Source organism: Cohnella zeiphila, from assembly GCF_014212055.1.
In the GTDB taxonomy this organism is placed as follows: Bacteria; Bacillota; Bacilli; order Paenibacillales; family Paenibacillaceae; genus Cohnella; species Cohnella zeiphila.
Window position 1 is genome coordinate 1 of sequence record NZ_JACJVO010000014.1, and the last position, 50,235, is coordinate 50,235.

The 50,235-nt window shown below is 57.2% G+C and carries 51 protein-coding genes, 1 tRNA gene and 1 pseudogene; 36 read left to right on the forward strand and 17 right to left on the reverse strand.

Annotated features, from left to right (window positions below; all coding sequences use genetic code 11):
* Nucleotides 1–381: 381 nt before the first annotated feature.
* The gene (locus H7C18_RS12310) at nucleotides 382–1,452 is read right to left on the reverse strand and encodes an HD-GYP domain-containing protein (RefSeq protein WP_185129371.1); all 1,071 of its coding nucleotides are present in this window, start codon (nucleotides 1,450–1,452) and stop codon (nucleotides 382–384) included.
* Nucleotides 1,453–1,486: 34 nt separating this feature from the next.
* Entirely contained in the window at nucleotides 1,487–3,955 is a 2,469-nt protein-coding gene (gene gyrA / locus H7C18_RS12315; RefSeq protein ID WP_185129372.1) for a DNA gyrase subunit A, read from the reverse strand.
* Nucleotides 3,956–4,121: 166 nt separating this feature from the next.
* Here gyrA and H7C18_RS12320 point away from each other — a divergent pair, with 166 nt between their 5' ends.
* The gene (locus H7C18_RS12320; RefSeq protein WP_185129373.1) at nucleotides 4,122–4,886 is read left to right on the forward strand and encodes a YheC/YheD family protein; all 765 of its coding nucleotides are present in this window, start codon (nucleotides 4,122–4,124) and stop codon (nucleotides 4,884–4,886) included.
* 126 nt (nucleotides 4,887–5,012) lie between these two features.
* On the opposite strand, the gene gyrB is transcribed toward H7C18_RS12320, so the two are convergent.
* From gyrB to dnaA, 6 genes are all read right to left on the reverse strand, one after another.
* Entirely contained in the window at nucleotides 5,013–6,923 is a 1,911-nt protein-coding gene (gene gyrB, locus H7C18_RS12325; protein WP_420481855.1) for a DNA topoisomerase (ATP-hydrolyzing) subunit B, read from the reverse strand.
* Between the two features lie 84 nt (nucleotides 6,924–7,007).
* Nucleotides 7,008–7,256: an extracellular matrix regulator RemB gene (gene remB, locus H7C18_RS12330; RefSeq protein ID WP_185129375.1), complete on the reverse strand. Its 249-nt coding sequence runs from the start codon at nucleotides 7,254–7,256 to the stop codon at nucleotides 7,008–7,010.
* 24 nt (nucleotides 7,257–7,280) lie between these two features.
* A complete protein-coding gene (gene recF / locus H7C18_RS12335) occupies nucleotides 7,281–8,399 on the reverse strand; it encodes a DNA replication/repair protein RecF (RefSeq protein ID WP_185129376.1) in 1,119 nt (372 codons plus the stop codon).
* A 25-nt stretch (nucleotides 8,400–8,424) separates the two neighbouring features.
* On the reverse strand, nucleotides 8,425–8,640 hold the full coding sequence (gene yaaA, locus H7C18_RS12340) for a S4 domain-containing protein YaaA (protein WP_185129377.1): 216 nt from the start codon (nucleotides 8,638–8,640) through the stop codon (nucleotides 8,425–8,427).
* Nucleotides 8,641–8,650: 10 nt separating this feature from the next.
* A complete protein-coding gene (gene dnaN, locus H7C18_RS12345; protein WP_185129378.1) occupies nucleotides 8,651–9,790 on the reverse strand; it encodes a DNA polymerase III subunit beta in 1,140 nt (379 codons plus the stop codon).
* A 178-nt stretch (nucleotides 9,791–9,968) separates the two neighbouring features.
* Nucleotides 9,969–11,321, reverse strand: coding sequence for a chromosomal replication initiator protein DnaA (dnaA, locus tag H7C18_RS12350; RefSeq protein WP_185129379.1), 1,353 nt, complete (start codon nucleotides 11,319–11,321; stop codon nucleotides 9,969–9,971).
* Nucleotides 11,322–11,804: 483 nt separating this feature from the next.
* Between dnaA and rpmH the strand changes: the two genes are divergently transcribed.
* From rpmH to H7C18_RS12410, 12 genes and pseudogenes are all read left to right on the forward strand, one after another.
* Nucleotides 11,805–11,939, forward strand: a complete 135-nt coding sequence (rpmH, locus tag H7C18_RS12355; RefSeq protein WP_126956000.1) for a 50S ribosomal protein L34 — start codon at nucleotides 11,805–11,807, stop codon at nucleotides 11,937–11,939.
* Nucleotides 11,940–12,040: 101 nt separating this feature from the next.
* Nucleotides 12,041–12,385, forward strand: a pseudogene (rnpA, locus tag H7C18_RS12360) (ribonuclease P protein component); the annotation flags it as partial.
* Nucleotides 12,386–12,546: 161 nt separating this feature from the next.
* Nucleotides 12,547–13,401, forward strand: a complete 855-nt coding sequence (locus tag H7C18_RS12365) for a YidC/Oxa1 family membrane protein insertase (RefSeq protein WP_420481856.1) — start codon at nucleotides 12,547–12,549, stop codon at nucleotides 13,399–13,401.
* Nucleotides 13,340–13,957 carry an RNA-binding cell elongation regulator Jag/EloR gene (gene jag / locus H7C18_RS12370; RefSeq protein ID WP_185129381.1) on the forward strand — a complete coding sequence of 206 codons (618 nt, stop codon included), beginning with the start codon at nucleotides 13,340–13,342 and terminating at the stop codon, nucleotides 13,955–13,957. Before H7C18_RS12365 ends, jag begins: the two co-directional genes overlap by 62 nt.
* 126 nt (nucleotides 13,958–14,083) lie before the next feature.
* Nucleotides 14,084–15,460, forward strand: coding sequence for a tRNA uridine-5-carboxymethylaminomethyl(34) synthesis GTPase MnmE (mnmE, locus tag H7C18_RS12375; protein WP_185129382.1), 1,377 nt, complete (start codon nucleotides 14,084–14,086; stop codon nucleotides 15,458–15,460).
* Between the two features lie 72 nt (nucleotides 15,461–15,532).
* The gene (mnmG, locus tag H7C18_RS12380; RefSeq protein ID WP_185129383.1) at nucleotides 15,533–17,431 is read left to right on the forward strand and encodes a tRNA uridine-5-carboxymethylaminomethyl(34) synthesis enzyme MnmG; all 1,899 of its coding nucleotides are present in this window, start codon (nucleotides 15,533–15,535) and stop codon (nucleotides 17,429–17,431) included.
* Nucleotides 17,431–18,156 carry a 16S rRNA (guanine(527)-N(7))-methyltransferase RsmG gene (gene rsmG, locus H7C18_RS12385; protein WP_185129384.1) on the forward strand — a complete coding sequence of 242 codons (726 nt, stop codon included), beginning with the start codon at nucleotides 17,431–17,433 and terminating at the stop codon, nucleotides 18,154–18,156. Before mnmG ends, rsmG begins: the two co-directional genes overlap by 1 nt.
* A gap of 296 nt (nucleotides 18,157–18,452) precedes the next feature.
* The gene (gene noc, locus H7C18_RS12390) at nucleotides 18,453–19,277 is read left to right on the forward strand and encodes a nucleoid occlusion protein (protein ID WP_185129385.1); all 825 of its coding nucleotides are present in this window, start codon (nucleotides 18,453–18,455) and stop codon (nucleotides 19,275–19,277) included.
* Nucleotides 19,278–19,679: 402 nt separating this feature from the next.
* The gene (locus tag H7C18_RS12395) at nucleotides 19,680–20,453 is read left to right on the forward strand and encodes a ParA family protein (protein ID WP_185129386.1); all 774 of its coding nucleotides are present in this window, start codon (nucleotides 19,680–19,682) and stop codon (nucleotides 20,451–20,453) included.
* On the forward strand, nucleotides 20,434–21,282 hold the full coding sequence (locus H7C18_RS12400) for a ParB/RepB/Spo0J family partition protein (protein WP_185129387.1): 849 nt from the start codon (nucleotides 20,434–20,436) through the stop codon (nucleotides 21,280–21,282). The genes H7C18_RS12395 and H7C18_RS12400 overlap by 20 nt, the downstream gene beginning before the upstream one ends.
* 98 nt (nucleotides 21,283–21,380) lie before the next feature.
* Nucleotides 21,381–22,547 carry an aminotransferase class V-fold PLP-dependent enzyme gene (locus tag H7C18_RS12405; protein ID WP_185129388.1) on the forward strand — a complete coding sequence of 389 codons (1,167 nt, stop codon included), beginning with the start codon at nucleotides 21,381–21,383 and terminating at the stop codon, nucleotides 22,545–22,547.
* Nucleotides 22,548–22,609: 62 nt separating this feature from the next.
* On the forward strand, nucleotides 22,610–23,101 hold the full coding sequence (locus tag H7C18_RS12410) for a DUF4446 family protein (RefSeq protein WP_185129389.1): 492 nt from the start codon (nucleotides 22,610–22,612) through the stop codon (nucleotides 23,099–23,101).
* Here the strand turns inward: H7C18_RS12410 and yyaC are convergent.
* The gene (gene yyaC / locus H7C18_RS12415) at nucleotides 23,076–23,693 is read right to left on the reverse strand and encodes a spore protease YyaC (protein ID WP_185129390.1); all 618 of its coding nucleotides are present in this window, start codon (nucleotides 23,691–23,693) and stop codon (nucleotides 23,076–23,078) included. The genes H7C18_RS12410 and yyaC overlap by 26 nt on opposite strands.
* 112 nt (nucleotides 23,694–23,805) lie before the next feature.
* Between yyaC and H7C18_RS12420 the strand changes: the two genes are divergently transcribed.
* Genes H7C18_RS12420 through H7C18_RS12430 form a run of 3 tightly spaced genes read left to right on the forward strand, consistent with a single transcriptional unit; the run spans nucleotide 23,806 to nucleotide 25,221 of the window.
* The gene (locus H7C18_RS12420) at nucleotides 23,806–24,057 is read left to right on the forward strand and encodes a putative Se/S carrier protein (RefSeq protein WP_185129391.1); all 252 of its coding nucleotides are present in this window, start codon (nucleotides 23,806–23,808) and stop codon (nucleotides 24,055–24,057) included.
* A gap of 17 nt (nucleotides 24,058–24,074) precedes the next feature.
* Nucleotides 24,075–24,998, forward strand: a complete 924-nt coding sequence (locus H7C18_RS12425; protein ID WP_185129392.1) for a mechanosensitive ion channel family protein — start codon at nucleotides 24,075–24,077, stop codon at nucleotides 24,996–24,998.
* Between the two features lies 1 nt (nucleotide 24,999).
* Complete coding sequence (locus H7C18_RS12430) at nucleotides 25,000–25,221, forward strand: DUF951 domain-containing protein (protein WP_185129393.1); 222 nt, start codon at nucleotides 25,000–25,002, stop codon at nucleotides 25,219–25,221.
* Nucleotides 25,222–25,359: 138 nt separating this feature from the next.
* On the opposite strand, the gene H7C18_RS12435 is transcribed toward H7C18_RS12430, so the two are convergent.
* From H7C18_RS12435 to H7C18_RS12455, 5 genes are all read right to left on the reverse strand, one after another.
* The gene (locus tag H7C18_RS12435; RefSeq protein ID WP_185129394.1) at nucleotides 25,360–26,628 is read right to left on the reverse strand and encodes a CehA/McbA family metallohydrolase; all 1,269 of its coding nucleotides are present in this window, start codon (nucleotides 26,626–26,628) and stop codon (nucleotides 25,360–25,362) included.
* A 15-nt stretch (nucleotides 26,629–26,643) separates the two neighbouring features.
* Entirely contained in the window at nucleotides 26,644–27,516 is an 873-nt protein-coding gene (locus H7C18_RS12440) for a carbohydrate ABC transporter permease (RefSeq protein ID WP_185129395.1), read from the reverse strand.
* Nucleotides 27,517–27,519: 3 nt separating this feature from the next.
* The gene (locus H7C18_RS12445; protein WP_185129396.1) at nucleotides 27,520–28,395 is read right to left on the reverse strand and encodes an ABC transporter permease subunit; all 876 of its coding nucleotides are present in this window, start codon (nucleotides 28,393–28,395) and stop codon (nucleotides 27,520–27,522) included.
* Nucleotides 28,396–28,506: 111 nt separating this feature from the next.
* Nucleotides 28,507–29,973, reverse strand: coding sequence for an extracellular solute-binding protein (locus H7C18_RS12450; RefSeq protein WP_337913398.1), 1,467 nt, complete (start codon nucleotides 29,971–29,973; stop codon nucleotides 28,507–28,509).
* Entirely contained in the window at nucleotides 29,970–31,016 is a 1,047-nt protein-coding gene (locus H7C18_RS12455) for a LacI family DNA-binding transcriptional regulator (RefSeq protein ID WP_185129397.1), read from the reverse strand. Before H7C18_RS12455 ends, H7C18_RS12450 begins: the two co-directional genes overlap by 4 nt.
* A gap of 278 nt (nucleotides 31,017–31,294) precedes the next feature.
* On the opposite strand from H7C18_RS12455, the gene H7C18_RS12460 reads away from it, so the two are divergent.
* Nucleotides 31,295–31,385 (forward strand) — tRNA-Ser (locus H7C18_RS12460).
* 581 nt (nucleotides 31,386–31,966) lie between these two features.
* Here the strand turns inward: H7C18_RS12460 and H7C18_RS12465 are convergent.
* Nucleotides 31,967–32,812: an SDR family NAD(P)-dependent oxidoreductase gene (locus tag H7C18_RS12465; protein WP_185129398.1), complete on the reverse strand. Its 846-nt coding sequence runs from the start codon at nucleotides 32,810–32,812 to the stop codon at nucleotides 31,967–31,969.
* 138 nt (nucleotides 32,813–32,950) lie between these two features.
* On the opposite strand from H7C18_RS12465, the gene H7C18_RS12470 reads away from it, so the two are divergent.
* Nucleotides 32,951–33,388, forward strand: a complete 438-nt coding sequence (locus H7C18_RS12470) for a MerR family transcriptional regulator (RefSeq protein WP_185129399.1) — start codon at nucleotides 32,951–32,953, stop codon at nucleotides 33,386–33,388.
* Nucleotides 33,389–33,671: 283 nt separating this feature from the next.
* Here the strand turns inward: H7C18_RS12470 and H7C18_RS12475 are convergent, their stop codons facing one another.
* Nucleotides 33,672–33,854 carry a YjzC family protein gene (locus H7C18_RS12475; RefSeq protein WP_185129400.1) on the reverse strand — a complete coding sequence of 61 codons (183 nt, stop codon included), beginning with the start codon at nucleotides 33,852–33,854 and terminating at the stop codon, nucleotides 33,672–33,674.
* A 212-nt stretch (nucleotides 33,855–34,066) separates the two neighbouring features.
* Here H7C18_RS12475 and rpsF point away from each other — a divergent pair, with 212 nt between their 5' ends.
* The 3 genes from rpsF to rpsR all read left to right on the forward strand — a co-directional run bounded on the left by rpsF (nucleotide 34,067) and on the right by rpsR (nucleotide 35,310).
* Nucleotides 34,067–34,351: a 30S ribosomal protein S6 gene (gene rpsF / locus H7C18_RS12480; RefSeq protein ID WP_185129401.1), complete on the forward strand. Its 285-nt coding sequence runs from the start codon at nucleotides 34,067–34,069 to the stop codon at nucleotides 34,349–34,351.
* A gap of 71 nt (nucleotides 34,352–34,422) precedes the next feature.
* On the forward strand, nucleotides 34,423–34,953 hold the full coding sequence (gene ssb / locus H7C18_RS12485) for a single-stranded DNA-binding protein (protein WP_185129402.1): 531 nt from the start codon (nucleotides 34,423–34,425) through the stop codon (nucleotides 34,951–34,953).
* Between the two features lie 21 nt (nucleotides 34,954–34,974).
* Entirely contained in the window at nucleotides 34,975–35,310 is a 336-nt protein-coding gene (gene rpsR, locus H7C18_RS12490; protein ID WP_185129403.1) for a 30S ribosomal protein S18, read from the forward strand.
* Between the two features lie 205 nt (nucleotides 35,311–35,515).
* Here the strand turns inward: rpsR and H7C18_RS12495 are convergent, their stop codons facing one another.
* Nucleotides 35,516–36,133 (reverse strand): TetR/AcrR family transcriptional regulator, encoded by a 618-nt coding sequence (locus tag H7C18_RS12495; RefSeq protein ID WP_185129404.1) that lies wholly within the window; start codon nucleotides 36,131–36,133, stop codon nucleotides 35,516–35,518.
* Nucleotides 36,134–36,578: 445 nt separating this feature from the next.
* On the opposite strand from H7C18_RS12495, the gene H7C18_RS12500 reads away from it, so the two are divergent.
* The 15 genes from H7C18_RS12500 to H7C18_RS12570 all read left to right on the forward strand — a co-directional run bounded on the left by H7C18_RS12500 (nucleotide 36,579) and on the right by H7C18_RS12570 (nucleotide 50,187).
* A complete protein-coding gene (locus tag H7C18_RS12500) occupies nucleotides 36,579–37,361 on the forward strand; it encodes an SDR family NAD(P)-dependent oxidoreductase (RefSeq protein WP_185129405.1) in 783 nt (260 codons plus the stop codon).
* 170 nt (nucleotides 37,362–37,531) lie between these two features.
* Nucleotides 37,532–37,783: a hypothetical protein gene (locus H7C18_RS12505; protein ID WP_185129406.1), complete on the forward strand. Its 252-nt coding sequence runs from the start codon at nucleotides 37,532–37,534 to the stop codon at nucleotides 37,781–37,783.
* A gap of 22 nt (nucleotides 37,784–37,805) precedes the next feature.
* On the forward strand, nucleotides 37,806–38,129 hold the full coding sequence (locus H7C18_RS12510) for a hypothetical protein (RefSeq protein ID WP_185129407.1): 324 nt from the start codon (nucleotides 37,806–37,808) through the stop codon (nucleotides 38,127–38,129).
* A 392-nt stretch (nucleotides 38,130–38,521) separates the two neighbouring features.
* Nucleotides 38,522–39,418 carry an ectoine/hydroxyectoine ABC transporter substrate-binding protein EhuB gene (ehuB, locus tag H7C18_RS12515; RefSeq protein WP_185129408.1) on the forward strand — a complete coding sequence of 299 codons (897 nt, stop codon included), beginning with the start codon at nucleotides 38,522–38,524 and terminating at the stop codon, nucleotides 39,416–39,418.
* A 12-nt stretch (nucleotides 39,419–39,430) separates the two neighbouring features.
* Complete coding sequence (gene ehuC / locus H7C18_RS12520; protein WP_185129409.1) at nucleotides 39,431–40,075, forward strand: ectoine/hydroxyectoine ABC transporter permease subunit EhuC; 645 nt, start codon at nucleotides 39,431–39,433, stop codon at nucleotides 40,073–40,075.
* A 3-nt stretch (nucleotides 40,076–40,078) separates the two neighbouring features.
* A complete protein-coding gene (ehuD, locus tag H7C18_RS12525; RefSeq protein ID WP_185129410.1) occupies nucleotides 40,079–40,750 on the forward strand; it encodes an ectoine/hydroxyectoine ABC transporter permease subunit EhuD in 672 nt (223 codons plus the stop codon).
* A complete protein-coding gene (ehuA, locus tag H7C18_RS12530; RefSeq protein ID WP_202887048.1) occupies nucleotides 40,747–41,682 on the forward strand; it encodes an ectoine/hydroxyectoine ABC transporter ATP-binding protein EhuA in 936 nt (311 codons plus the stop codon). Before ehuD ends, ehuA begins: the two co-directional genes overlap by 4 nt.
* Nucleotides 41,679–42,191: a diaminobutyrate acetyltransferase gene (ectA, locus tag H7C18_RS12535; RefSeq protein ID WP_185129411.1), complete on the forward strand. Its 513-nt coding sequence runs from the start codon at nucleotides 41,679–41,681 to the stop codon at nucleotides 42,189–42,191. The genes ehuA and ectA overlap by 4 nt, the downstream gene beginning before the upstream one ends.
* Before the next feature lie 20 nt (nucleotides 42,192–42,211).
* Nucleotides 42,212–43,501 carry a diaminobutyrate--2-oxoglutarate transaminase gene (gene ectB / locus H7C18_RS12540; RefSeq protein WP_185129412.1) on the forward strand — a complete coding sequence of 430 codons (1,290 nt, stop codon included), beginning with the start codon at nucleotides 42,212–42,214 and terminating at the stop codon, nucleotides 43,499–43,501.
* Between the two features lie 20 nt (nucleotides 43,502–43,521).
* On the forward strand, nucleotides 43,522–43,908 hold the full coding sequence (locus H7C18_RS12545; RefSeq protein WP_185129413.1) for an ectoine synthase: 387 nt from the start codon (nucleotides 43,522–43,524) through the stop codon (nucleotides 43,906–43,908).
* Between the two features lie 45 nt (nucleotides 43,909–43,953).
* Entirely contained in the window at nucleotides 43,954–44,841 is an 888-nt protein-coding gene (gene thpD, locus H7C18_RS12550; protein WP_185129414.1) for an ectoine hydroxylase, read from the forward strand.
* 103 nt (nucleotides 44,842–44,944) lie between these two features.
* Complete coding sequence (gene lgt, locus H7C18_RS12555; protein WP_185129415.1) at nucleotides 44,945–45,886, forward strand: prolipoprotein diacylglyceryl transferase; 942 nt, start codon at nucleotides 44,945–44,947, stop codon at nucleotides 45,884–45,886.
* 287 nt (nucleotides 45,887–46,173) lie between these two features.
* Nucleotides 46,174–47,163 (forward strand): phosphate ABC transporter substrate-binding protein, encoded by a 990-nt coding sequence (locus tag H7C18_RS12560; protein WP_420481857.1) that lies wholly within the window; start codon nucleotides 46,174–46,176, stop codon nucleotides 47,161–47,163.
* A 171-nt stretch (nucleotides 47,164–47,334) separates the two neighbouring features.
* A complete protein-coding gene (gene ald, locus H7C18_RS12565; RefSeq protein ID WP_185129417.1) occupies nucleotides 47,335–48,441 on the forward strand; it encodes an alanine dehydrogenase in 1,107 nt (368 codons plus the stop codon).
* A gap of 162 nt (nucleotides 48,442–48,603) precedes the next feature.
* A complete protein-coding gene (locus H7C18_RS12570; RefSeq protein ID WP_185129418.1) occupies nucleotides 48,604–50,187 on the forward strand; it encodes an extracellular solute-binding protein in 1,584 nt (527 codons plus the stop codon).
* Nucleotides 50,188–50,235: the final 48 nt, after the last annotated feature.

Consider the following 50,235-nt stretch of genomic DNA (forward strand, 5'->3'; position numbering starts at 1 on the left):
CAGGATCAAACTCTCCATAAAAGGACTTTTGACGTCAGGTCCCTGCAACTGTTAACGTCAGCCGTAGGCTGATTGTTCAGTTGTCAGGGTTTCCGTGAGGAAATCCCGAGAGTCAAAATGTCCAACCTTATCAGAGAGCCATATGGCTCATTTCCTTGCTGGTTTGTCTCCCGAAAGCCGAAGCTCCCGATCGACGATTCCAATTACGCTCGATGTTCAGTTTTCAAGGAACAAGGTCTTTCTTGCAATCTCTTGCTTCATTCGTCTCTCTTCGCTGCCGTTCAGCGGCGACTTGAATAATATATCACGTTGGGCGGGTGAATGCAACTACTTTTTTAAATAAAAAAACGACCGGCCAACAATCCCGGGCCGGTCTGTCCATCACATCGAATATATCGCACAAATGTAAAGCTCTCTCTGCTTGCTTAAGTTCAAAATATCGCCGCCGATGCTGACCATGGGCCGAGTCGGATGGCTGCGGTCGGTAAAGACGATCTCCCCTACGCGGTTGTCGTTCAATTGGACAAGCATCCCGTTATGGAATTGCGTCGCCCGGTCGATAAACGTCTGCACGTAGACCGGCTCCAGCTTGCCGAATGACTCCGACTGCAATTCCTCCAGCACGAGATAGGGAGATTCCGCTTTACGATGATGGCGATGGGACGTCATCGCATGGTACATATCGGCGATCGCGACGATTTTGGCGTAGGGGTGTATCTTCTCTCCCTTTACCTTCATCGGATACCCGCTTCCATCTATTCGTTCATGATGCTGAAGCGCCGCCAGCGACACGCCTTGATTGAGCGAAGCGACGCCTTCCAGCAGTCTAAATCCGTAGACCGTGTGCTGACGCATCTCTTGGAGTTCCTCGGACGTAAGCCGTGATGGCTTGCGGAAAATGGCCGGATCGATCCTTACGTTGCCGATATCGTGAAGCAGTCCGGCCAAGGCTACAGCGGTCCAATCCTTCTCCGGCAATTTGCACCAACGCGCCAACTGATAGGAAGTCAAGGCGACCAGCACGCTCTGCACGATCCAGCGTTCGGTTCTCGCCTCGTCCGCGGGAGGCGAGAACATGAGCACGTTATAGTCGTCGATCGAATCCAGCAGCTTCCCCAGCTCCTGGCGAATCTCGAGGATGGGCAGCTTCTGTCCGGGCCCGGTCATCCCGAACGCCTGCTTAAGAAGGTGGGTCATTCGGAGAAACTGCCGATGCAAAGGAAGGAGCGCAGATTCCTGCACTCCCTCGGTACTCGTTTCTTCATTAGCGGACGTCTCCGGCAGACCGTTGCGGTGAATATCGACTTGCGGAACGAGGAACGCCTGAAGGATTTCCAAGTCGCGATGCGTGAGAATGCGCCCTTCTTGAAGCAGAAGACTGCCCAATGCCGTCTGTACATCGGCAGCCAATCGATCGCCAGCCTGAACTTGCGCGGTAGGCAGTATCGGCATCGCGCCTTTCCTCCCCTGGTTTAGCGGGGTGCTTTTAGCCCTCGCTTTGTCCGTCTTCCTCTTCCGTCAAATCCGAGTCTTCGCTGCTGGGCGCTCTGGCGACGGTCGCCACGAAGTCCTCTTCTTTGATATTGATCAGCTTGACGCCTTGGGTGATCCGTCCCATCGTGTTAATGCCCGACATGCTGGTTCGGATGAGCGTGCCGGACGAAGTCATGATCATCAGGTCCTCATCGTCGCGCACAACCTTGAGGCTGACGATGGGGCCGTTCTTGTCCGTCACGTTCAGCGTTTTGATTCCCTTGCCTCCGCGGGTTTGCGTCCGGTATTCGCCCATCGGCGTCCGTTTGCCGTAACCTTTGCTCGTCACGATCAGCACGTCGCGATCAGGGTCGACGACGTCCATGTCGATGACGCGGTCGCCGTCGTCCAGCTGAATGCCTTTGACGCCGGTAGCCGAACGTCCCATCGGGCGGACATCCTCTTCCGAGAAGCGAATCGACATCCCTTCGCCGGTGCCCATCACGATCTCCCGCTTGCCGTCGGTCAGTTTGACGCCGATCAGGTCGTCATCCTCGCGCAGGGAAATGGCGATGAGCCCGACCTTGCGGATGTTCGCATAGTCGTCGAGCGGCGTTTTCTTCACGATGCCCGCCCGAGTTGCGAAGAACAGGAACTGATTCGGCTCGAATGCCTCGACCGGAATCACCGCGTTGATCGTCTCGCCCTGTTCGATCTGGATCAGGTTGATGATCGGCGTTCCCCGCGCAGTCCGGCTCAAATCCGGGATCTCGTATGCCTTGAGGCGGAACACCCGTCCTTTGTTCGTGAAGAACAGCAGGTAATGGTGCGTGTTGGATACGAACAGATGCTCAATAAAATCGTCATCCTTCGTGTCCATGCCCACGACGCCGCGCCCGCCGCGCTTCTGACTCCGGTACGTGGATACGGGCAGCCGCTTGACATAGCCGGTGTGCGTCATCGTGATGACCACGTCGTCACGGGGGATCAGATCCTCGTCCATGATCTCGTCGTCGCTCGCGGTAATCTCCGTTCTGCGGTCGTCGCCGAACTTGAGCTTGATCTCCTCGAGCTCTTCGCTAATGATCTGCAGAACGAGCTGTTCGTCCGCCAGAATGGCCTTATATTCGGCGATCTTCTGAATGAGCTCGTTATATTCCTGCTCCAGCTTCTCGCGTTCCAATCCGGTGAGCCGGCGGAGACGCATATCCAGGATCGCCTGCGCCTGATCGAAAGAAAGAGCGAAGCGCTCCATCAATCCGTTGCGGGCTTCTTCGTCCGACTGCGAGGAGCGGATCAGCGCGATCACTTCGTCGAGATGATCGAGCGCGATGCGCAAGCCTTGCAGGATGTGTGCCCGCGCTTCCGCTTTCTTCAGGTCGTACTCGGTGCGCCGGCGGATAACCTCGATCTGGTGCTGGATATAATAATGCAGCACTTCCTTGAGATTCAGAATCCTCGGTTGCTTATTGACGATCGCCAGCATATTGATGCCGAACGTCGTCTGCATGGAGGTCTGTTTGTATAGATTGTTCAGCACGACATTGGGGTTCACGTCCCGCCTCAGTTCGATGACGATGCGCATGCCGTTCCGGTCGGATTCGTCCCGAAGATCGGTAATGCCGTCGATCTTCTTCTCCCGAACCAGCTCCGCGATCTTCTCGACGAGTCGAGCCTTGATGACCTGGTAAGGCAGCTCGTGAACGATAATCCGAGCCTTGTTGCCGCTCTCTTCGATCTCCGCGCGAGCCCGCATGGTCACCGAACCCCGGCCGGTCGTATACGCCTGCCGAATTCCTTCGCGACCGAGAATGTAGCCGGCCGTCGGCAGATCCGGTCCTTTGACATACTCCATCAGATCGTACGGAGTCAAATCCGGATCGCGAATGAGCGCCTGCACGCCGTCGATGACTTCCCGCAAGTTATGCGGCGGAATGTTGGTGGCCATCCCGACGGCGATCCCCGTCGTCCCGTTGACGAGCAAGTTCGGAAAACGCGAAGGCAGAACCTCCGGTTCCTGTTCCTCGCCGTCATAGTTCGGGATAAAGTTGACCGTCTCCTTGTTGATGTCTCGCAACAATTCCATGGCGATCTTGGACAATCTCGCTTCGGTATACCGCATGGCGGCTGCGAAGTCGCCGTCGATCGAACCGAAGTTGCCCTGCCCTTCGACCAGCATGTAGCGCATGGAGAAATCCTGCGCCATCCGTACCATTGCCTCGTAGATCGAAGAGTCGCCGTGGGGATGGTACTTACCCATGACTTCGCCGACGATCCGGGCGGATTTCTTAAACGGCTTGTCCGGCGCCATGCCGAGCTCCGACATGCCGTAAAGGATGCGGCGGTGAACCGGCTTCATCCCGTCCCGAACATCGGGCAACGCCCGACTGACGATCGTACTCATTGCGTAGCTCATGAACGATTCCCGCATTTCGAGACCGATGTCCCGATCGCGAATCGCTGAGCGTTGCTCTTCCGACATGAAGATCCTCCTTCAATGTTGCCGAACCTGCTGCCTGCTCAATCGACATGATCTGAATATGTTGCCTTCCGCTCCGCTCACCGCGGGGCGAAAACCGTCATACTGTAAGGTGGATGAATAATTCCATTATAGCATAATGCTGACGGGAAAGGGGGCGCGGACCCCGATGGCGATCCAACGCGTCCGCAGCAAAAAAGCGAAAACCGAGGCGCTGTTAGCCAACCCCAAGATGCGGGAACATATCCCGGAGACGACGACGATGCATCGCGATTCCGTCCGGGAGATGCTCGGGCGTTACGGGATGATTTATGTCAAACCCGTCAACGGCACGTTCGGCCAGGGCGTCATCCGCATCGAGAAAAATCAGCGGGCTCCTTATCCCTATCGATTCCAGGCCGGCGAACGAAAGTACCGGTTCGAGACATTCGAACGAATGTTCGAAGAGCTTCAAACCGTCAAACGCAAAAAGAACTATCTGGTCCAGCAAGGAATCGAGCTGTTGAAACACGACGGGCGCCGCTTCGACTTCCGGGTCATGGTACAGCGAAGCCCGCAGAACCGTTGGGAGTCGACCGGCATTATCGGCCGGCTGGCGAATCCCCGCAAGATCGTGACCAACTATCACAGCGGCGGCACGCCGATGCCTCCGGAAGACCTGCTGAGAGAGCATCTGGGCGGAACGCCAGCTCTTCATTCCTTCATGCAGAAGCTCCGGGGATTGGGTGAAGACGTTGCCAGAACGCTGGAGAGAAGATTCCCGCGACTGAAGGAGATCGGCGTGGATGTCGCGGTCGGCGAAGATTTGAAGCCCTGGATTCTGGAAGTGAATACCCTTCCCGACCCGTTCATCTTCCGCAAGCTGAGAGACCGCTCCGTATTCCGCCGGATTTATTCTTACGCCGTAGCGTACGGCCGCTTCTCCAGGAAGTGAAGCACCCCTGCCGGGAGGTAGCAAACGGCCATCCGCCCGCATCGCCCGGAATTGCCTCCGGCCGGTCCGGCCCTGCGGAAGTCTATTCCTAGCGTTGCCCTAGGCGGATGGCCCGATCGTGAATGGCTATACGTCCAGATCTTTGACGGAGGCCGCGTGCTGATGAATGAAATCGCGCCGGGGCTCGACGTTGTCCCCCATCAGCGTATCGAACATCAAGTCCGCCTTCATCCCGTCCTCGATTCGTACTTGGAGCATCGTTCGGCTCTCGGGATCCATCGTCGTCTCCCACAGCTGTTCCGCGTTCATCTCGCCCAAGCCTTTGTACCGGGAGACGTTCACTTTGACCCCTTCGCCGAATTCGGCGATGATCGCGTCACGCTCCGCTTCGGTCTGGGCGTAACGAATCGTCTTGCCGCGCTCGACCTTATAGAGCGGCGGCTGGGCAATGTAGACGTAACCTTCTTCGATCAGCTTGCGCATATAGCGATAGAAAAAGGTCAGCAGCAGCGTGCGGATGTGCGCGCCGTCGACGTCGGCATCGGTCATGATGACGATCTTGTGGTATCGCGCCTTCGAAATGTCGAAGTCCTCGCTGATCCCCGTGCCGAGCGCCGTAATGATCGCCCGAATCTCAAGGTTGGACAGAATTCGGTCCAAGCGCGCCTTCTCGACGTTGAGAATCTTGCCCCGGAGCGGCAGAATCGCCTGGAAGTGGCGATCGCGCCCGGACTTGGCCGAGCCTCCCGCCGAATCTCCCTCGACGATGAACAGCTCGCTGATCGACGCGTCTTTGGACGAGCAGTCTGCCAGCTTGCCGGGAAGCGAGCTTACCTCGAGCGCTCCCTTGCGGCGCGTCAATTCCCGCGCTTTCCTTGCCGCTTCGCGCGCCCGCGAAGCCTGAAGCGACTTGTCGACGACTTTGCGCGCGACGGCCGGGTTCTCGTTCATGAACTCGAGCAGCTTCTCCGCCAGCAGCGATTCGACGATGCCTCTGACCTCGCTGTTGCCGAGCTTCGTCTTCGTCTGGCCTTCGAACTGCGGATCGGGAATCTTGACCGAGATAATGGCGGTCAGTCCTTCGCGGACGTCGTCCCCCGTCAGGTTCGATTCGCTCTCCTTCATCAGGCCGGCTTTGCGGGCGTAGTCGTTGATTATGCGCGTCAACGCGCTCTTGAAGCCGGATTCGTGCGTTCCGCCTTCGTGCGTATGAATGTTATTGGCGAACGAATAAATGTTCTCGGTGTAGCTGTCGTTGTACTGCATCGCGATCTCGCATTGGATGTGGTCTTTCATGCCTTCTACGTAGATCGGCTGCTCGTGCAGCGGCTCGCGCGTCCGGTTCAGGAACTGGACGAATTCGATGATGCCGCCGTCGTATTTGAAATCATCGCTCTGTCCGGATCTCTCGTCGGTCAGCGTGATGCGGATTCCTTTGTTCAAAAAGGCCAGCTCGCGAATCCGGTCGGACAACGTATCGAAGTTGTACTCGGTCGTCTCGGTGAAGATCTCCGGATCGGGCTTGAACCAGGTTCTCACTCCCGTCTCGTCGGTATCTCCGATGATCTTGAGATCGTATTGCGGAACGCCGCGGCGGTATTCCTGCTGGTGAACGTGTCCGTCCCGTTTGACCTGCACGCTGACGTGCTCGGACAGCGCGTTCACGACCGAGACGCCGACGCCGTGCAAGCCGCCGGATACTTTATAGCCTTCGCCCCCGAACTTGCCGCCGGCATGAAGCACGGTCATGACAACTTCCAAGGTCGATCGCTTCATCTTCGGATGCTCGCCGACCGGGATGCCCCGCCCGTTATCGATGACGGTAATGCTGTTATCCACGTGAACGATGACGTCGATTTGGGTACAGTAGCCCGCGAGCGCCTCGTCTATGCTGTTGTCGACAACTTCCCAAACGAGGTGATGAAGCCCCTTGCCGCTCGTCGAACCGATGTACATCCCCGGCCTCTTGCGAACGGCTTCCAATCCTTCCAACACCTGAATCTGATTCTCGTCGTACGTATTCTGCTGCGAATTCACGGACAAACCCTCCACCGCCTTCTTTGCATTGACGCGCTTTCGCGAAAGGGACCGAATGCCCCGTCCGCAGGCCGCACCCTCCCGCTACAGATCGACAAGATGATGTGCCCTTTTCTTTAACGTGGATGAGGAAATGGGCGAATAATAGATACGTTCTTCCGTCACGACAATCGACTTGGAATCTTCCTCCCCGATCGTCTCCACTTCGCGATTCTTGCGCGCCTGTGCCACGAACTGCCGTGAAAGTTTGGAAGACTGCTCGATGGAAATATCGAATATCGCCACGATCTGCGATGTGCGGATGATCTTCTCCCCGCCGAGATGAATGTACATGACACGCCTCCCAAAACCTTATTGTCAGACCAGTACCGTTCCGTCTCTGACATGGTAGACGGCCGCATCTTTCAATCGGCTCATGTTCACGCTCTCCAGCCCGGTTGTCGTAATAAAGGTCTGGACCCGGCTCTGAAACGTCTCGATCAGCTGCGTCTGCCGCTGCTGATCAAGCTCCGACAGCACGTCGTCCAAGAGCAGCAGCGGGTATTCGCCGATCTCTTCCCGCATCAGCTCCAATTCCGCCAACTTCAAAGACAGAGCGGTCGTTCGCTGTTGACCCTGGGATCCGAACGATTGCACGTCCTTGCCGTTGATCGCGAAAGCAAGGTCGTCCCGATGCGGACCGACAAGCGTGGTTCCGCGTCGGAATTCCTGTTCTCTACCCTGTGTTAACTTTAACATAAATTGCTGGAATAAAGAAGATTGATCTTCCCATGCGGCGTCGGGGCCGCCGCCGAAGGAAGGCCGGTACTCTACCGTTAGACGTTCCGTTCCGGCCGTGATGCCCTCGTGGATTTTCTCGGCCCAGCGCTGCAGCTTTACAATAAAGTTTTGCCTTCTTTGCATCATTTTAACACCTGACGCCGTTAGCTGTTCGTCCCACACTTCCATCATTTCGCGGGACGCCCTGGAGTAGTCCGTCGCCTTCAGGTAGTTGTTGCGCTGCTGCATGATCCGCTGATACTGCTGCAGATCGAACAAATAGCCCGGATGCACCTGGCCGATCTCCATGTCCATGAATCGGCGGCGTATACCGGGCGAGCCTTTGACGATATCCAGATCTTCCGGCGCGAACAATACGACGTTGACCGTACCGACGAAACCGCTCAATTTGCGCTGCTCCAGCCCGTTTACCTTCGCTTTCTTGCCTTGCGGAGACAGGAGCAGTTCAACCGTCACCGGACCGACCTTGCGCTCCAATTCGGCCTTGAGCCGCGCGGAAGGCTGATTCCAGCCGATCAGCTCCTTATCCTTGGAAGTCCGGTGCGACTTCGTCAAAGCGAGCACGTGAATCGCCTCGAGCAGGTTCGTCTTGCCCTGCGCGTTCGGACCGATCAGAATGTTGACGCCTGCCCCGGTCGCCAGCTCCAGCTTCTCGTAATTCCGATAGCCGTGCAGCTCCAAGCTTTTCAACTGCATGTTCGGTTTTGTCCTTTCCCGCCGTTCAACGGGCCTTGACGACGATAACGCCCGTTCCTTCGACCTCGATCGTATCGCCGGGCACCAGCTTCCGGCCGCGCCGGTTCTCCGGCGTTCCGTTCACTTTGACGGCTTTCTCCTGAAGGAAAATCTTCACTTCGCCGCCGGAGCCGACGCAATCGGCCAGCTTCAGCACCTGGCCCAGCGTGATATAGGCTGTCGAAATCGCGACTTCTTTCACGACCTGCACCTCAGTTCGTCGTTCGATAGGGAAGAATGAGATGAAGACTGTCTTCCTGTTCGGGCTTGATGATGATCGGGCTCATCGCCCCCGTGAAGCCGATGAACAGTTTCTCGCTGTCCACGACCTTGAGAACGTCGAGCATATATTTCGAGTTGAAGGCGATGCGCAGCGGGTCCCCTTTCAATTCCGTTACCGTCAATTGTTCCTGAACCCGCCCCAACTCGGACGAACTCGAAGAAATCTCGATGCCGCCGGATTCGGTCGTCGACAGGCGAACGATGTTCGTTTTTTCCTCGCGGGAAAGCAGATAGGCGCGGTCGATCGCTTCGCTGAGCGCTTTTGTGCTCAAAATCAGTTCTGTCCGGAAGCTCGTCGGAATAATCCTAGTAGTGTCGGGAAATGTCCCGTCCAACATTCTCGTGTAGAACAGGACGTTGCCTAGCTTGAACAGCACTTGATTGTCCGCGACGACGATGTCGACCAGCTCGTCCTGGTCGGGAATGATCTTCGACAATTCGCCGAGCGTTTTGCCGGAGATGACGACGTTGGAGAACTTCAGCTCTTCGCCGACATCGGACCGGATGCTGCAGGTGGCGAGGCGGTGGCGGTCCGTTGCGACAAATTTGAAGACGCCGTCTTGAAGACTCCACAGCACGCCCGTCAGAATCGGCGTCGATTCGTTGGTCGTAACCGCGAAAACGGTCTGTCGAATCATGGACTTCAACTGATCGCCGGATATGGAAAAAACGCGATCTTCTTCCAGAATCGGAAGAATCGGGAATTCCTCGGGATCCAAGCCGACGAGCTGAATGTCGATCGCTCCCGACGTAATGGACGTCTGGAACCGTTCGCCGACTTCCAGAAGCACTTCTTCGTTCGGCAATTTTCGAATAATCTCTACGAAAAACTTGGCGGGAAGAACGACGCTTCCGCCGCGATGGACGGTTACGATCCGTCTGTCCTGCATTTCGGTAGGAATAAAGCTCTGGATCGAAATATCGGTGTCGCTTGCCGTCAAAGTAACGCCGTGTTCGACGGCGTCGATCTTGATCCCGCTAAGGATCGGGATGGTCGTACGGGCCGCTACGGCCTTGGACACGTGCTGGACCGCTTCGTTCAATTCGTTGCGCGATATCGTCAGTTTCACGGGCTCACCTCTTCATGTCGGCTTATGTAGCCTGTATATAAAAAGACAGTCGTAGCAGTAGGTGCGGTGAATATGTGGATAAGTCAAGAAAGACGCGAAAACGAAAGCCTATCCACATGTGCATTCTTTGTGCATAGGCTTCGCGGTATCCACGGGGATAACTTAGCGCGTTTCGACATCAGCCGAAGTTTTTGATTTTCTCCGTCAAATTCTGCACGATCTTGTGCAGCTCCTGGTCCGCTTTCAGCTGCTGGGTAATCTTCTCGTGGGCGTGAATGACGGTCGTATGGTCCCGTCCGCCGAACGCCTCGCCGATCTTCGGAAGCGAATAATCGGTCATCTCCCGCGACAAGTACATGGCCACCTGCCGGGGGAAAGCGACCGCCTTCGTACGTTTGCGCGCCTTGAAATCGTCCAGCTTCAAACCGTAAAACTCCCCGACCCGCTGCTGGATGTCCTGGATCGTGATGAGCCGGTTGCGGCCCGTCGGCAATATATCCTTCAACGCTTCCGCGGCCAGGTGGGTGGAGACGTCCTGGTTGGTGAGCGAGGAGTAAGCGACGATCCGAATGAGCGCGCCTTCCAGCTCCCGGATGTTGGAATCGATCATGTTGGCGATATAAACCATGGCCTCGTTCGGAATGTCGAGGTTCTCCGCTTTCGCCTTCTTGCGGAGAATCGCGATCCGCGTCTCCAGATCCGGAGGCTGGATATCGGTGATGAGGCCCCATTCGAACCGGGAGCGCAGCCTCTCTTCGAGCGTCGGGATCTCTTTGGGCGTGCGGTCGCTGGAGATGATGATCTGCTTGTGCTCTTCGTGCAGCGCGTTGAACGTGTGGAAAAACTCTTCCTGCGTCCCGTCCTTTCCGGCCAGGAACTGGATGTCGTCGATGAGCAGCACGTCGATGTTGCGGTACTTGTTCCGGAAGCTCTCGCCGCGGTTGTCGCGGATGGCGTTGATGAACTCGTTCGTGAACTTCTCGGAAGAGATGTACAGTACCTTCGTGTTCGGATTGTGCTCGAGAATGTAATGGCCGATCGCATGCATCAGATGCGTCTTGCCAAGTCCGACGCCGCCGTACAGGAACAGCGGATTGTACGCCTTGGCCGGCGCTTCGGCGACCGCGAGCGACGCGGCATGGGCGAACCGGTTGCCGGCGCCGATGACGAACGTGTCGAACGTGTATTTCGGATTGAGCATATGGCTGATGCTCTCTTCGGGCTGGACGGGCTTCGCGGCCGGAATTTGCGGCACGGGAGCGGGAGGCTCCGCGGCGCGGGCCTCTTCGATCGCGAATTTGACTTCGACCGTCCTTCCCAAATAATCGGATAGCGCAGATGACACCAGCTTCGTATATCGGCTCTCCAGCCATTCGGCGGCAAACGTCGTGGGAGCGGTTACAACGACCGTTTCTTCGTTTAGGAAAGAAGCCTTGGTCGCTTTGAACCAGGTATCGTAACTAGGTTTGCTCAATTTGGTTTGGATGACCGACAAAACCTGCTGCCATATCTCGCTGCTGCGGCTGTCCATCTGAAGTCACTCCTTTAACCCATCAGGCGGACCAGGGCGGCGGAATTGTCGAATGTAGGCAGCCAATGACTTATCCACATCATTCCCTGAATTCTTTAAGGGATTGTCCAGAAGAAGGGGATGTTGTTCACAAAGTTATACACAGCCTGTTAATAAAAAACGTCCGTTTGGAGGATATCCACTGCGAAATATCGAACTAATCATAGCAGAACAACCCGCGCAATTCAACGGATTCGCCCTTGTTATCCACAAATTCAATAACTTGTGGACGCCTTCTGTGCACAACACTAGATATTGTTGATAAATTGTGAGACAATTCGACAAATACCCTGAATAACCGGAATTGACGGCAAGAATTATTCACATGTGCATAAAACGAAAAATATTGGATATCTGTGTCTAAAGCTGTTCACATTGACTTTGGAAGCCATTTGTGCTTTAATATGAAGACCTGAGTTTTTAACGGTTAGGGGGTATTGAACGGTGGGTCCTACATTTAAACCGAATGTAAGCAAGCGGAAGAAGGTACACGGATTCCGCAGCCGGATGAGCTCGAAGAACGGACGCAAAGTTCTGAAGGCTCGCCGCCAAAAAGGACGCAAAGTACTGTCCGCTTAAGGATAAGAGACCACGCCAGGTGGTCTTTTTTCTTTATTTGCGGTCCATAATAGAAGCAGATCGGCCTTCGAGGTTTCGAAGGAGCCGGAGGACGGTGGAAGATGCAGAGGAAGCTGCGCCTTCGAAACAGAGAGGACTTTGGCAGAATCTATCGGCACGGCCGCTCGTTCGCGAATTCGCAGTTTGTCGTATACTGGCGGCACGAGACCCGGACCGAGAGGTTTCGTCTCGGCATTTCGGCCAGCAGCAAGCTGGGAGGAGCGGTCGTACGGAACCGGTTGCGGAGGATGATCAAGGAGATCGTCCGTCTGAATGCGGACAAGCTGAACGACGGACTCGACCTGATCCTGATCGTGCGCAAGCCGGCGCTTGTTCTTCCTTATAAAGAGATGGAGGGAAGCGTGCTCCACGTTCTGCGCAAAGCGGGCCTGCTCAAAGGGTCGAAACCGGCGGAGAGGACGGGCTTCCGCAAGGGGCCGCAAACCGGCCGGAAAAGCCGCGGCCAGAGCCGATAGGGCGCTTTCCATCAACTTCACAATTATGGTATAGTTGTGATGGACAAGAGGTCGCTTGGAAATCTTCTGTTTTTCGAAGGCTAGAGAGGAGCTTGGGTGAGTTGCTTCGTAACCGCAAATTTTGGATATTGATCGGCGCGTTGACTTCTGTGATGCTTTTCCTGTCCGGTTGTACGCCGTCTTCATCCGTTCATAAGACGACGACGGAAGGTTTGCTCCAGAGGGGCTGGTGGGACCGGAATGTGGTCTACTGGTTCTCGCTGATGCTCGATAAATTCGCGGAGTGGTTCAACGGCTCTTACGGGCTGTCGATTCTCGTTCTGACGGTCATCGTCCGGACGATTATCCTTCCGCTCAGCATCAAGCAATTCAAGAATTCCAAAGCGATGCAGAAGCTGCAGCCCGAGATGGTGAAGCTTCGGGAGAAATACAAGGACGATCCGAAGAAGCAGCAGGAAGAAATGATGAAGCTGTACCAGGAGCATCAGGTCAACCCGCTGGCCGGATGCTTGCCGCTTATCGTTCAGATGCCGATCTTTATCGCGTTGTATCGCTCCATTACGATTAACGAGCAGATCAGCGAGCACTCGTTCCTGTGGCTGCAGCTCGGTAAACCGGACCATCTGTACATTCTGCCCGTGATCGCGGCGATGACGACTTTCGTGCAGTCTTACATGATGATGAAGATGAACCCGTCCCAGCAGATGGGGGCGATGAAGGCGCTTATGTTCGTCTTCCCGGTGCTGATCTTCGTCATGGCGATCTCGTTCCCGTCGGCGCTGCCGCTCTACTGGATCTACACGAACCTTTACACCATTACACAGAACTATTTCATGTATGGACGTTCGCCCAAACCGGAAGGTAACGGCAAGGAGGCCATGCCCAATGAAAAAGCTGGTGGCGTCAGGAAGAACGGTAGAAGAAGCGGTAAGAAACGGTCTAAATGAGTGGGGCGTAGGCCAAGATCGGGTCAACGTTCTCGTCCTGGAACAGCCCTCCAAAGGGCTGTTCGGGCTATTCGGCGCCAAGGAGGCGAAGGTCGAGCTGGAGCTGAAGCCCGACGGCGTGGAAGAAGCGATGACCTTTCTCCGGGAAGTTACCGGCGCCATGGACCTCACGGTCGGGATCGAGAAGTTGGACGAGCGCGAACATACGCAGCTTAACCTGACCGGTTCCGAATTGGGCATGTTGATCGGCCGCAGGGGGCAAACGCTCGATGCGCTGCAATATTTGACGAACATCGTGGCCAACCGCCATTCCGATAAGCATTTGAGAATCGTGCTTGACGCGGAGCAGTTCCGGGAAAGGCGGAGGCAGACGCTGGAGGCGTTGTCCGAGAGGATGGCCGAGCGGGTCATGCGAACGAGGAAGGAAGTCGTGCTGGAGCCGATGTCCTCTCAGGAGCGGAAGATCATTCACGCCCGGCTCCAGACGCACCCGCGGGTCAGAACGTACAGTCAAGGCGATGAACCGAACCGTTGCATCGTCATCGCATTAAAGTAACTTTCGCGGCCACGCAGTGGCTTCCGGAGCGCGAGCGGGGTTCCCGTTTAGTTCAGGAGCAAACATCGAAGCTAAGCCCCACTTTGTGGGGTTATCTTATTTTACGGTTGAAAATGAGGGAGCGACATGACCGAAGATACAATCGCGGCGGTGGCGACGGCGCTCGGGGAAGGCAGCATCGCCGTCGTTCGGGTCAGCGGGCCGGAAGCGGTGGAGAAGATAGCGCCGTTGTTCCGTTCGCGGCTGGATTTGCGGGAAGCCCCGACGCATACGGTAAACTATGGCTGGATTGAAGATCCGGCGGATGGAGCGGTGCTGGACGAGGTTCTCGTTACGGTGATGAGGGGACCGCGGTCTTTCACTGCGGAGGACGTAGTGGAGATCAGCACGCACGGGGGAATCGTCGCCGTTCAGTCGGTGCTGGAGCTGGTGCTGAGAAGCGGCATACGCATTGCGGAACCTGGCGAGTTCACGAAGCGGGCTTTCCTGAACGGACGGATCGACCTGGCGCAGGCGGAAGCGGTGATCGACTTGATCCGTTCGAAGTCGAATCGGGCGTTCCAGCTTGCCAGACGCCAATCCGAAGGTGCGCTGTCCAAACGGATTGCGCCGCTGAGGCAGAAGCTTCTCGAGCTGCTCGCGCACGTGGAGGTCAATATCGATTATCCGGAGCACGATGTGGCGGAGATGACGGCAGCCGCCATTGCAGAAACGTGCGGGATCGCGTTGCAGGAAGTACGGATGCTCCTAAAAACGGCCGCGGAAGGCAAAATATTGAGGGAAGGCATCGTGACGGCGATCGTCGGCAGGCCGAATGCGGGCAAATCCTCGCTGCTTAACGCGCTGGCCCACGACAACAAGGCGATCGTCACCGACATTCCGGGGACGACGCGGGATATCGTCGAGGAATCGGTGTCGTTGGCCGGCGTTCCGCTAAGGCTGCTGGATACGGCCGGCATCCGCGAGACGAGCGACGTGGTGGAGCGGATCGGGGTCGAGCGCTCCCGAGGAGCGTTGAACGAAGCCGATTTGATTTTGCTTGTATTGAACCATCACGAACCGCTGCACGAGGACGAGCGGCTACTAATGAAGGAATTGGCGGGAAGACCGGCGATCGCTGTCGTGAACAAGATCGATTTGCCGGGCGCGCTCGACCTGGAGGAAGTCAAAAGAGAAATTCCGGAGGAACGAATCGTTTTCCTGTCCGCGAAGGAAGGGGAAGGGATCGACCGGTTGGAGCAGGCCGTCTCCAAATTGTTCTTCAGCGGCGGAGTCGAGAGCGACGATCTGACATATGTCAGCAACGCCAGACATATTTCGCTGCTGCATTTGGCGGCGAAGTCTCTGGAGGATGCGATTGCGGCTTCGGAAGCCGGCATTCCGATCGACCTGATTCAGATCGATCTTACGACGGCATGGGAGCAGCTCGGCGAGATTATTGGGGACGCGGTAGGGGAATCGTTGCTGGATCAGATTTTTTCGCAATTTTGTCTGGGAAAATAAAGCGGTCTGGACGAATTTGAATGGAAGGGCCGGGACGATCGGTCCTGGGTCAAAAGAAGGAGGGATCAGCAAGTGGGATACCAAGCGGGAGAATACGATGTTATCGTGATCGGCGCGGGGCATGCCGGCTGCGAGGCTGCGCTGGCTTCGGCGCGAATGGGCTGCGAGACGCTGCTGCTCACGATTAACTTGGACATGGTCGCTTTTATGCCGTGCAACCCGTCGGTAGGCGGACCGGCCAAAGGACATGTCGTGCGCGAGATCGACGCTTTGGGCGGAGAGATGGGGCGGAACATCGACAAGACGTATATTCAGATGCGTATGCTCAACACAGGGAAGGGACCGGCCGTACACGCGCTGCGCGCGCAAGCCGACAAGTTCCTTTACCAGCATACGATGAAGGAAACGATCGAGAAGACGGATCGTCTGACGCTGCGGCAGGGCATGGCCGAAGATTTGATCGTGGAGGATGGCGTTTGCCGCGGCGTCGTCACCAAGACGGGAGCCGAATACCGGGCCAAAGCGGTCGTTCTGACGACCGGCACCTATTTGCGCGGCAAAGTAATCATGGGCGAGCTGATGTACGAGAGCGGACCGAACAACCAGCAGCCTTCGGTGAAATTGTCGGAGTCGCTGCGGAAGCTGGGCTTGGAACTCGTGCGCTTCAAGACGGGAACGCCGCCGCGCGTTCATAAGGATACGATCGACTTCGTCAAGACGGAGATTCAACCGGGCGACGAGTCGCCGAAGTTCTTCTCGTTCGAGACGGAATATTCGGATCGGGCGAACGAACAGCTTCCATGCTGGCTGACTTATACGTCGGAGGACACTCATCGAATTATCAACGATAATCTGCACCGGGCCCCGATGTTTTCCGGCGCGATCGAAGGGACGGGGCCGCGCTATTGCCCTTCGATTGAAGACAAGATCGTGAGATTCGCGGATAAGCCGAAGCATCAAATTTTCCTGGAGCCGGAAGGGCGCAATACGAAGGAGTATTATGTGCAAGGGCTGTCCACCAGCATGCCGGAGGACGTGCAATTGCAAATTCTTCGTTCGATTCCCGGCCTGGAAAAGGTGGAGATGATGCGGACCGGCTATGCGATCGAATACGATGCGGTCGTTCCGACCCAATTGTGGCCTTCGCTCGAGACCAAGCTTGTTACGAATCTGTTCACGGCCGGGCAGATCAATGGCACATCGGGCTATGAGGAAGCGGCAGGACAGGGGATTATGGCCGGAATCAATGCCGCCCGCAAGGTGAAAGGGGAGGAGCCGGTCATTATCGAACGGTCGGCCGGCTACATCGGTGTAATGATCGACGATCTGGTTACCAAAGGAACGAACGAACCGTACCGGCTGCTCACATCCCGTGCGGAATACCGCCTTCTGCTGCGCCATGACAACGCCGATTTGCGGTTGACGCCGCTCGGGCATGAGATCGGTCTTATCAAGGAAGAACGGTATGAGAAGTTTTTGGAGAAGAAGGCGAAGGTGGAAGCGGAGATCGGCCGCCTGAAGGAGATCCGGATTAAGCCGGATGAAGAAGTTCAGGCCATGCTGGCTTCCCGCGATTCGGCTCCGCTGCAGAATACGACGGACGGGATCACGCTGCTTCGCCGGCCGGAGGTGGCCTATTCCGATGTGGAGAAGCTGTCGCCGTCTCCGGTGGAATTATCGGAGGAAATGAAGGAACAAGTCGAGATTCAAATCAAATATACGGGATATATCGAGAAACAGCTGCAGCAAGTCGAACGGCTGGGGAAAATGGAGAAAAAGCGAATTCCGGACGATATCGATTACGGGATCATCCACGGTCTGGCGACGGAAGCGAAGCAGAAGCTCGACAAAGTTCGCCCGCTCTCTCTCGGTCAGGCTTCGAGAATCTCCGGGGTAACCCCGGCAGACTTGTCCATTTTGCTCGTTCACCTTGAACACTATAACCGGGTAACCGCGGCACGGGGGTCCTGATGGTTCAAGTGCAAAGTTGGTTGGCCGACAATGCCGGCGCGCTTGGCATCCTTCTTGGAGAGCGGGAACTGGAGCAGTTCGAACGCTACTACGAGCTGCTCGTCGAATGGAACGAGAAGATGAATCTGACCGGCATTACGGAACGGGAAGCGGTATACGAGAAACATTTTTATGATTCTCTTACCGTCTCGATGGCTGCTGAATTGGAGGGAGACAAGGCGCTGGCCGATATCGGATCCGGCGCCGGCTTCCCTTCGATCCCTCTTAAAATTGCATTTCCCGATTTGAAGGTGACCATTGTCGACGCTTTAGCGAAGCGCATTCGATTTTTGGAAGAAGTCGCGGCTCAATTGGACTTGAAAGGGATCGTTTGCCTTCATGGCAGAGCGGAGGATCTCGGCAGGCTGCCGGAGCATCGCGACCGCTACGACATTGCGACGGCAAGAGCGGTGGCAAGGCTTGCGGGTTTGAATGAGCTTTGCTTGCCGTTCGTTCGCGCCGGAGGCTTTTTTGTGGCGATGAAAGGATCGGACGTTCGGGAGGAGCTGGATGAGAGTGAATACAGCCTAAGCAAGTTAAACGCCCGTTTGCGGGACACGATTCGCTTGGAACTTCCGATTGAAAAGGCTGATCGCCATCTCGTGGTTATGGCCAAGAACGGCCCAACCCCCAAACCGTATCCTCGAAAAGCAGGCATACCTTTGAAGACGCCTCTGCTCGGATAGCCTTCGATGTTCCACGTGAAACAATTATCATGTTAGCTGCGGAAGCAGAGGGTCGGTTGACTATTGTGATTCATATCACGCAAACCATCAAAAAGTGAAGATTTTGTTTCACGTGGAACAAATTAAACGTTGAAAGTTTGCGCGTTCGGCAGGAAATGGAGTTTGAATCGCGAATATATAATTATAGGACATAGAAGCGCCTTCGATGTGCCGCACATGCGCCTTTTTGGTGCAAATTGGCGGCGCTTTTTCTTCGCAATGAGCTTCGAAATATGAGAACGTGGTGGTCAGAGAACATGAGAGAACCGCTGTCGCGCATTTTTGGATTGTCTGACCGCAGCACAGGGCAAGAAGAAGTCAGACAAATTCCGGTTGCCGATATCGTCCCGAGCCCCTATCAGCCGCGCTCGGTGTTTGACGACGAACGGATCGATGAGCTTTGCCAAACGATCAAGACGCATGGCATTATCCAGCCGATCGTCGTCCGTCTGCGGAACGGCAAATACGAGATCATCGCCGGCGAACGGCGATGGAGAGCCGTCACCAAGCTGGGCATGGATCAAATTCCGGCTATCGTTCGCGAAATTAACGATTCGCAGGCTGCTTCCATGGCGCTGATCGAGAACCTTCAACGCGAAGGATTGACGGCTATCGAAGAAGCGATTGCCTATCACAAGCTCATGGAGCTGCATCAGTTGACGCAGGAAAGTCTGGCCCAACGACTGGGGAAGAGCCAATCGACGATCGCGAATAAGATTCGGCTTCTTCAGCTTGGCGAGACCGTCAAAAATGCGCTGCTGGAACGGAAAATTACCGAACGCCATGCCAGGGCGATGCTTGCGCTGCCGGACGAAGAGACTCAGAATAAGTTGCTTGCGGAAATCATCGCAAAGGAATGGAACGTTAAACAGACGGAAACCCGGATTGCCTTTCTGCTGGAAGCCTCACAAAAGCCGAAGTCGCGTCGAGTGTCCTTTACCAAAGACGTTCGCCTCGCCCTCAATACGATTCGCCAGTCGGTCGATATGGTGACCGGCTCGGGCATTCCGATCAAGTCCAGCGAACGGGATTGCGAAGATCATATTGAAATCGTCATTCAAATTCCGAAACGGAACGGCTAAAAGCGCTAGTTGACGGACGGATCGGCATTGTCGTTCCGATCCGTCCGGAGAAAGTAACGATTCTGATGAATTTACGAACGGTTGTGTCCTCCTTGGAGTCGATTCGCGCTTGCGGTATCGCATCTATAGACTTCAATCCGGTTTACTCCGTATCGTCTGCCTTCTAAATAGAGAGCGTTCAGATTCATGTGGCGCATCGGTGGCCAGCGAAAAAAAGACCGCGGTCGGAAACTCGCTGCCGTTCAAGCGTCCGCAGAATCTTGTTGAGAAAGTTCCCCCTTACGATAAAGCATTTATCGCCGTTATCAATATGGAAACGATCTCCGTAGAAAGAGTGCTTTCGGCAAAAAGGACAAGCTGCCAGTCGTTTCGTGAAGGCCAGTCTATAATGAGGTGAAGGTTTTGTCTAAAATCATTGCGGTTGCCAACCAGAAGGGCGGCGTCGGGAAAACGACGACTGCCGTTAATTTGGGGGCATGCTTGTCGACTTTGGGCCGGAGAGTGCTCATCGTCGATATCGACCCCCAGGGCAACACGACGAGCGGAATCGGAATCAGCAAAGCGGATGTGGAATACTGCATCTACGATATTCTCATCAACGAAATCCATCCGAAGCAAGCGATTGTGGAGACCGGACTGCCGAATTTGAAGATGATTCCTGCCACCATTCAACTGGCCGGAGCCGAGATCGAACTGGTCCCGACCATCTCGCGGGAGATTCGCTTGAAGAAGGCGCTCGCTCAAGTTCGTCAGGAGTTCGACTATATTCTGATCGATTGTCCGCCTTCGCTCGGCATACTGACGATTAATTCGTTAACGGCGGCGGACTCGGTGCTCATTCCTATTCAATGCGAATATTACGCGTTGGAAGGCTTGAGCCAATTGCTCAACACGATCCGGCTGGTGCAGAAGCATCTGAACACCTCGCTGCAGATCGAAGGCGTTCTGCTGACCATGTTCGACGCCCGGACGAACCTGGGCATCCAAGTCATCGAAGAAGTAAAGAAATATTTTCAGCAGAAAGTGTACCAGACGGTCATTCCTCGCAACGTCCGTTTGAGCGAGGCGCCTTCACACGGTCAATCGATCATCACATACGATCCGAAATCCAAAGGAGCCGAGGTGTATCTCGAGCTGGCGAAGGAAGTGATTACGTATGAGCAAGCGGCTAGGTAAAGGACTTGATGCGCTCATTACGTCTCTCTCGATTAACGAAGACGATAAAGTCGTAGAAATCCCCTTGGCGCAGCTGCGGGCCAACCCGTATCAGCCGCGCAAAACGTTCGATGACGAAGCGATCAAAGAATTGGCCGAGTCCATTCGTGAACATGGCGTCATTCAACCGATCGTCGTTCGTACGGCGCTAAGAGGCTTTGAGATTATTGCGGGGGAGAGAAGGTTCCGAGCCTCGCAGCTGCTTGGAAGACCGACGATTCCGGCCGTCGTTCGTTCCTATAGCGATCAGCAGGTGATGGAGATTGCGCTGATCGAGAACGTGCAGCGCGAGGACTTGAACGCAATCGAGATCGCCATCGCGTACCAAGCCATCATGGATCAATTCTCGTTGACGCAGGAAGAACTTTCTCTCAAAGTTGGGAAGTCACGTTCCCATATCGCCAATTTCCTTCGATTGCTCATGCTGCCGGAAGAAATCAAGGATCATGTTTCACGTGGAACATTGTCGATGGGTCACGCGAGAGCGCTGGCAGGGGTCAAGGACGACGCCCGCAAAAAAGAACTGGCCAGACAAGCGGTCTCCAATAGCTGGAGCGTTCGCGAGCTGGAGGATGCGGTCCAACAGCCGGACCCCAGCGGCAAGGCTAAGGCTAAGCCAAAGCCAAAAAAACGCGATCCGTACATCGAAGAGATGGAAGAAGTTCTTCGGGAGAAATTCAAAACGACTGTCCGGATCAAGCCGAATAAAGAGAAGGGACATATCGAGCTTTCCTACTTCGGCAAAGGAGATTTGGAACGGTTGCTGGAAATTCTCCAAGCGTTGGCATAGTCTGTCGGAATAGCATATCCAAGTTGTAATCTTCCCCGGGAAGGACTAAACTTAGATATGCTATTCTTGCGTCCGGGCGACGTTTACGGAGGATTACCATGGATAAAAGATCCATTATTTATATGGACAATGCAGCGACGTCATGGCCTAAGCCTCCTCAGGTTCAAGAGGCGATGGAGAGCGCTTTGCGCGAAGCGTCGGCCAATCCGGGCAGAGGCAGCCATGAGATGGCGGTCAAGGCCAGCCGCGTATTGTTCGAAGGCCGTAAAGCGTCGGCCAAGCTGTTCGGATTTTCCAATCCGAACGATCTTGCCTTTACGCTTAATACAACTCATGCATTGAATATGGCGCTTCAAGGATGGCTTCGTCCGGGAGATCACGTCGTGACGACATCGGTGGAGCATAATTCGGTGAGGAGACCATTGGAGGCGCTGCGCCGGCGTTGGGGAATCGACGTTACCTATGTCGAGACGGACGCATTCGGGATCATCGATCTGAAGAAGCTGAAGGACGAAATCCGTCCCCGCACCAGGCTGGTAGTCGCCACGCACAGCTCCAATCTGCTCGGCACGATCGTTCCGATCGCGGATGTGGCGGAGATCGCCCGGGCCAAGGGCGTGAAGCTGCTCGTGGATGCCGCGCAAAGCGCCGGCGTGCTGGACATCGATGTGGAAGGCATGGGGATCGATATGCTCGCATTCCCGGGTCATAAAGGCTTGATGGGGCCTCAAGGAACGGGGGGGTTATATCTACATCCCGATTTGGAATTGGAGCCTCTTATGTACGGAGGGACGGGAAGCCGGTCGGAATCGCCGGAGCAGCCCGTCGTCAGACCCGATCGGTATGAGGCGGGAACGCCCAATACGGTCGGAATCGCAGGCTTGACCGCGGGGGTGAGGTTCGTATCGGACCAGACGCCTGCTCGGATTCATCGAAGGGAACTGGAACTGACGCGTCAATTAATGGAAGGGTTGCTTGAACTTCCGGGAGTATCGGTGCTTGGACCTGGGCCGGAAGCGGAAAGGACCGCGATCGTTTCCTTTATCGTTGAAGGAATGGACCCATCGGAGACCGCCTTCGTTCTGGATCGGCAGTACGGCATTGCCGTACGTTCCGGGTTTCATTGTACGCCGCTAGGACACCAAAGCGCGGGGACGTCGGAGACGGGCGCGGTGCGGGCAAGCCCGGGATATTTTACAACCGAATCGGATATCGTATCCATGTTAGACGCCGTGCGGGAGATCACCGCCGATCGTCGCAGCTGAACCTGTCGTCAACGCTAATACGCGAGAAACACGCAATTGAAGAAAGCATGGGGGAGAAAGGCATGAACGGCTGGGACGACAACGTGTGGCTGGCTATCGCGGCCGGAGAAGGCGTATTGATTATTGTGGCTTTGATTTGGATAGCGGTATTGGGCGGCAAGCTCGGCAGATTAGGGAGAGCGCATCGCAAGCTGGTGGGGGATACGGGCATTCCGGAACTGGAGAACGTCCTGCATGCGCTGCATGAACGCATTGGGCAGTTGGAAGGCAGCCGCAGGGAGCAGGAGGCGGAGCTGGTTAAACACGAAAGACGCCTGGCCGCGCTCAAAGGGCGGATCGGCGTCTTTCGGTTCAACGCATTTTCGGATTCGGGGAGCGATCTGAGCTTCTCGGTTGCGGTCGTGAATGAAGATCAAGACGGCGTCGTACTGACCGGCATTCACGGCCGGGAACAGATGTTCCTTTACGCCAAGCCGCTCGATAAAGGACAATCCGCCTACATGCTGTCTCCTGAAGAGAAGCAGGCGATCAGTCTGGCATCGCAAAAGGAATGACCGATCCGCGCGTTCGGCTAAGGGACAGCTGAATGCTCTCGGAGATAATGTCCGCCATCTTGACGACAAGATTAAGGCGCGTATTTTGCAAAACGAAGTATTCCATAAAACCGCCGACATTGACGATCCCCGTCATATGCATATCGCCGACGGGAGGCAGCTCCTTGTTCACGCCGGCACCGGGCCGAACCGGTCCGGAACCGACCTGGATGCAGCCTACGCTGGAGACTTGTCCGAGACAGGCGTCTATCGCAATCACGAACGGATTTTTGGCCGTACGCAAGATCCGCAGCAGTGTCTCGCTTAGATTCATGGCGTGGACGGGCTCTTCCAACGTTCCGTAAAGGTCGAACGCCGGATTCTGGACCCTCGACAGCGAACTGCCGACGAGCGGCCCCAACGAATCTCCCGTGGAGCGGTCCGTGCCGACGCAGACGATGACGATGCGCCTCTCCGGCGGGAGCGTCTTCAGCTGGCTTTCCAGCCGCTGAGCCAATCGGCTCACGACGGATGGTTCGTTGTAAGGAATTTTCAAAGAGAGCGCGGCGGTTTCGCTGCTATCGGAAGGCCGTCTCTCCCAAGCGCCGTTCATTCGTCTGTTTCGCCTCCTCCCAGGGGATGTTACTAGTATATGGACGGTTTAGCGCTTTTATACTCGCAGAGCGGCCAGGCCGCGAGACGAAAGTTAGGAGGACCGGAACGACATGGAGGAGCCGTTATTGATCGCCTTCGATTCGACCCAACAGGCGCTCAGAGCCGAGATGCTGCTGGAGTACGCCGGAATCGAGATCGACATCCGGCCCACGCCGAAGGAAATCACGGCGGGATGCGCGCTGTCTATCGAATTCCCGCAGCCGGAGATGGAACGGGCCAAAGCGGTCATCGTGGAAGAGAAGGTGGAGATTCGCGGGATGTTCCGAAGAGTCGAACCGGAAGGTTACGAGCAGATCCTGTAAAATCGGAGGGATGCGGGATGGGGCTGAATAGCTTGTTGAACGCGCCGCTGGCTCAATTGGCGGCAGATACCGCGGTCGGAGATTCGAATGAGTGGACGACGTTCGTGCACGAGATTTGGGACCCGCTTACCAGCGCAACGCTTTGGATTGCGGTGCTGAAGGTGATGATACGGATTCTACTGATCTTCGTCGTCAGCCGAATCGCCAGAGCGCTCATCCTTCGAATGATCGACCGAATGACCAATCCGCGGGCATCCCGACGCTTCAAGCTGCGCACGAGACGCGTGCAGACGGTTGGCAAGCTCCTGCACAATACGGCCTCGTATGTCATTAATTTTATCGTGATTCTGCTGATCTTGGGCGAGCTGAACATCAATTTGGCTCCGCTTATCGCCGGAGCCGGCGTGATCGGGCTGGCGATCGGCTTCGGCGCTCAGAACCTGGTCAAGGACGTCATATCGGGCTTCTTCATCATTCTCGAGGATCACTTCTCGGTAGGGGACGTAATCGAGACCGGCAAGTTCAAGGGTACGGTCGAGATGATCGGGCTTAGGGCCACGCGGTTGAAAAGTTGGACGGGCGAAGTATTCGTGATACCGAACGGATCCATTCTGGATGTTACCAACTTCTCGGTGAACAACTCTCTTGCCGTGGTGGACGTCTCGATCGCAGCCACGGAACGGCTGGAGACGGCCGTGGAGATCGTAAGGGGAGTGGTCAACCGGTTCGAGGACCCAAGCCTCGTGGGCGCTCCTGAGCTGCTGGGCGTCCAGTCGCTGACCGCCAGCGATATCGTGCTGCGGATTACGGCCCAGTGCAAGCCGAATACGCAGACGGCGCTGTCGCGGCGTCTGAACGCGGAGATCAAGAAAGCATTCGAAGAGGCGGGCAATCCGCGCTACTCCAACGGAACGGCGCTGGAACGAACGGGGGGAGCGTAATATGGAGGCGAAGCAATTCGGGCTGGGCGATGTCGTTCAAATGAAAAAGCCGCATCCTTGCGGCGCGAACGAGATGGAGATCATCCGCATGGGCATGGACATCCGGATCAAGTGCGTGCACTGCAAGCACAGCATTCTGCTGCCTCGCGCCAAGTTCGAGAAAAGCATGAAGAAGGTGCTTCGCCCGGCCGCAAAAGAAGGGGAAGAAGAGAGCGGCAGCTAAAAGAGAGGCACGGGAGACGGTGTCCGGGCGCTTCCAATACCGTTCGCCATTGATCGGATTCAAGATTGCCTATCGTTTATACGAGTTGAAGCAAGCAGGCCCGCAGGAACCGTTTGGTGTCCTCGGGCCTGCTTGTTTTCAGGCTTCTAAATAAATGGGATTGGTCAGGCAGGCGGTAATGGTTCGGTCCCATTCCGGCAAGAAGCGCTTCGCTTCCGCCCGATAGAACAACCGGCCGGCCGGCACTCGCATCGTAAATTCCCCCTGCTCCTCCACGTCCCATTCCCGCTCGATTCCCCGGTCGGACCACAGCTGAACGCGATCTCCTTTCGCGCCGCTGACGCTTACGGTCAATTCCCATTCGTCCCGATCCCGAACGTTCGCCGTCTCGCCGACGCCGATTCCCTCGAGCGACAGGTCGATAAACGTCTCGTTCGGGGCGAACGAGAGCACGACGCGCCCGCCGCGGATCGCCTGCATAATCTCGTCACCGGACTCGGCTCCGGCTTTGACGTAAGCTGTCGGCGTGCCATGGATGACGAGAAGGTGAGGGGCGTGCGTGTCGCTGCCGCCGATCGCTACGATTTTTCGTCCGGCAGACAGCTGCTCTTGCCACCATTGGACGGCTGCTTCATTGAGCGGACGCCACGGACCGTTCCAAACTTCAATCGCGTCAAAAGGAACGTCGAATCCGAGCTCCCACGGACAATCGTTGCAAAACGGGTGATTCAGCGAGACCAGCGAGCCCTTGTCCGCCGCGCGGCGGAGCGCATCCGACGCCTGCTCCGGCGTGAGCACGCGGAAGTCGTCCAGCGCGTCCATCGCGCCGAGCAGATTGGCGTGTCCCTTATAGCTGGTTAGCTCGACTCCGGGGATCAGCACCAGACCGTCGTCCGCAGCGAGCGTCGACAGGTTCTGGGAAGCGTTGTTGTGATCCGTGAACGCCGCGAACGCCAGTCCCTTCTCCTTGCAGGATCGAATCGCATCGGCTACGGTATAGGAACCGTCGCTGTGAACGCCGTGCATGTGCAGATCGCCCTTGATCCAGCGCGGATGCTTATGCGTGATCGCAATCTCGATCCGAACCTCGCAGCCGCTCTCGGGTATGCGATAGGCGCCGAGCAGGATATGCCAATCGCCTTCCGGAAGCGGGCCGGCCAAGCAGCCGGGCGTCGCCTTGCCGAGACCGACGAAGAACGATTCGCGGGCGCCGCCGCTCCAGCCGACGATCCGCTCGGGGGAGCGGATGCCGATATCGACGACGGTCCGGCCGTCCGACCGGTCGTAAACGTAAGCGACTTCGATTCGCTCCGCGTCGTCCTGTACCGGGAAGGGAATTTCCAGGTACGACTTCTCTTCCTCTTTAACGATTCGCCGCGTCAAAAGATGCGTCGTGACAACGGACATGGGCTCTCGTCCTTTCTATTCTTTGCTGGCGCCAAGGAAGATCCCCTTCATGAAATATTTCTGCACGAAAGGGTAGATGGCCAGCAGGGGGATGATCGTAATCAGCACGCCTGCCATCCGGACGTTGGTCGTCACCAGGAAGCTGCTGGAGGTGGCGCTGGTGTCGACGATCATCGATTTGAGCGCCACCTGCAGCGTCGTCTTCGCCGGATCGTTGATGAGCAGCACCGGTGCGGACAACATGTTCCAGCGGCTGACGAATTCGAACAGCGCCACCGTCGCCAGCCCCGTTTTCGCCAACCGCATATACATCGAACCGAAGATACGCAAGGTTCCCGCTCCGTCGATCTGCGCGGATTCGGACATCTCGTAGGGAACGCCCGCGAAAAAATTGCGCATCAGCAAGATCGAGAAACCGGAGACCATGCCGGACAGCACCAGGGAGACCAGCTTGTCGAGCAGGTGGAGGTCCTTATTGACCAGGTAGAGCGGAATCAAGATCGCGTCCTGCGGAATCATCATGGTGAGCAAGATAAACGTGACCATCGCCTTCCGTCCCGGCAAGTGTGGCTGAATAAGCACGTAGCCGGCCAAGCTCGACAGCAGAACATGCGCGGCCGTTCCGCAGACGGTCACGATGACGCTGTTCATGAACGGCCGCCACAGGTCGAGGCTCTGCCATACGATCCGAAATCCTTCGGTGCTGAACTGTTTCGGGAACAGAATCATCTCGGGCCGCATCGACGCCATTCCGGACGAGAACGCGAGCGAGAGGACGTTGACGAACGGGACGATCATGGTCAGCATGAGCAGCAGCAGGAATGCGGCGTTCAGTACGTCGAACGTTTTGTTTTTCCAGCCGATCCGGTCGTAGCGATCGCTTCCCATACGTTACACCTCATCGAAACGAGTCATTTTTCGCACCGCGAACGTGAGCACAAGCGTAAACAGCACGACATAGAAGCTGGCCGCCGCCGCAGGGCCAAGGCGAATCTCCATGATGCCTTTCTGGAACGTGTACATCATCAGCACGTCCACCTTGGAGGCGATGGCCGAATTGCGCATCACGAAAATTTGATCGAAGATGCGAAGGATACCCAGTGTGTTCAGGAGAAAAATGACCTTCATCGTGTTGGCCAGCTGCGGCAGCGTGACGTAGCGCATCTGCTGCCACCTCGTCGCCCCGTCCATACGCGCGGCTTCATACAAGGAAGGGTTGATCGCGACGATTCCGGCCAGAAACAGGATGCAGTTGTAGCCCATGTCCTTCCATACGGCCGAGCCGATCATGATGCCCCGTGCCCAGGAATCCTCCGCCAGGAAGTTGATCGGCTGGATGCCGAACAGCTTGACGAGCAGAAGGTTGACGAAGCCGGTGTCCGGAGACAGCAGGAAGATGCACACTCCGCCGACGACGACCCAGGAGAGAAGATGCGGAATGTACAGGATCAATTGCGCGGCTTTTTTGAAAGGACGGTTCAAGACCTCGTTCAGCGACAGGGCGACGATCAGCGGCGCGAGAAAACCGGCGATCAAGATGCCTCCGCCTATGATCAATGTGTTCCGGAAGGCGTCCCAGAACGTCGGGTCGTGCCAAACCGTCCCGTAATTCGTAAACCCGACGTACGGCCTGGCTCCCATCAGCTTGTAGTCTTGAAAGCTGGTCTGCAAACCTTTTACGAGCGGATAGTAGGAGAAAAGGACAAAGTAGATCGCGACGGGAAGCATCAGCAGGTAGAATAGGCCGTGTTTCTTCAAGATCTTCATCGGTGCTCACTTCCTCTTCCAATATGCCGGAACCTTGAAGAGCGAGGAACGGTTCCTCGCTCTTCGCCGGCCTCTGCAACCGTTGACGTCGGCCGCAGGCCGGTAGCCGGCTTATTCGTCGATCAGGTTGGCGGCCTTCAGTTCCTTCTGCATCTGCGCGACGGCGTCCTTGGCCGGCATCTGTCCGGACATCGCCTTGAGCGCGTAATTCGTGACGATCTTCTCGGCGTCCGGCCAGGTGGACAGCGATACCTCCAGCGTGGCGTATTGCTTGGACAGCGCCATCGCGTCCTCGACGCCCGGAAGCGGAGGGAACGGCGACTTCACGCTGGAGTTGTACCAGTACGGAACGCCATGGTCCATGTTCGCCTGCTTGCCGACGTCAGTCAGCGTATAGGTGCCGTTATCCACGGTGTAGTCGTATCCTTCGACGCCGAGGCTGCCGAGCGTAATGCCGTCCTGCGACTGCCAGAACTCCAGGAACTTCTTGGCGGCGTCCGGGTGCGGGGCGTTCTTCGGAATGATCCAGAAATCCGGATCGCCGCGCCGCATCAGGATCGTTCCGTCCGGTCCGGGAATGCTGGCCATGCCTTCCGCATCGAACGTAGTGTTCGGGTTCTCCTGCTGCTTCAGGCTATTGAACATGCCGACCCAGGCATCCCAGTACGTAATCATGCCGACGCGGTCGGCCAGGAACAGATTGCGCATCTTCGCCGTATCGTTCGTTACGAAGTTCGGATCCATGATGCCTTCCTTGACCAGCTTGGCGAACCATTCGTACATCGGAATCGCGGCATCCGAGGCATAGGGAATCGTCCGCTTGCCGTCCTTCATCACGTACCGGTATTTAAGGCCGGCCGCGCTCATGATGCCTTGAATATCGTACAAACCGGAGGTGCTCAGACCGTAGGTGTCGGCTTTGCCGTTGCCGTCGGGATCGTTCTCCTTGAACGCCTTGAGCACGTTGTAGAGCTCGTCCAACGTCTTGGGCTCCTGAAGGTTCAGCTTGTTCAGCCAATCCTTGCGGACGATCGGCATCGTCGCCCCTTGGAATTTGGAGAAGACGCCGTAAATTTTGCCGTCCTCGCCTTTCAACTGGTCCCACTCGGCAGAAGGAATCACGGACGGATCGGACAGCACGGAGGATTGCTTGACAAAGTCGGTCAGGTCGGTGACGACGCCTTGGTCGATAAAAGTATTCAGCTTGGCCAGGTCGCTCACTTCGATCAGGTCGTATTTGGCGCCCGAACCGAGCGCGGTCAATACCTTCTGATCGTAATCGCTGGCCGGCTTGTCCAGCGTAACGTCCATGCCCAGCTTGTCGCCGAGCGCCTTGGCGAACTTCTCGTTGCCCTCCGGCGTCTTGCCGCCCACGTTGCCGGTCAGGATCGCCAGCTTGCCTCCGACTGTATCGGCTGCCTGGGAAGATCCGGCCGGCTCGGCGGATGTTGAAGCTTCGGCCGATCCGGATGCGGAAGACGAAGGAGAAGATGAAGCTTCGTTCGTGCTGCCGCAGGCGGACAGGAGCAGGGCTCCGATCGCGGTTGCGGACAGGACGGCGGTCATTTTCAATTTCACGATTTGTTCCCTCCCAAATTTAATATAGGTTCCGCGCATGAGCTGCGGATGACCATGTCGGTCGGCACGATCGTTCGTTTGAGCGTTCTGGCGCCTCCGTCGATCAGCTCGAGCAGCAGCTCGGCCGCTTCCCGTCCCAGCCGTTCCGCGTGAAGGCGAACGCCCGTCAGGGGAGGGGTAAACTCCGGGGAGAACACCGAATCGTCGCTGAAGGCGAACACCGACAGCTTGTCCGGAATCGCGAGACCCAGCGCCTCGGCCGCCTTGTAAACGCCAAGCGCCATCGTGTCGGTATCGGCGATGACGGCCGTAATGTCCGGTCGTTCCGTGAGCGTCGCGAGCGTCATCTCGTAGCCGAAGTCGAACGAAGGATTGTCCGGATCGGGCTTATACTTCAAATGATAGGACGAGGGCGGAAGTCCGGCTTCCCGGATCGCCGAAAGAAACCCGCGCGACCGGTCGTCGGCGACCGTTCGGAACTTGGGCGCGTTCAGAAACAGAAAGTGCCGATGCCCGAGGCCGAGCAAGTAGCGCGTGATCTGCTGCGTCATCGCGACGTTGTCGTTGTCTACGTAAGAGACGCGATTCTCGTACTCGGGCGACGGCCGGCCGATCAGCACGATCGGCACTTCGCCGGAGAGCCGTTCGGCGACCCGGGGGTCGCGGGTCTCCGGATCGAGCAGGATCTCGCCGTCGACCGGGTCGGTGGCCATGTGCTCCACCTGATCCTGGAAGGAGGAGGGAAGAGCGTTGACGAGCAGCCGATACCCCCTGGCATAGCAAGCGCCGAGCACGCCGTTTAAGAGCGACAGATGGAACTGGCTGAACTTGACTTTATCGGCCCGAAGGTTCAGTCCGATGATGCGGGTCGATTTGTTCGCCAGGCTGCGAGCCCAGTAATTGGGCTTGTAGTTCAATGCTTTTGCGGCGGCCAGCACGCGCGCGGTCACTTCTTGGCTGATCGGTCTTTTTTTGCTGAACACGCTGGATACGGTGCCTTTGGAAACGCCGGACGCTCTCGCGACGTCATCGATGGTGGCCATACAGAAACTTACCTTTCCTTTCTGAATGAGACAAACGTCGATCCATTAAACCGGTTTAGCGATAATCGTGAAGAATCGTCCCCTTCTCTCGATGAATCCAAATTCTGAATTAGCCCCGGGTACGTTCCTCATCGTAAACCGGTTTTATTAACCCGATATTCATGCCGTGTCATCGCTTTGTAAATCCGTGCCGAACAAGGAAAACAGATTTTGTGCGCGCGGTGGCGTAAAGTGGTTGCGCGCTCGTCCCAAATATGATATGATTTTTCTTGCTGTGAGGAGAGGTACCCAAGAGGCCCAAGGGGGTTGACTCGAAATCAACTAGGCGTCGCAAGGCGTGCGTGGGTTCGAATCCCACCCTCTCCGCCACTCAACAAAAAACAAGTTGCGACCCTAACAGGGTCGTTTTTTTGTTGAGTGGCGCAGGTGGGATGAGAACGGGCCGTTACGCGAACATGCCATAAGGCATGTTCGTAGGCCCCGGCGTGATAGTCGCGATTACTGTGACCGTACGAATGGGTACGGTCACGGTGCGACGGAGCGAATCCCACCCTCTCCGCCACTCAACAAAAAACAAGTTACGACCCTAACAGGGTCGTTTTTTTGTTGAGTGGCGCAGGTGGGATGAGAACGGGCCGTTAAGCGAACATGCCATAAGGCATGTTCGTAGGCCCCGGCGTGATAGTCGCAATTGTCGTGACCGTACGGATAGTACGGTCACGCGGCGACGGAGCGAATCCCACCCTCTCCGCCACTCAACAAAAAACAAGTTGCGACCCTAACAGGGTCGTTTTTTTGTTGAGTGGCGCAGGTGGGATGAGAACGGGCCGTTAAGCGAACCTGCCATAAGGCAGGTTCGTAGGCCCCGGCGTGATAGTCGCTGAAACCGTGGGCGAACTTACGAAACGGTAGGCGAAGCGGCTCCCGACGAGGAGCCGCTCTTTTGCCGTTTACGCCGCATATTCTTTTTCGTAAATCGTTCGGACCAGTTCCAGCACTTTCCGCCCGTGCTGGGCGAAAGGCAGCTCATAAGGACGATTCTTCAGCAAAAAGGACCCGGACGGCGTCCGATTCGCTTCCGCCGCCGCTTGGTACAGCAGCGAGGCTCCATGCGTCGGAGGCGGGAAAACAAGCTTCATCATCATCTTGGCGATGAGCGGCAATCCCGAGTTTTTGTCTTTTCGGATCGTATTGTTGCCCCCCGGATCGACGCTAAGCATTCGAATGCCGTCGGCGGAGAGGGAGGGCGCCAGTTCGCTCGTCCAAAGGGACAGCGCCAATTTGGATGTCGCATAAGGGCCTAGCAGCTTCTTGAACGTGTCGGGACGTTCCAGCTTGTCGGGGTTGAATCGCCTGACCATCTTCAAAGCGGACGAAGACGTGTTGATGACGGTTCGCATCGTTCCGTTCCGCAGCAGCTCCTTAAGTTCCATGAAGATAATATAGGAGACGACGGCGTGCAGTTCGAAGTGCAGCTCGCGTCCCTGCTTGGAGTAGTCGAGCTTCGGGAAGCTGCCGCCGGCGTTGTTGAACAGCGTATCCAAGCTGCGCTCCTCGGTTTTGATTCGCTCCAGCGCGTTCCTCAGACTTTGAAAATCAGTCAGTTCGGCCCGGTACGTCCGCAGTCGGCCGCGAGCGAGACTGTCCCTCACAAGCGGGTCGTCCCGCCGGAATTCGGAGCGGATCAGGGCGGCGACTTCCCAATCGTCGGCCAGCAATTTGCGCGTCAATTCATAACCGATCCCGTTCGTGGCTCCGGTAACGAGAGCGACGCGGGGTTCTTCGGCTGTTTTCATTCGATTCTCCTCCTCGTTCATGAAGTTGGGCCTATTGTACAAATTGGAGTCGACACCAAGTCAACACTTCCTCCGACATTGACTTGAAGTTGGCTCCAAGGGATATAATGGGGACGAAAAGAAAGGAGCGGGACGAATATGGACGCCACTCGCGAACTGACGATCAAGGAGATTGCGGATCGAAACGGCATTACGACGGATACCGTTCGTTATTATGAGAAGATCGGCCTGCTTCCGCGCGCAGAACGGAAGATGAACCGGCACCGCGTATACGGCCCGGACGATGCGGAGCGGATCCGAATGATCGGGTGCCTGAAAAAGACCGGGATGTCCTTGGACGAGATGAGGCCTTATATGGGCATGTACCGCAGCAAGGAGGGCATACGGCCGACGCCGGAGCTGCACAGGCTGATGGAGGAGCATCGGGAGAAAATCCGGGAACAGATCGATTCTTTGCAGCAAGTTCTCGATTTTATCGATGACCGGCTCACGGAGGGCTTCAACCGGGGGCAGGAATGCGCTCTTTCGGAGGAAAAAACGAAAGAACCCCTTGCGGGGTTCTTCGGGCGACGTTGATAAGAGTCGAAGTCGTTGCCATCCGTTGCTGTTGACGCATGCGGTTTTGCGCGAAGCCGGGCTTCGCCGTCAGCCGTATACCAGCAGTTCGGGTAAACGGACCGCACTAGCGCGAAATGCTGTGCTTTTGACAAGTGTCTTTGGCACAACCCTCCGTTCCTACTCCGTTTGGTACGTGTCTTCCTTCGGCCGTTGCCTGCATGGGTTCAATGGAACCACACCTCTCTGTTCGTCGCCGATTATAGATTGGCTCAAGGGACCGCTTTTTATGCGGCGGAAATTTTTAACTGTTGAACTTCTTCCATTTTCGGCGGTGGTTCGAGGTCTCCGGGAACCGTTCCCCCCGCGAGAGCCGAATGCGCTTCGGATTCTGAATGCCGGTGTGGAAGGAAGCTTCCCCGACTTCAATGTACTCCCCGTCGTTCGGCGCCCGCTGGCCCGGCTCGAATTCGGTCTGTTCGCCCATCTGTTCACCCCCTGTGCGCGAATTCAGTCGATATTGTCTGGGAAAAGGAAGCCGGATATGCAACAGCATTCGTATTTCGTTGACCCGCCTATGGAATTGTGATAAGTTATATAAGTATGCCATTAACAAGCATACTCCTTGCTCTCCGGCCGATCGGACAACCGTTCGGTGTGCCAAGCGGAGGGCCAAAGACCAAAAGGAGGTGAACGGAAATGCGCAACTATGAGTTGATGTACATTATCCGTCCGGACGTGGATCAAGAGACCGTTCAAGCTGTCGTGGAGAAATTCCAAGGCATCATCGTGAACGGCGGAGAGATCGTCAAGCAAGAGGTGCTCGGCAAGAAGCGCCTGGCTTACGAGATCAACAAGCACCGCGACGGTACGTATGTGTTGGTTCAATTCACGGCTTCCTCGGATATCGTGAACGAGCTGGAGCGCGTTCTGAAGATTTCGGACGAAGTCATTCGTCACATGATCGTCAGAGAAGTCGCCTAAGCGAACGAACTTAACCCATTAGCCGGGCGGATGTTCCGCCGCGAGTTGTCATAGCTGGGAGGGATCGTGCCATGTTGAACCGGGTTATTCTGATCGGACGCTTGACGAAGGACCCCGAGCTTCGTTACACGCCTGCGGGCGTGGCCGTTGCGCAATTTACGCTGGCCGTCGACCGTCCTTTCTCTCGCGATCAAGGGGGAGAACGGGAACGCGAGGCGGATTTTATTCCCATCGTCACTTGGCGCCAATTGGCCGAGACTTGCGCGAATTACCTTCGGAAGGGCCGTCTGGCCGCCGTGGAAGGGCGCATTCAGGTGCGCAACTACGAGAACAACGAAGGACGCCGCGTCTATGTAACGGAAGTCATCGCCGATAACGTACGCTTCCTGGAATCTCCGAACCGCGAAGGCGGAGGCGGACAAGGTCGCGACGATTATGGCGGCGGCGGCGGCGGAGGGAATTCCGGCGGAGGCTACGGCGGAGGCGGTTACGGCGGCGGTGGCAGCCGCGGCTCCGGATCCGGATCGCGCGGCGGCAATAGCGACCCTTTCGCGGATGACAGCAAGCCGATTGATATATCGGACGATGATTTGCCATTTTAGACAGGAAAGGACGGAGAAACAATGAGCGAACAACAACAAGCTGCAGCACCTGCCGCTCGTGAAGAGCGTACGTATACACCGCGCGAGAACCGTGGCGGCGGAGAAGGCCGCGAACAGCGCGAGCCCCGCAAGTTCCGCCGCGGACGCAACAAGCGCCGCAAAGTTTGCTACTTCACCGTAAACAAGATTACGCATATCGACTATAAGGATCTGGACCTGCTCCGCAAGTTCATCAGCGAGCGCGGCAAGATCCTGCCTCGCCGCGTAACCGGCACGAAGGCGAAGTACCAACGCATGCTGACCGTCGCAATCAAGCGTTCGCGTCAGATGGCTCTTCTCCCGTACACGACGGAGTAACCAGCCAGCATAAGAAAAAAGTTCTTCTAGACTACGTTTTTATGTAGTTCTGGAAGAGCTTTTTTTTTGATAATATGCCTCTGTGGCAAGCCCGCGTATTAACGCGATATCTGCCACATGGGTAGATTCGGTTAACTTTGAAGCGTGCTGCTTTATATACGGAAGCAGCCAAGCTTGCGTTTTTGTATAACGATATCCCTCTGCACTAAGGTTCAGGATGACTTCTGGAAAGTGTGGAATTGCCGGTAGGCCAGGTGGAGAGCGCTTGCTCAGCAACAGCTTCTAGCATGTCGCGACTGAAGCCGGCCTTGGCCTGAACAGCCATACCATGGGTCACCGCCATCACGAATGCAGCTAGCGCGGTACAGTTAGCGGTCTCCGGCAGATCTCCCTCCTGCTTTGCCCGTTCGAATCGATCACGCAGCGACGCCTCTCCCTCCGCACGCGCATCGATCAGGGCAAGCCGAATCGGTTCGGCATCGTCCGAGCAAGCCAAGGCGCCGTTGATTCCTAGACATCCCCTGTGATCCGGGTAACGAGTATGCAATTCGGCCGCCCTGCGGAGGATGTGTGCAACCACCTCCCGCGAGGTAGGCAGATCCAACGCGGCCGGGATGAAATCCAGGTAACGCTCGTAGTAGCGAGCCAGCGCTCGGCGGAACAACGCTTCCTTGTTGCCGAACGCCGAGTAGAGCGCGGGTCGTTCGACACCCATGGCCTGAGTCAGGTCGGAGTACGACACGCCCTCGTAGCCTTTGCGCCAAAACACGCAAACTGCCGCGTCCAGTGCCTGATCCACATCGAATTCGCGTTTACGTCCCATCAGTCAGATCACCTCGCATTTTTTGTGACGGCCGAAATTAAAGGGGTTATGTCCGATTTTCATACTTTACGTTTATCATAACACACGTTACAGAACGCTACCAACTCCATCAGGCAAGGGCATCTACGGCAACACACGGTCGGTGAAATACTTTGCCGTCACCTAACATAACGTGACCCCAACTCCCTTGCCATAGAACAAAAAAATAAAACGTAATGACCGTTACGTTATTGACAATTCACACCGGGTTGTATAACATCAATTAACGTAACGATCGTTATGATACTCGGCCGATTTCCGGGGGAGGGCGTCCAGTGGCGTATGGGCTAAGCGAAAATTTTATTTTACAAAATGAGGTACTGCCTGCCAAATAGCTTTCAACCGGCGGGCGCTTAAAGTTTTTGCTAAAAAGCGATTAAAATTTCTCTTAAAAGGAGTAGGCAATATGTCGACGATTGAAGGAAAATTCAGTGGCAAAGTTGCTTTGGTTACGGGGGCAAGTCGTGGGATGGGGGCTGAAATAGCCAAAAAATTAGCTGCAGGCGGAGCGGAATTTATAGGCGTCCATTACGCCAGTAATAGGGATGCTGCTTTAAAAGTCGTTGAAGAGATTAAGGCGCTGGGCTCGAAGGCTGTGGCTCTGGAAGCAGAATTAACCACCGGTATTTCCGGTGTAAAAAAGCTTTGGGCTGCATTTGAAGATGCTGTTCGTTCGGAAATTGGATCTGTGCAATTGGACATCTTGATCAATAACGCAGGTATTGCACCGGCCATTCCTTTTGAAGAAACGTCAATTGAGGCGTTCGAAGATGTCATTAATGTTAATCTTAAAGCTCCATACTTTCTTACTCAAGCAGCTGGCCCGTTTATACGGAACGGCGGACGAATCATTAATATTTCTACTGGCTTTACTCGTGTTGCCGGTCCAGGGCATTCCATTTATTCGGCTTCCAAGGGAGCCATCGAGACACTTACTTTGGCGTTAGCTCCACATTTTGGATCAAAGGGTATTACTGTTAATGCAGTAAGGCCGGGAGTTACGAATACTGATATGAACAAGGATTGGCTCGCGATCCCGGAAGCTCATGCTGAAGCGGCTTCAATGACTGCTTTCGGAAGAATTGGCACCACTGAAGACGTTGCCGATGTAGTTGCGTTTGTAGCATCTGAGGAAGCGCGATGGATCACGGGACAATTTATTGATGCCACCGGAGGAACTAGGCTATAAGCGCTTCTCCCGTACGCGACGGAGTAAGCGATACGCTCCGAAAGCCTCTTCGGTCTACAGTCCGCTGTAGAGCCGAAGGGGCTTTTTTCGTTTTGCCGGCCCCTCGCATAAAAGGCCGCTTCCGAAGGAAACAGTAAAGTAAACTCGACAAGAGAAGGGACGTTTCGCTTATGTTCGGTGCGATGCCGTACATTCTGATGGGTCTGGGCATTGTCGTTCTTATCGTGGGTACGGTCTACTCCGTTTCGGTCATGCGCAGGGAGCAGCACCGGGAAATGGACCATGGCGCCGACGACATGGCGGCGGCTTCGGTAAGACACCCGATATCCTCCAATCCGATTCTGGTCCTGTACATCATCATTCCGGTCGCGGCGATCGTGGGCGGCATCATTTGGGTTCTTTTCAGCCAGCAATCGGGCTGAATGAAGGGAGGGGGAATCGTATATGGATCGCAGACGGTATTACGTCTCCGTTCAGTCCAAGAGCATCTTGGAAAACCAAGGGGACGGAGCCTACGAGTTCGAAGTGGACGCGACGCCCGAAGAGGTTCAAACCTTGCGTGACCTCTTCGCTGCACTGGAGATTCATGAATACGGGACGGCATTCCGAATCGCGCTTCAGCCCGGGCTGCCTTACCATCATGACAGGCAGAACGATGCATACGACGACGATCTGAACGAAATTTACAACTTGCTCCATCGGATCGGCACGGAAGAGACGGTGCGGCATCTCGACGGAATGCGATACGAACCGGGGCTCGAAGGCTGACAGGAGATAGGGCTTCTGTCCTTCTCTACGGAGATAAATCGTTTAAAAGAAGAAGAGCGGGAAGCGGGCGAAGCGGCTACGCTTCTTTTTTTGTCGATTTCTGCCTCTATGGTTCAAATGGAGCGAAATTAGACCGATTTCTTAATAAAAAATTCGATTATCTCAGCCAATTGATCCCGCGCTTAATAGGAAGCGAAATTTCAGGGGTGGATATCGGGCAGGATGTGGGAGGATATGGGAGGATCGGGCCGGATCGGCCGGGTAATCTCCCCTGAGCCCGGCTCAGCCCGGCTAAGGGGGCCAGATCGAGGGTGAGCCCCGGGACGGTTCATGTTACCCTTACACAAAGCTTTTCAAAAGCTTTTTCAAAAAAAGAGAAGGGAGCACAAGGAATGAAAAGAAGGTTGGTCGCTGGACTTTGCCTGGTGTCGTTGCTGACACTGGTCGGCTGCGGCAGCGGAGGAAACGCCGAAGGAAGCGGTGGCTCCGATGCGGCGCCATCGGGAGAAACGACGCTAGCCAAAGCCCAACGTCAGGGGTATGTCACGATCGGTTTCGCCAACGAAAATCCGTACGCGTTTGCGACGGCGGACGGCAAGCTGACGGGGGAAGCGGTCGAGGTGGCGAAGAAGGTTCTCTCCAATATGGGGATACCGGAAGTGAACGGCGTGCTGACCGAGTTCGGCTCGCTCATTCCCGGGCTGAACGCCAAGCGCTTCGATATCATTACGGCCGGGATGTTCATCAATCCGGAACGGGCGAAGGAAGCGGACTTCGCCGATCCCGAGTACAGCATCGGCGAAGCGATCGCGGTGAAGAAGGGCAATCCGGCCAATCTTCACAGCTACAAGGATATCGCGGCTAACAGCAAGGCGAAGGTGGCGGTCATGAACGGAGCCGTCGAAGTCGAATATTTGCAAAAGTCCGGCATTCCCGACGCGCAGATCGTTACGGTTCCGGATCAGCCTTCGGCCATCTCGGCGCTGCAGGCCGGAAGGGTCGACGCGATCACCATGACGGGCCCGGCGCTGCAGGCCATGCTGGATTCGGCCGCGGACGACAAGATGGAGCGTGTGACGGACTTCGAGCAGCCCGTCATCGACGGCAAAAGCGTGCGCGGATACGGGGCGGCGGTTTTCCGCAAGGACGACGGCGAATTCCGCGAGGCGTTCAACGCCGAGCTTCAGAAGCTGAAGGATTCCGGAGAATTGCTGGAGATTCTGAAGCCGTTCGGATTCACGGAGCAGGAGCTTCCGGGAGACATGACCGCGGAAGAGCTCTCCAAGTAGCGGGGGCCGGCCATGTGGCATCTGCTTCCGCCGCTGCTCGACGGTATGAAGACGACGCTGCTCGTCACGCTGTACAGCATCGCCGTCGCTCTCGTCCTCGCGTTCGCCGCGGGGTTCGGCCGGTTGTCGAAGTCCCGCACGGTGAGAGGCGTCACGCTGGTCTACGTCGAAGTGTTCCGCGGAACCTCGCTTCTCGTGCAGCTGTTCTGGATGTACTTCGCGCTTCCGCTGCTGCTGGACGTTCGAATTCCGGCGATGAGCGCCGCGGTGCTGGCGCTGGGACTGAACTACGGGGCCTACGGGTCCGAGGTGGTCCGAAGCTGCGTGCTGGCGGTGCCGAAGGGGCAGACCGAAGCGGCGATCGCGCTCAATCTGACGCCACGGCAAAGAATGCGCCGGATCATTCTGCCGCAAGCCTGGCGCATGATGCTGCCGGCCTTCGGCAATCTGCAGATCGAATTGCTCAAGGGGACCTCGCTCGTTTATCTGATTACGCTGAGCGACGTCACGTTCCGGGGCATGGTGCTCCGTTCGAGCAACATGACGGAGACGCCCGCCATTTTCGGCTGGATTCTGATCCTGTTCTTCATCGTCGCGTTCGCTTTGACCCGACTCATCCGGTTCTTTGAACGAAGAGCCGCAGTGGGGAGGGGATAGGCGATGTGGGATTGGAGTTACGCTTGGTCGATCGTGCCGGAGCTGATCAAGGTCGTGCCGATCACGCTGATCGCCACGTTCGGCGGATTCGCCGTCGCCTGCCTGCTTGGCCTTCCGATCGCGCTAGCGCGCCGGGCGAGAAGCCGCTGGATTTCGTGGCCGGTTACCTGGGTCGCGGAATTTATCCGCAGCACGCCGCTGCTTATCCAGCTTATCGTGCTCTTCTACGCGCTGCCGAATTACGGAATCGTGCTGTCTCCGATGACCGCCGGCATTCTGGGGCTGGGCATTCACTACAGCACGTACTTGGCCGAGGTGTACCGAGGAGGAATCGAGTCGGTTCCGAAGGGACAATGGGAAGCGTCCCGGGCGCTGAATTTGACCAAAGCGCAAACGTGGCTGCGGGTCGTGCTGCCGCAATCCGTGCCGCCGACGATTCCCGTCATGGGCAATTATCTGATCGTCATGTTCAAGGAGACGCCGACGCTGTCCGCGATTACGCTGGTCGAGCTGCTGACGACGGCCAAGGCGATCGGATCGCATTCGTTCCGCTATGTAGAGGCGATTACGCTGGTCGGGGTGATCTTCCTGCTGCTCAGCTATCCTTCGGGATTGTTGGTGCGAAGGCTGGAGCTGCATTTGAAAAGAAGGGAGAGGAGCGTGGAAGCGAAATGATCGGACAAACGGAAACGCTGCGGGAGACGGAACAGCCGGACGTCGCGCCTCCCGCGCCGGAGCGGCGCAGGGGGCCGGAGGAACCGGAGACGAACGTCAAGGAGGAGATTCGGCCGATCGTGCGCTATCGCGGGATCACCAAGTCGTTCGGCAGCCATCAGGTGCTGGACCGGATCGATCTGGACATCCGGCCGGGCGAGAAGGTGGCGCTGATCGGCCCGAGCGGATCGGGCAAGACGACGCTGGCGCGGCTGCTGATGACGCTGGAGGAGCCGACCTCCGGCACGATCGAAGTCGATGGAGAGCAGCTGTGGCATATGGAGCGCAAAGGCAGGCTCGTCCCGGCGGACGAGAAGCATCTGCACCGGGTTCGGGGGAAGATCGGCATGGTGTTCCAGCATTTCAACCTGTTCCCGCATATGAACATTCTGCGCAACGTGACCGAGGCGATGGTGCTCGTTCAGAGGATGCCGAAGGAGGAAGCCGAAGCGCGGGCGCTGGCGATGCTGGAACGGGTCGGACTGCAAGAACGGACGAAGCATTATCCCGCGCAGCTGTCCGGCGGGCAGAAGCAGCGGGTGGCGATCGCGCGGGCGCTTGTCATGCAGCCGAACATCATGCTGTTCGACGAGGTCACGTCGGCGCTCGACCCGGAGCTCGTCGGGGAAGTGCTCGACGTGATCAAGAACGTGGCCGCCGAGGGAGAAATGGCGATGATGTTGATCACTCACGAGATGGATTTCGCCCGCGACATTGCCGACCGGGTGCTGTTTACGGACGGCGGGCGCATCGTCGAACAGGGGACGCCGGAGCAAATCTTCGAAAATCCGCGGAGCGAGCGATTGCAATCGTTCCTGACCCGGTTCCGCGGCCGCCGCGCGGACGATGCCGGAACCTCCGCAGGCTCCATGACGGCGGCGGGGCGCGAATGAGCGGCGCGCTGGGCTCGCTGCGCTTCCGGCCTCCCCGGGCGGAGGACGGCCGGAGGATGGCGGAGCTGGTCCGCGCAAGCGGCGAGCTGGACGTCAATTCCACGTACTGTTATGCGATGCTGGGCCAATGGTTCAGCGAGACGTGCCTGATCGCGGAGACGAAGGAGGAAGGCCGGTTGGCCGGGATGGTGACCGGCTTCCGTCTTCCTTCCGATCCGCTGACGCTGTTCGTCTGGCAGATCGCCGTCGATTCGCGCTATCGCGGGCAGGGCGTCGCGATGGCGCTGCTGAACGAATTGACGGCCGAGCTGGACGTCCGCTTCGTGGAGACGACGATCTCTCCTTCGAACGGCCCCTCGCGGCGGCTGTTCCAGAAGTGGGCCGATTCGCTGCGAATGGCGATCACCGTGTCGGAAGGGTTCCGGGAGGGGATCTTCCTGGAACCCGGTCATGAGGCAGAGGAGCTGTACCGGATGGGTCCGATCGTCCGGGATCTCGAGAGCGACTAAGAATGGGGGGATCGGTTCAGATGAACGGATCGCAATGGGCCAGCGGCAAGCTTCAAGTGTTCGAGACGATGGAGTCCGAGGTGCGCAGCTACATCCGCTCGTTCCCGACGAAGTTCCGGCGAGCGTCCGGGTACCGGATGTGGGATACGGAGGGGAAGGAATACGTCGATTTTTTCTCCGGCGCGGGGGCGCTCAATTACGGCCACAACCCGCCGGAGATGAAGCGGCTTCTGATTCAATACTTACAGGAAGACGGCATCTCGCACAGCCTCGATATGGCGACGGAGGCGAAGGAACGGTTCCTGCTCCGCTTCGGCGAGACCATTCTTCGTCCCCGGGGGCTCGACTACAAGGTGATGTTCCCGGGGCCGACCGGGGCGAATTCGGTGGAGAGCGCATTGAAGCTGGCCCGGAAGGCGACCGGCCGCCAGACCGTCATGAGCTTCACGAACGCGTTCCACGGCATGACGCTGGGCGCGCTCGCCGTAACGGGGAACAAGTTCAAGCGCAAAGGCGCGGGCGTTCCGCTCCATCACACCGTCACTTTTCCGTATGACGGTTATATGGGGCCGAGCGTCAACACGCTGACGTACATCGAGAACTTCCTGGAGGACAGCGGAAGCGGGATCTCGCTGCCGGCGGCGGTCATTCTCGAGACGCTGCAGGGAGAGGGAGGCTTGCAGGCGGCGAGCGGTCCTTGGCTCAGAGGGCTGGCGAACCTGTGCAAGCGGCACGGCATTCTGATGATCGTCGACGACGTGCAGATGGGCTGCGGGCGGACGGGAACGTTCTTCAGCTTCGAGCCGTTCGGCATGGAACCGGATATCGTCTGCCTATCGAAGTCGATCGGCGGCTACGGGCTGCCGATGGCGCTGACGCTCCTGAAGCCGGAGCTGGATCTGTGGGAGCCGGGCGAACACAACGGGACGTTCCGCGGGAACAACCTGGCTTTCGTGGCGGCGGCCGAAGCGCTGAGCTATTGGGAGAACGACCGGTTCGCGAAGGCGATCGCCCGGAAGGGAGAGCAGCTGCGAAGCGCGCTGCTGTCGCTTGCGGACCGCTTCGGCGGAGAGGTTCGGGGACGGGGACTCATGCAGGGAATCGCGCTGGAGCCGGGGCTGGCGGAGAAGGTATGCGCGGCGGCGTTCGAGCGAGGGCTCGTCATCGAGACATCGGGTACGGACAGCGAAGTCGTCAAGGTCATGCCTCCGCTCGTCATCGACCCGGAAGGGCTGGACGAAGGGCTGGCCATTCTGCGAAGCAGCATGCAGCAGGTCGTCGAAGCGATGGGCGCGGCGGCAATCCGATAACGAAAGGGGAGCTATCAAACATGATCGTCAGAACGTTGGAGGAACGCGCAGGCACCGAATACGACGTAGGGACGGACACTTGGAAAAGCCGCAGATTGCTGCTGAAGGAGGACGGCGTTGGCTTCTCGCTGCACGATACGGTCATCAAGGCGGGCACCGAGACGCTTATCTGGTATAAGCATCATATCGAAGCGGTGTACTGCGTGGAGGGCGAAGGCGAAGTCGAGCTGATCGAGACCGGAGAGAAATTCCGGATCGTGCCCGGAACGATGTACGTGCTGAACGGCCATGAGCGGCACTACTTGCGCGGCGGCGCGGTCGATATGCGCGTCGTGTGCGTATTCAATCCGCCCTGCACGGGCCGCGAGGTCCACGACGAGGAAGGTGCTTACGCCACAGCGGAATAAGGCCCGCCAGCATTCAAACATGATATCGGGAAGGGGATACGAACGATGACTGCCAACCTGAACGTGAAAACCGACGTATATCCGACGCGCCAATCGGATCGGCCGGAGTGGATCGAGAGAGCCGACCCGGTCGTGTATGACCACAAGTTGAAACAGGACGTGGTCGGAACGGAGCAGCTTGCTTTTTATGAGGAGAACGGCTATCTGTTCTTCGACGCCTTCTTCAAGCCGGAAGAAGTGGCGGCTCTTCGTTCGGAGCTCAGGCGCGTGCTGGAAGAAAGCAGGGGCTCCACTCGTCCCGAAGTCATCCGGGAGCCCGGCGGCGAAGAAGTCCGTTCGGTGTTCGCGGTTCATCGGGACAACGAGGTCTTCCGAGAGCTGTCGCTTCATCCGCGGCTCCAGGCGGTCGTCTGCCAGCTGCTCGGCGGCTCGGTATACGTCCATCAATCGCGCATCAACTTCAAGCCCGGCTTCACGGGGAAGGAATTCTACTGGCATTCGGACTTCGAGACGTGGCATGCCGAAGATGGAATGCCGCGCATGCGGGCGCTCAGCGTCTCGATCGCGCTCGAAGACAATACGCCGTACAACGGCTCGCTGATGGTCGTGCCGGGCTCCCATCGCATCTTTGTCAGCTGCGTGGGCCGGACGCCCGACGATCATTATAAAAATTCGCTGCGCAAGCAGGAGTACGGCGTCCCCGATCAAGACAGCCTGACGAAGCTGGTGGAGCAGGGAGGCCTGACGATGCCCGTCGGCAAAGCGGGTTCGATGCTTCTGTTCGACTGCAATCTGATGCACGGCTCCGCCAGCAACATTACGCCGCATCCGCGCAGCAACGTGTTCTGCGTGTTCAACAGCGTGGAGAACCGGCTGGAGAAGCCGTTCTCCGCCGCCAAGCCGCGGCCGGAATTCATCGCATCGCGAGCTTGAAGCGGGGAATCTCCAATTCATTTCCATTCCAGGTGGCGGGCCGTCCCGATTTGGTCTAGAATAGAGGAGATGCACCAAATCATTCAAGGAGGCGGCACGAGAGATGCTGAATCCCATTGCCTTATCGATCGGATCTCTTCAGATTCATTGGTATGGCATCATTATCGCCTGCGGGGCGTTGCTCGGATTGACGATCGCGGTCATCGAGGGGAAGCGCTTCGGCATTCCGCAAGAGTTTTTCTTCGATCTGCTCCTGGTCGGCCTGCCTTCCGCATTGGTCGCGGCCCGGCTGTATTACGTTGCGTTCGAATGGGACCAATACCGCAATAACCCGATCGAGATCATCAAGATCTGGCACGGCGGCATCGCCATATACGGCGCGCTGATCGGAGCCGTTATCGCCGCCATATTTTACACGAGACGCAAGGGCTATTCGTTCCTGCGAATTGCCGATATATGCGCGCCCAGCCTGCTCGTCGGCCAGCTGATCGGGCGCTGGGGCAACTTCATGAACCAGGAAGCGCACGGCGGACCGGTGAGCGAGGATTTCCTCCGGCATACGCTTCATCTGCCCAACTTTATCGTGGACCAGATGTATATTGAAGGAACGTATTATCACCCGACCTTCCTGTACGAATCGATGTGGAGCCTGCTGGGCTTCATCGTGCTGCTGTTCCTGCGCCGGGCCAAGTTCCTCAAAGCCGGGGAACTGTTCATGGGCTATTTCATCTGGTATTCGGTCGGCCGCTTCTACGTGGAAGGCGTCCGGACGGACAGCCTCGTATTCGCGGGTCCGGATTGGCTCGCTTCGACGCTGAAGGCGCTGTGGTCGCCGATGTCTTCGTTCGGCTGGGGAGCGATGGAGGCGGGCAAGAACATCCGCATTTCACAGCTGCTCGCCGTCTGCATCATCATCGCCGCCGTGGCGATCATTATCATTCGCCGCAGAAAGGCGGACTCGATTCCGTATTACTCCGACCCGATCGAATCGAGCAAGCCCCATTCCGGCGGTACGGCCGTCTCGGATTCTCCCGAGCAAGCGTAAGCTTTCGCAGGGCAGGAGCGCCTTCGGGTGCTCCGGACTGCTGAGCCATTCTCGGCAGTCTTCTTTCCTTGCCGTCATGACTTCCGACTCATGCGCGGTCCGCCGCGATCATGGACGAACACCTTAGGGTGTTCTTTTTTTGTTTCAAATCGGACGTGATTTTACATCCCGTTGACATTCCGCAAACACGGCTTTAAACATCGGAGAGTATGATCGGTTTGTGGGATGAACCTGCCATCCGCACCTCGATACAAATAGCAGGCAATCATGAAAGGGGAAACCATTCTGTGAAGAAATCGATCGTTCTGCTCATGACCTTCGTCCTTGCCCTGGCTCTTGCCGCCTGCGGCAGCAGCAACAACGGCAATAACGGCAGCAATGCCTCCAGCCCGTCCGATAGCTCCGCAAGCCCGTCGGCATCGGCTCCGGCTTCGGATTCTCCTAGCCCGTCCGAATCTTCGTCCGAGCCTGTGAGCGGCAAGGTGCTGGCCGTTGGCTCCACGGCGCTGCAACCGCTCGTGGATCAAGCATCGCAGAAGTTCATGGCAGACAGCAAATACAGCGGCGTGACCGTCACCGTGCAAGGCGGCGGCAGCGGCACCGGCTTGTCCCAAGTATCGGACGGCCAAGCCCAAATCGGCAACTCGGATATTTTCGCCGAAGAGAAATTCGTAGACGCCGACGCTCCCAAAGCGAAGGAACTGGTCGACCATCAAGTAGCCGTCGTAGCGATGGCAGCCGTCACGAACAAGGATGTCGGCATCGACAACCTGACGAAGGACCAACTGGTCAGCATCTTCACCGGTAAAGTGACGAACTGGAAAGACGTCGGCGGCAAAGACGAGAAGATCGTCCTGGTCAACCGGCCGAGCAGCTCCGGAACGCGCGCAACGTTCGATAAGTATGCATTGGGCACGAAGTCGCAAGACCTCGCCGGTTCCATTCAAGAAGATGCATCCGGTACGGTTAAGAAGCTCGTCTCCGAGACTCCGGGCGCGATCGGCTACCTGGCTCTCTCTTACCTGGACGACTCGATTACGGTTCTGAAGTACGAAGGCGTCGAAGCCAATTCCGACAACGTCATCTCCGGCAAGTATCCGGTTTGGGCTTACGAGCATATGTACACCAAGGGCCAGCCGGACGCCGCGACTCAAGCGTTCCTCGACTACATGGTGAGCGACGAGATCCAGAACAACGACGTCACCGAGCTGGGCTACATCCCGACGACCAAGATGCAGGTCGCGCGCGACGCCGCCGGCAACGTAACGAACAAGTAATCGCAAGGATACCGTGAATCACCGGCCGCCCTCCGATTCCAGGAGGGCGGCTTTCTTTACCATTAGAGAAAGGATAAGTTTCGGCGCCGGGATCCGGGAAGACTAATCGCGCGAAGGGTCGAAGTCATAGGATAAAGAAGGTTCCGATCGCGAAACGAGGAGTGTGCGACCATGATCATCGGAGTGCCGAAGGAGATCAAGAACGGGGAGAACCGCGTGGCGATGACGCCGGCGAATGCGAAGGCGCTGATGGACGAAGGCCATGAGATCCGAGTGGAGCGCGGGGCGGGGGAAGGAAGCGGGTTCTCCGACGAAGAATACAAAGCGGCCGGCGCTCTGCCGGCAACGGCGGAGGAGGCTTGGGCCGCGGACTTGGTGATGAAGGTGAAGGAGCCTCAGCCGTCCGAGTTCGGCTACTTCCGTCCGGGGCTGCTGCTGTTCACCTATCTTCATCTCGCGGCCGCGCCGGAGCTGACGGCGGCGCTCGTGGCGAGCCAGGTAACCGGCATCGCCTACGAGACGATCAAGGAAGGGCGCAGCCTGCCGCTTCTCACGCCGATGAGCGAGATCGCCGGCCGGATGTCGGCCCAGATCGGGGCGCAGTTCCTGGAGAAAGCATACGGAGGCCGCGGCATCCTGCTCTCGGGCGTGCCGGGCGTAAGCAAAGGCAAGGTGACGATTATCGGCGGCGGAATCGTCGGGACGAACGCCGCCAAGATCGCGCTGGGGCTTGGCGCCGAGGTGACGATTCTCGACCTGAACGCGGAACGGCTGCGGGAGCTGGACGATCTGTTCCGCGGAACGGTCTCGACGCTGATGTCGAACCCTCATCACATCGAAGAGAGCGTCGCGGCGGCCGACTTGTTGATCGGAGCCGTCCTCATTCCCGGGGCCAAAGCTCCCCATCTGGTGTCGGAGAAGATGGTCGCTTCCATGAAGCCGGGTACGGTTATCGTCGACGTGGCCGTCGACCAGGGCGGGATCGTGGAGACGATCGACCGGGTTACGACGCACGAGAAGCCGGTGTACGTGAAGCACGGCGTCCTGCACTACGCGGTGGCGAACATTCCGGGCGCGGTGCCGCGCACCGCGACGCTCGCCCTGACCAACGCGACGATGCCGTACGCGCACCGGATCGCGCGGCTCGGCCTGCGGGACGCGGTGGCGCGAATTCCGGCGCTGCTCGGCGGAATCAATACGCTCGCGGGACGGGTGACGCACGAGGCGGTCGCCCGGGACTTGGGCTACGAATACGCGTTCGCCGGGGAGTGGCTGTAGACCGATCCGTTGCCCGAATCCGCGCCGAATCGCCGCTTCGCGGGACGCAGCGAGGCGGCTTTTTGCCTCCTTTGAGAACGTCAGAAATGTCAATTGGAGGATGGCGGCCGATCGGTTACAATAAACACAGCGCATAGGCAAGCTCTCGGAGGGGGAAAGCGATTGAACGTCCACCGGCAACTCCGATCTTCGGCTTTGACGTTGTTGATTGCCGCCGCGGCCCTGACCGGGTGCGACCAGGCCCGGCAGCTTGCGCCCGAGAATGGCGTCCCGGCCGGGAGAAACGACGGCGAGCCCGTTCTGCTTGTGGCGAACCAGAACAAATACGCTCCCGATACCGTTCCGAATCTGTTTATCGACGAAGTGGAGAAGCGGTTCGGCATGAAGTGGAATTACGTGTCCGTTCCGCTGTCGGCCGGCATCGAGAAGTTCAAGATCATGTTCGCATCGGGCAACGTCCCAGACATGGTGCAGACGATCAACAATTTTCCGGCGATCCGCCGCTGGGCGGAAGCGGGCTACCTGCTCCCGATCGGCGATTACATCGGCGAGCTTCCGAATTACCGCAAGCTGTTCAGCGACGAGGAGTGGCAGGAGGTTCTTGACTTCGCCTCCATCGACGGCAAGCTTTATTTCCTTCCTTCCAAGATCGACGTGCAGGACCCGATGGCGTGGCTGTACCGCAAGGACGCCTTCGAGCAGGCCGGGATCGACGGATTCCCGCAGACCACGGAGCAATTATACGAAGCCTTGAAAAAATTGAAAGCGTTTTACCCGATGTTCGAAGGAATCGGCGTCCGGGGAGGTCCGAACGACACCGGCATCAAGGCGCTGCTTCTCGGCTTCCAGCATGCGTTCCGGCTGCCGACCGATCTCGGCGGCGCCGACGGCTGGAACGGCTTCTGGAACGATCCGGACGAAGGAGGCCGCGTCGTATTCGGACCCGCGAGCGAAAAGCAGAGAGATATGCTCGTCTACCTGGCCAAGCTTTACCGCGAAGGTCTGATCGATCGGGGATTCGCTGCCTTGTCGGAAGAGCAGTGGGCGGCGAAGCGGCGGGACGGACGCGACTTGATCGACTTCCAATGGGTCAGCCAGCTGCCGGGACTGAATCGCGTAGTCGCCGCGGGCGGAAGCTGGGATTATTCCCGTTGGCATTTGCAGGCCTACGACAAGCCCGGCCTGGAATTCCGTCCGGTCCCGTTCGGTCTGTACGGTCCCGTGTTCGGCAGTCAGCTGGCGGGCGAGGACGACAAGCGGGAGCGGCTGCTCTCCTATATCGACTGGGCGGCGACCGACGAAGGAAGCCTGTTCCATATGATGGGCTTGGAGAACGTGACCTACGTAAAAGACGAAGACGGAAGCGGAATCCGGTACAAGGAAGGCTACGATCGGCAGAAAGTCGCCAAGCAGTATGGCTTCGACTGGTTTCTGACGAAGGCCGGGGGCCTGACGCTGCAGGACGATACAATCGCCGTCAGCCGGGAAGCCTACGGCGTTTACTCCGGGCTGCCGGCGGTCCGGCCGCGGGCGATTCCGTTCACCGAGGAAGAGTGGAACACCGTCACGACGGCGATGGACCGCGTGAACGAGGCCGTATACCGGTTCGCGACCCGGGCGGTTATGGGGCTGGCGAACGCGGGGGACGACGAGGAGTGGAACCGCTATTTGCAATCGCTCGACCAGGCCGGGCTGCAGGACGTACTGGCCATCTACCGCCAATATTGGGGCGAGCAGGGGTCTTGAGGGGGACGGATCGAATGGGGAAAAAGGGGACGGTCGAGAGTCGGAGGG

Bases quoted from the DNA above. Each gene is read 5' to 3' on its own strand.
- H7C18_RS12310 (WP_185129371.1), bottom strand. From the start codon at position 1,452: ATGCCGATACTGCCTACCGCGCAAGTTCAGGCTGGCGATCGATTGGCT.
- gyrA (WP_185129372.1), bottom strand. From the start codon at position 3,955: ATGTCGGAAGAGCAACGCTCAGCGATTCGCGATCGGGACATCGGTCTC.
- H7C18_RS12320 (WP_185129373.1), top strand. From the start codon at position 4,122: ATGGCGATCCAACGCGTCCGCAGCAAAAAAGCGAAAACCGAGGCGCTG.
- remB (WP_185129375.1), bottom strand. From the start codon at position 7,256: ATGTACATTCATCTCGGCGGGGAGAAGATCATCCGCACATCGCAGATC.
- recF (WP_185129376.1), bottom strand. From the start codon at position 8,399: ATGCAGTTGAAAAGCTTGGAGCTGCACGGCTATCGGAATTACGAGAAG.
- dnaA (WP_185129379.1), bottom strand. From the start codon at position 11,321: ATGGACAGCCGCAGCAGCGAGATATGGCAGCAGGTTTTGTCGGTCATC.
- jag (WP_185129381.1), top strand. From the start codon at position 13,340: ATGAAAAAGCTGGTGGCGTCAGGAAGAACGGTAGAAGAAGCGGTAAGA.
- mnmE (WP_185129382.1), top strand. From the start codon at position 14,084: ATGACCGAAGATACAATCGCGGCGGTGGCGACGGCGCTCGGGGAAGGC.
- rsmG (WP_185129384.1), top strand. From the start codon at position 17,431: ATGGTTCAAGTGCAAAGTTGGTTGGCCGACAATGCCGGCGCGCTTGGC.
- noc (WP_185129385.1), top strand. From the start codon at position 18,453: ATGAGAGAACCGCTGTCGCGCATTTTTGGATTGTCTGACCGCAGCACA.
- H7C18_RS12400 (WP_185129387.1), top strand. From the start codon at position 20,434: ATGAGCAAGCGGCTAGGTAAAGGACTTGATGCGCTCATTACGTCTCTC.
- H7C18_RS12405 (WP_185129388.1), top strand. From the start codon at position 21,381: ATGGATAAAAGATCCATTATTTATATGGACAATGCAGCGACGTCATGG.
- H7C18_RS12410 (WP_185129389.1), top strand. From the start codon at position 22,610: ATGAACGGCTGGGACGACAACGTGTGGCTGGCTATCGCGGCCGGAGAA.
- yyaC (WP_185129390.1), bottom strand. From the start codon at position 23,693: ATGAACGGCGCTTGGGAGAGACGGCCTTCCGATAGCAGCGAAACCGCC.
- H7C18_RS12420 (WP_185129391.1), top strand. From the start codon at position 23,806: ATGGAGGAGCCGTTATTGATCGCCTTCGATTCGACCCAACAGGCGCTC.
- H7C18_RS12425 (WP_185129392.1), top strand. From the start codon at position 24,075: ATGGGGCTGAATAGCTTGTTGAACGCGCCGCTGGCTCAATTGGCGGCA.
- H7C18_RS12430 (WP_185129393.1), top strand. From the start codon at position 25,000: ATGGAGGCGAAGCAATTCGGGCTGGGCGATGTCGTTCAAATGAAAAAG.
- H7C18_RS12435 (WP_185129394.1), bottom strand. From the start codon at position 26,628: ATGTCCGTTGTCACGACGCATCTTTTGACGCGGCGAATCGTTAAAGAG.
- H7C18_RS12440 (WP_185129395.1), bottom strand. From the start codon at position 27,516: ATGGGAAGCGATCGCTACGACCGGATCGGCTGGAAAAACAAAACGTTC.
- H7C18_RS12445 (WP_185129396.1), bottom strand. From the start codon at position 28,395: ATGAAGATCTTGAAGAAACACGGCCTATTCTACCTGCTGATGCTTCCC.
- H7C18_RS12455 (WP_185129397.1), bottom strand. From the start codon at position 31,016: ATGGCCACCATCGATGACGTCGCGAGAGCGTCCGGCGTTTCCAAAGGC.
- H7C18_RS12465 (WP_185129398.1), bottom strand. From the start codon at position 32,812: ATGAAAACAGCCGAAGAACCCCGCGTCGCTCTCGTTACCGGAGCCACG.
- H7C18_RS12470 (WP_185129399.1), top strand. From the start codon at position 32,951: ATGGACGCCACTCGCGAACTGACGATCAAGGAGATTGCGGATCGAAAC.
- H7C18_RS12475 (WP_185129400.1), bottom strand. From the start codon at position 33,854: ATGGGCGAACAGACCGAATTCGAGCCGGGCCAGCGGGCGCCGAACGAC.
- rpsF (WP_185129401.1), top strand. From the start codon at position 34,067: ATGCGCAACTATGAGTTGATGTACATTATCCGTCCGGACGTGGATCAA.
- ssb (WP_185129402.1), top strand. From the start codon at position 34,423: ATGTTGAACCGGGTTATTCTGATCGGACGCTTGACGAAGGACCCCGAG.
- rpsR (WP_185129403.1), top strand. From the start codon at position 34,975: ATGAGCGAACAACAACAAGCTGCAGCACCTGCCGCTCGTGAAGAGCGT.
- H7C18_RS12495 (WP_185129404.1), bottom strand. From the start codon at position 36,133: ATGGGACGTAAACGCGAATTCGATGTGGATCAGGCACTGGACGCGGCA.
- H7C18_RS12500 (WP_185129405.1), top strand. From the start codon at position 36,579: ATGTCGACGATTGAAGGAAAATTCAGTGGCAAAGTTGCTTTGGTTACG.
- H7C18_RS12505 (WP_185129406.1), top strand. From the start codon at position 37,532: ATGTTCGGTGCGATGCCGTACATTCTGATGGGTCTGGGCATTGTCGTT.
- H7C18_RS12510 (WP_185129407.1), top strand. From the start codon at position 37,806: ATGGATCGCAGACGGTATTACGTCTCCGTTCAGTCCAAGAGCATCTTG.
- ehuB (WP_185129408.1), top strand. From the start codon at position 38,522: ATGAAAAGAAGGTTGGTCGCTGGACTTTGCCTGGTGTCGTTGCTGACA.
- ehuC (WP_185129409.1), top strand. From the start codon at position 39,431: ATGTGGCATCTGCTTCCGCCGCTGCTCGACGGTATGAAGACGACGCTG.
- ehuD (WP_185129410.1), top strand. From the start codon at position 40,079: ATGTGGGATTGGAGTTACGCTTGGTCGATCGTGCCGGAGCTGATCAAG.
- ehuA (WP_202887048.1), top strand. From the start codon at position 40,747: ATGATCGGACAAACGGAAACGCTGCGGGAGACGGAACAGCCGGACGTC.
- ectA (WP_185129411.1), top strand. From the start codon at position 41,679: ATGAGCGGCGCGCTGGGCTCGCTGCGCTTCCGGCCTCCCCGGGCGGAG.
- ectB (WP_185129412.1), top strand. From the start codon at position 42,212: ATGAACGGATCGCAATGGGCCAGCGGCAAGCTTCAAGTGTTCGAGACG.
- H7C18_RS12545 (WP_185129413.1), top strand. From the start codon at position 43,522: ATGATCGTCAGAACGTTGGAGGAACGCGCAGGCACCGAATACGACGTA.
- thpD (WP_185129414.1), top strand. From the start codon at position 43,954: ATGACTGCCAACCTGAACGTGAAAACCGACGTATATCCGACGCGCCAA.
- lgt (WP_185129415.1), top strand. From the start codon at position 44,945: ATGCTGAATCCCATTGCCTTATCGATCGGATCTCTTCAGATTCATTGG.
- ald (WP_185129417.1), top strand. From the start codon at position 47,335: ATGATCATCGGAGTGCCGAAGGAGATCAAGAACGGGGAGAACCGCGTG.